The following is a 57151-nucleotide window of genomic DNA, read 5'->3' as shown; positions in this document are numbered from 1 at the left end:
CAGAGTCAGGTGCCTTACCGCTTGGCGACGGGGCAAAACGTGCAACTATTTTCTCACTTTTCACGCTGAAAAACAACTTGATTTTCAGTGTGGTGGCTATGGGTGGACTCGAACCACCGACCCCAGCATTATGAGTGCTGTGCTCTAACCGGCTGAGCTACATAGCCTTGGTGAGCCCGCTATTCTGCGGATGTGTACCGCCCCTGTCAACACTTTTGTGTCGTGCTTGTGGGCCGACAGAGGGCATGGGATAGTCCCGGCCAGTAGATTTTCTTAGGAGTCCGCATCGTGATCGATCCGGACGGCTATCGACCGAACGTCGGCATCGTGCTGATGCGGCAGGACGGCCAGGTGTTCTGGGCACGACGCGTGCGCCGGGACGGCTGGCAGTTCCCGCAGGGTGGCATGAACACCGACGAGACGCCTGTCGAGGCCATGTATCGTGAACTGCAGGAAGAGACCGGCCTGCTGCCCGAGCATGTGGAAGTGCTCGGGGCGACGCCCGGCTGGCTGCGCTACAAGCTGCCGGCGCGGGCCATCCGCCGCAATGAGCGGCAGGTCTGCATCGGCCAGAAGCAGGTCTGGTTCCTGCTGCGCCTGACCGGCGACGAATCCCACGTGAAGCTGGACCACACCGACTCGCCCGAGTTCGACCACTGGCGCTGGGTGGACTTCTGGTACCCGGTGGAGCATGTGGTGATGTTCAAGCGTGGCGTCTATGCGCGTGCGTTGCGACATCTGGCGCCGCTGGCCCGCGGGGTGGCCGGGCAGGGGGTTACCGCCATGCCCAAGAGCGCCGCCGAAGCCTGGATGCCTGGCCATAACGCCGGGCACGACCGCCCACGCAAGCGCCCTCGGACCCGCGGCTACTGGCCGAAGAAGGCCACGGGCGATGGCCCGGCCAGCTGACGGGCTGAACGGTATCGAGAATGGTTCAGGTCTCTGATTGACAACCATTCTCGTTTCCATTGGAATAGCCAACAGGCCGCTTCTGGCCTGCCAGCCCGGTTCACGCCTGTGTACGTCTGCATCTGCAACGGAGTCACCGACCACCAGATCCGCGAAGCCGCCAGCCATGGCGTCAGTACGGTGGCCGAACTGACCATGCGTACCGGCTGTGGCGCTACCTGCGGTTCCTGCCTGGACATGGCCGGCGATCTGCTGGCCAAGGCGCGTGCCACCCACGATCTGCCGCTGCCGGTATTGGGTCTGGCCCAGGTCGCTTGATCGTCTCTTGGCGGCGCGTTGACGGCGCGCTTTCGCATTCTTCACGTGCGGCCGCACAGGCCAATGCGCACGATTCGCGTTCCTTCACGGCTGCAGGCAAGGCGTTAAAGTGCCTGCGTTTTCAGCGTGCAGGAGCATCCCCATGAAGGGCGACACCAAGGTCATCGAATTCCTCAACAAGGTCCTCTACAACGAGCTGACCGCGATCAACCAGTACTTCCTGCATGCCAAGATGCTGAAGAACTGGGGCATCAAGGAACTGGCCGAACACGAGTACAAGGAGTCGATCGACGAGATGAAGCATGCCGACATGCTCGCCGACCGCATCCTGTTCCTCGAAGGCCTGCCGAACTTCCAGGCGCTGGGCAAGCTGCGCATTGGTGAGAACCCGACCGAGATCCTGCAGTGTGACCTGTCGTTGGAACGCGATGGCGTGGTCACCCTGCGCGAGGCCGTGGCGTATGCCGATTCGGTCGGCGACTACGTCAGCCGCCAGCTGTTCGTGAAGATCCTCGATTCGGAAGAAGAGCACATCGACTGGCTGGAAACCCAGCTCGACCTGATCGAGCGCATCGGTGAACCGAAGTACCTGCTGAGCAAGCTGGAAGAGTGAGTCAGCCGGCCTGGCCGGCGCGATGCTGTGCCAGGTAGCCCGTCAGCGCTACGCGCGCTCGGGCGAATTCCGCAACCAGCAGCGCCACCGCTACTGCGGGGCGCTGCAGGCTGCCGCTGCGGGCTTCGTGCTCGATGCGCTGCGCGACTGACGACAGCGACAGTGCGCCCACGTTCGCGCTGGATGACTTGAGGCTGTGCGCGACGGCCTGCAGGCGAGGCTCGTCGCCGTTCTGCGCGGCCTGCTGCAGCTGCTGCACCATTGCCGGCGCATCCTCCAGGAACACCGAGACGATCTGGATGGCGCTCTCCCCGATCACTGCATGCAGTTCGTCCAGCACGTCGCGGTCCAGCACCGGCTGCGGCTTGGAGCCGACTCGGCTGTCATCGTCCTGCAGAGCCGAGCCATGCTCGGCTGATGGAGCGCGACGGCTATCGGCCGTCAGCCGGGCATGGCTCGGCTCTATCGAAGGCCGTACAGGTGATGCGGCTTTGCCGCCGCCCCAGCGCTGCAGCAGCGCATGCAGGGTGCCGCGTGCAATCGGCTTGGACAGATAGTCGTCCATGCCGGCCTGCAGGCAGCGCTCGCGGTCACCGGCCATGGCATTGGCGGTCATCGCGATGATCGGCAGGCGCGGGCGCCCGTTTTCCACTTCCTCGGCGCGCCAGCGGCGGGTGGCGGCATAGCCGTCCAGCACCGGCATCTGGCAATCCATCAGCACCACATCCACGTCGCCTTCGCGCAGGGCAAGCAACGCTTGCTCGCCATCGGCGGCGTTGCGCACTTCGCACTGGAACACGCGCAGCAGCTGCTCGGCCACCATGCGGTTGACCGTGTTGTCCTCCACCAGCAGCACGCGCAGGTGCAGCGGCGGCAGCGTGGGCTGGCCCTGTCCGGCGTTGGCCAGCAGCGCGGCAGGGCGCGCATGCGCAACCGGTGCAGCCAGCAGTGCATGCAGCCCAGCGTCGTCGAAATGCGAGGGTAGCTGCCGCTGGCGTGGGCGTGGCGGAAGGGCATCGTCCTGCAGCCACAGCACCTGCAGCCCGTCGTCTTCGCCACGTTCGGCCAACGCCTGTTGCAGCGTCGCTTCACCGATGCGGCGCGCACGTGCATCGACCAGCAGCCACGCCGGTGCCGGTTGCCCCGGCCTCGGCACCGCGCGCAGGCGCTCGACCACGGCATCGAACTGCGCCAGGGCGTGCACCAGCAGTCCATGATGGGCCGCGATGCGCTCGATGCGTGCCTGCAGGATGGCATCGCTACTGAACAGCAGCAGCGAGTCTGGCGTGCGCGCCATGGCCGGCAGGTCGCCGGGCACCTTCAACAACGGGATCTCGAACCAGAACGTGGCGCCCTGGCCGGGCGTGGACTGCACGCCGATGCGTCCGTGCATCAGGTCGATGATGCGCTTGCAGATCGCCAGGCCCAGGCCGGTGCCACCGTAGATGCGGGTCGTTGAGGCATCGGCCTGGCTGAAGGACTGGAACAGGCGCGCCTGCAGTGCCTCGTCGATGCCGATGCCGGTGTCGATGATCTCGAAGCGCAGCTGGTGCTGTGCGGGACCTTCGCCCAGGCGCTGCACGCGCAGCTGTACCTGGCCGCGCGCGGTGAACTTGATCGCGTTGGCCAGCAGGTTGCTCAACACCTGGCGCAGGCGTACCGGATCGCCACGCACCGGCAGGCGCACCGACGGGTCCAGCTGCAGCCCCAGCGACAGGCCCTTGGCGTCGGCGGCGCGCTGCATCAGCTGCACCACGCCATCGAGCAGGTCGCGCAGGTTGAAGCTGGTGATCTCCAGTTCCAGCGCCTGCGCTTCCAGCCGCGAGTAGTCGAGGATGTCGTCGACGATGCGCAGCAGCTGCTGCGAGCTGGCCGAGGCGGTGGCCAGCATCTGCCGCTGGTCCTCGCCCAGCGGGCCGCGTGCGATCAGCTCCAGCATCGGCAGGATGCCGTTGAGCGGCGTACGGATCTCGTGGCTCATCGTGGCCAGGAACTCACCCTTGGCCAGCACCGCCGCCTCGGCGGCCTGCTTGGCCTGCAGCAGCTGCTGTTCCAGCTGCCCCTGTCGTTCGGTGGTGCGGCGCAGCTGGTCACGTTCGGCGGCCAGCAGGCTGCGCTCGCGTTGCAGCTGGGCCAGTGCCCGGTTGCGCGCGCGCAGCCGCAGGCCCAACAGCAGCGCGGTGATGGAGGCCGCAGCAAGGGCAACCAGCAGCGCGACCCACATCGGCACGTCAGAGCACCGCGTTGTGGAAGTCGAAGTTCAGATCGCTGCCGGCCGACTGCACCATGTTGCCCGGGATGTAGTCGACACCGCCCACCCACATCGCGGCGGCGGCCTGCGGATCTTCGATCTGCTGGCCGATGATCTGCTGCCCGGCGGCGTGCGCCCGCTCGATTGCCCGGCGCAGCTCTTCGCGCGTGGCCGGATTGGAATGACTGCTGGAGAAGCGCGCGGCCATGCGCACGAACGACAACGGCAGCTGGGTCAGCAGCGCATCGGCTTCGCCCCCGGGTTCGAACTGGCTCAGGCAGAAGCGCACGCCGGCGCCGGCCATGCGCTGGCAGAACTGCTGTAGCGGCACGGTATGGATCAGCGCGTCGGGCAGGCGGACGTCGATCACCAGCGCGCTGCCGGGCAGGTCGCGCTGCTGCAGCGATTCCAGCAGCCAATCCGCGAACGCATCGCGTTGCAGGGTGCGCAGCGACTGCGAAACGAACAGGTTCAGTGGTTGCGTCGCGTGCCGGTAAAGGTCGAGAAGGCCCAGTGCATGGTCCATCACCTGCTGGTCGAGATCGGCGATGCGCCCGGCAGCCTCTGCGGCAGGAATCACCTGGCCTGCCGCCAGCAGCGTACCGTCGGCCTGGCGAAGGCGCAGCAGCAGCTGGTACTGCGCGGTGTTGCCGCCGGCGACGGCGGCGATCGGCTGGTAGGCCAGCTCAAGCTGGCCTTCCAGCAGTGCCAGGTGTTCCTGCTCGCTGGTCACGTCGCGGTGCACGTGGCCGGCCACGCCGGCGCTGAGCAACCGTGCCTGCAGGGTGGTGCGCTCGACTGCCTCCAGCGCGCTGTTGGCATCGTCGAAGCCCGGCGACAGCGGTGCATAGCCGACCACGCCCCGCAGATGCACCGATTCGTCATCGCGGATCACGAAGGCCCGCGCCGACAACTGCTCGCGCAGCGCAGCGGCAATGCCTTCCAGGCTGTCCTCGCTGACATTGCGCGCAAGCAGCAGGAAGCTGTTGTCGTTCAGGCGCGCCAGCAGGTGCGGGTGGCCGGCTTCTGCCAGGCGTTGCCCGGCCTGCACCATCAGGCGCTCGAAGGCGGCATAGCCATAGCGCTCGCGCAGGCCCAGTGCGCTGGATATCTCGACGAACAGCACGCCGCCCTGGTCGCGGTGGGCGAGCGCGGCGTTGAGCTGCTGCAACACGTGATGCCGCGTCGGCAGCCCGGTTTCCGGATTGCTGGTGGCCGGGGTGCCGGATACGCCGGGCAGGGTTGCGGCCTGCGCCCGCGCGCGGCGGATGCGGTTGGCCACGGCAGCGATCAGGTGGCGCGGTCGGATCGGCTTGCTCAGGTAGTCGTCGGCGCCACTGTCGAGCACCTCGAACTGGCGTTCCGGGTCCGGGTCGCCGCTGAGGAACACGATGGGCAGCAGCTGCAGGCCGGGCTGCTGGCGGATCAGCGCGGTCAGGCGCATGCCGTCCAGACCGGGCAGGTGCAGGTCCATCAGGATCAGGTCGGGGCGATGTTCCTTGATCGCCTGCAGCGCACCGTCGGCATCGCTGTGCACGATCGCCTGCATGCCGGCGCCATGCAGCACGCTCTGTGCGAACAGTGCCTGGGCGCGATCATCCTCGACGATCAGCACGCGGTAGGGTGAATCGGAGTGCAGCGGTGCCGGGTCATTGCCGCCGGCCTCGGCCAGCAGGGATGGGCCGGGCAGCGGCGGCGGTGCGCTGCCGATCGATGCGGGTGCGTCGGAGGCGGCCAGCGGCGGAACCGCTGCCGGCGCTGCGGCGACGGCGCTCGCCGGTTCAGCGGTCCAGCGTTGCCAATGATCGGCCGGAGGGGTTTCAGCGCGTCCCGGGCGGGCGCCCGCGGGGGATTCGTTTGCGGCCATCGGTGCTCCTGGTGTTCGCGTCCATTATGCGACAAGCCCGGCGATCAACCGGTGCCGGGCTGGCGTGGACTGTCGGGCGACGCACTGCGTGCCAGCCAGCGCACGCCCTTCCACAGGGTGCGCCAGACCAGCCACACCAGCAGCGCACCCGCCAGGCTGCAGGCCAGCACCACGATCAGCGCGATCCACGGGTGTGCCAGGGCCAGGGCCAGGCCACCGACCACCACGGTGTCCTCGGCGGCGGAGGCCACCCAGTTGCTGGCAGGCTCGGGCGAGGTATTGAGCAGGGCGCGGGTGCCTGCCTTCAGGCCGTGGCTGGCCAGCGCGACACCTGCACCGGCAGCAAGTGCGCCGGTGCCCAGCTGCCCATCCGGCGACAGCGTGGCTGCGGCAAGGAAGGCACCTGCGGGTACACGTGCCAGGGTCTGCACCAGATCCCACGCCGAGTCGACGCCGGGAATCTTGTCGGCGAAGAATTCGGTCACCGCCAGCGCCGCCGAGGTGCCCAGCACCCACCACGATTCAGTGGCCTGCAGAGCCGGTGGCAGGTCGACCCAGCCGAGCAGGCCGGCCAGGCCGACACCGAATACGGTGAGGTAGACGCGGATCCCGGCCAGCCAGGCCAGCAGGATGCCGATCACGAACAGGTGGGCTTCGGTCATGGCGATGCTCCGGCGACGGAACTGTGCAGGGGACCACACTATCGACGATGGCATGCCTGAACGCCACAGACCGTGGCTCGCCACTGCGCAGGAAACCCACCCGTCCTGTCATACACTAGCCCGTCGTTTGCCACAGGGGCCGTACCGGTGTCGCCCTCGCGATGCCCCGGAATCCACCCATGACCAACCGTCCTCCCATGCGCGTGCAGGTCCGCCTGCCCGGCGCGCCGCAACCGCCGGCCGACCGCCGCCGCCTGCTGGTGATCGGCGGCATCTGGCTGCTCAGCCTGGTGCTGGCGGTGCTCGGCGGCTGCTGGATGGCCACCCCGCGCGATGCGCAGGGCCAGCGCCTGCAGGCCGCCGAGAAGCGTGCCGAGACGCTGCAGGCGCAGCTGACCGAACTGCGCCAGAAGCAGGCCACGCTGGAAGCCTCCGACCGCATCAGCCGCGCCGCCAACACCGAGGTGCAGTCCTCGCTGGCCGAGCGCGATGAGGAAATCGCCGGCCTGCGTGCCGACGTTGCCTTCTATGAGCGCCTGGTGGGTTCGACCAGCCAGCGCAAGGGCCTGAACACCCATTCGATCGAGTTCAGCCCGGAAGCGGCCGGCACCTGGCAGTACACCGCGGTGCTGACCCAGAACCTCAACCGCGGCGCCATCAGCCAGGGGCAGATGCGCTTCACCGTGGAAGGCGTCAAGAACGGCAAGCTGGCCACGATCAGCTGGGATGATCTGCACCAGCGCAGCAAGGTACCGGGACAGGATTACTCGTTCCGGTACTTCCAGCAGCTCACCGGCAGCGTGATGCTGCCGGCTGACTTCACCCCGCAACGCGTGCGGGTGACATTGGGGAGTGGTACGGGGGGTACCACCCAGGTATTCGACTGGAAACAGGCCGGTGCGCCGGCCAGCAAAGGGGAGTAGGCAGATGTTCGGAAGCAGCAAATCCAACCGTGAAGGCCAGCTGGTGGTGGATGCCCTGATCGGCAACCAGGTGGTGATCCGCGGTGATGTGGAATTCAGTGGTGGCCTGTACGTGGAAGGCCGCATCCATGGCAAGGTGATCGCCGCCGAAGGCGCCAGTGGCGCGACCCTGACGGTCGCCGAGCATGGCGTGATCGAGGGCGAGATCCGTGCCCAGGTGGTGGTCATCAGTGGCCGCCTGGACGGCGACGTGCACGCCAGCGAGAAAGTCGAACTGACCCCGAGCGCGCGGGTCAACGGCAACGTCCATTACCAGGTGGTGGAGATGAATGCGGGCGCCCAGCTGAACGGCCGCCTGATCCATGCCAGCGCCCCGATGGCCGCCCTGCCGGCCCCGGAAGCTGATGAGGCCAATGGCGGCAAGGGTGACACCGCCGCGCGCCGCAAGCTGGCCGAGGCGATGGCTTGAAAGCCATCGTCGGCACCCCCATGCTGACACCATGAGCACGCTAGTCTCCCTGCCCGGCGCCACCCCGGCCGCCGCGCCCGATTACCAGTCGCTGGAGCGCCCGCTGAACTTCACCGAGTCGGCGGCCGCCAAGGTCAAATCCCTGATCCAGGAAGAGGGCAACCCCGACCTGGCCCTGCGCGTGTACATCGAAGGTGGTGGCTGTTCGGGCTTCCAGTACGGGTTCGAGTTCGACGAGAACCGTGCCGAGGACGATCTGGCGGTACAGACCAGCGGGGTGACCCTGCTGGTCGACCCGTTGAGCCTGCAGTACCTGATGGGCGCCGAGGTGGACTACACCGAGAGCCTGACCGGTGCACAGTTCGTGATCCGCAACCCGAACGCAAAGACCACCTGCGGCTGCGGCAGCAGCTTCAGCATGTAGGCGGGGCGCGGGGCCTGCGTCCCGCGCGACAAGGTGTGTGGAGCACAAGCTCCACACCCACAGATGGCTTCGGCAAAGCCCGCGGCTTGCCACCCGCATCGATTGGCGGCACGCTTGCAGGATGCCCAATACTCCTTCGCCGCTTTCCGGTTTCGCCTTCGTGGGCGAACCGCTGGAGCGCGCCGATGCCCTGCGCGAAGATGCCGATGCACTGGCGCGCCTGTGGCCGGGCGCGCACATTCTGGTGCTCGATCAGGACGGCAGCGCCTTCACCGGCGATGACGACCAGCCGCTGGCGCTGACCGGCGCCGACATCGGCGGCGGTCCCGGCTCCGCGATCTTCCTCGGCCTGCGCGGGGAACAAGCGTGGTTCTCGGTTGAAGCCGCCAGCGTCACCGTCACCGCACCACGTCGCCTCGACCTGCGCCAGGCCGCCCTGCTGTGGTCGGTGGCTGATGCGACCGCTTTCAGCTACGCACGTGGCATGTCCTACTGGCACTCGCGCACCCGTTTCTGCGGGGTATGCGGTGGTGCCGTGGCGTTTGCCCGTGGCGGCTTCGTGGGGCGTTGCGCGCAGTGTTCCACCGAGCACTATCCGCGTGTCGACCCCGCTGTGATCGTGGCGGTTGAAAACCAGGGCCGCCTGCTGCTCGGCCGCCAGTCGAACTGGGCGCCACGTCGCTACTCGGTGCTGGCCGGCTTCGTCGAACCGGGCGAGACCTTCGAGCAGACCGTGGTACGCGAAGTCCACGAAGAGAGCAAGGTGCGGGTGACCGCTTGCCAGTATCTGGGCTCGCAGCCGTGGCCGTTCCCGGGCGCACTGATGGTCGGCTTCAGGGCGCAGGCGCAGGATGACCTGCCGACCGTGGACGGCGAGCTGGAAGACGCGCGCTGGTTCAGTGCCGACGAGGTCGGCGCGGCACTGGCGCGCGATGTGGAGGACGATGGCCAGGGCATCCGCCTGTCGCCGCCGATCTCGATTTCGCGCGGCCTGATCGAGCACTGGTACCGGCAGCAGAAGGGCTGAGAGGGGCCGGCTGGGGCGATTGCATTGCCGCCACCTGAACACGGCACGGGTTACAGTCCGGTTCACCGCTGAGGGCGCCGCTGCGACAGGTAAGGTAGCGGCGCCGAGCGTTCTGTTTCGTAGGGAGACCCGCCATGTTCACCACTCTGGCCGCCGTGCTGGTGGCACTGGCCCTGGGCCATGTTGCTCCGGCCGCTGCTGCCTCGCTGCGCCGTTTCGACGGTTTCCGGCGTTGGCTGGGCTGGCTGGATGCGCGTGGTGGCAAGGCCTGGCAGGGACCGGCCGGCGTTGCCTTGGCCCTGCTGCCGCCGCTGTTGCTGATGGCGCTGCTGGCGTGGCTGTTGCGCGGGGTGCTGTTCGGCCTGCCGTCGCTGCTGCTGGGCGTGGCGGTGCTGGCCTGGTGCTGGGGCCCGCGTGACCTGGACCGCGATATCGAGGCCATCATCGATGCCGATGATGCGGCGACGCGGCAGGCTGCAGTGCGCAACCTGCAGTCTGCCGGCGGCAGCCTGCGCGAGGACATTCCGTCACTGGTCGAGGCGACGGTGCTCAACGCACTGCGGCGCTGGTTCGCGGTGCTGTTCTGGTTCCTGTTGCTGGGCCCGGCTGGCGCGCTCGGTTACCGGTTGCTGGCGCTGATGGCGGAAAGCCCGATGCGTGCCCGCGTGCCGGTGGAGCCGCTGGCGCTGGCGCAGCGGCTGCTGGGCTGGATTGAGTGGCCGGTGGCACAGCTGATGGCGTTCTCGATGGCGCTGGTGGGCAACTTCGATACGGCGTGGAAGGCGTGGCGCCAGGCCCATGGCGAGCGCCTGACCGGCAACACCGGGTTCCTGGGTGCGGTGGCGCGGGCCAGCGTCAACGCCGAACTGCGCGAGGATGCGCACGACTACACCGAGGCGGGGCTGTTGCCGGTGTGGCAGCGGTTGCCGGACCTGCGTGATGCGATGAGCCTGGTGTGGCGGATGCTGCTGCTGTGGCTGGCGATCCTCGCCCTGCTGGTGATTGCAGGCTGGGTGACGTAGGTGTTTTGGCAGGGCTTGCAGCCCTGCACCTGCAGAGGCGACAGCAACAGCAACAGCAACAGCAACAGCAACAGCAACAGCAGGATTGCTGCGGGTTGGGCGGGGCGGTGTGGGGCTGCAGGACACGCCGTAAACCCGTCCGTGGGGGCTCGATGGCGCCATCCATGGCGCCAACGGTCCTGCAGCCCCACACCGCCCCACCCCCGACAGTTTCCCGGTGACGGTGGGTCAACTGCGACTGCCGGTGGGTGTCGACCTTGGTCGACACGGTAGATCCACGCCATGCGTGGATGCAGAGCGAAGCGATCCGCTTTTGATCTTCTCTTTCTTTTCCGTGGTGGACGCACACGGAAACTGTCCGTGGCCGGGTGGGTGGGCTGCGCAGGGGCGTGAGCCGCATGGATGCGGCGACCGAGCTTACATGGACGTACTTGCAGCGGCCCCTGCGCAGCCCACCCACCCGGCCAACCCCATGATCGACGAACGCCGCCCACCACGAGGGGCTGCGCCGTTGGCTGGAAACCTAGACCGGTGCCAGCGCGGTGAACGGTGCCCACGGCAGGTTGCGCAACAGCGCGTACCCGGGCAGCACCCAGAGCCAGAACGTGGGATTGGCCAGTACCCGCATCAGCGGGTCGAGCACGCGTGGGCGGATGCCGGCGATGTTCAGCAGCATCAACAACAGGAACGGCAGGCTGATGACCAGCAACGGGTTCATCGCCATCGCGCCGGGCAGGTCGAAGTGGACCAGGGAATACAGGCAGCGCGTGCTGCCACAGCCCGGGCAGTACAGGCCGGTCAGGGCGTACAGCGGGCAGCTCGGCAGTGGATTGCCGGCGACATACGGATTGACGTTGCGCAGCACCACCGTGGCACCCACGGCCAGGCCGGCGGAAGCCAGCAGCGGTGCCCAGCGGGCGAGTCGGGAACGAGCGGGAAGCGCGGACATGCAACAACGGATCCGGCGCAGGCGCCGGATCCGTCCAGGCGTATCAGTAGCCGCTGTTGCTCATCGCGCCCATGCCGCCGAGCACGACGAAGAACAGCACGTACAGCACGACCAGCACGGCCCAGGCAATGGCCGACCAGATGGCCCACTTCTTGGCCTTGGCGGCGGAGTCCTGGGCGCCGGCGATGTCGCCGGCGGCCAGCTTGCCGTTGACCTGTGCGGCGTAGACGATCGACACGATGCCGGCCGGCAGGCAGCAGAACAGGGTGGTCAGGATGGCCCAGACCAGGTTGTTCGGGACCTGCGGAGTAGCGGTATTCATGGGTTCAAGCTCCTTGATGGGTGGTGGTGGTGAATCATTGGTCGGAAAGAGCGCCCAGTACGGCCAAGCCGCCGAACAGCCCGAGCCACAACAGAAACAGGACCGGCAGGGCCACGGCCGAAGCCACTGCCCACCAGCCCGCCTTGCGCGACGCGCTGTAGGCCCCCGGCAGATCGCCAGCCGCGCGGCGGCCATCGACCTGGGAGGCATAGACGATCGACACCACGCCCAACGGCAGGCAGCAGAACAGCGTCGTCAGGATCGCCCAGACCAGATGGTTGGGGATGTAGACCGGACGGCTGAGCGGTGGTGGTTGATTCAAAGCGAGACTCCATTCCTTGGTGGCCGGCCTTGGTGAATCGGCCGAACCTCCCCCCTGTGGGTGCGTAATCTACCGCAACCGGCGTTGCATGTATGCGTTTACACGCACGGCATGTCGTGTTCGCCACTGGACGGTGGCGTATGCGGGGGAGGTTGCCGGGCCTGCCTGTCAGTCCGATTCTGTCAGGCGTGATCGCCGCGCAGGGCCCGCACCTGGGCTTCCAGCGCCTGGGCGTTGGTGGTGTGGCCGTCCATGGACGGTGCCGCCACTACCTCGACGGTGGCTCGGAAACGGCGCGGCACCCGCATGCGGCCGAGGCGGCTGTCGCGCCGGCTCCACATGCTCGACCACATGCCGCGCAGGGCCATCGGCACCACCGGCACCGGCCGCCGTTCGAGGATCTTCTCGACGCCGGACTTGAACGGGGCGATTGCACCATCCTTGGTCAGTGCGCCTTCCGGGAAGATGCAGACCAGCTCGCCTTCGGCCAACGCGGCGTCGATGTCATCGAACGCGCGTTGCATCAGCGCCGGGTCTTCGCGCGCACCGGCGATCGGGATCGCCTTGGCGGTACGGAAGATCCAGCGCATCACCGGGATGTTGAAGATCCTGTAGTACATGACGAAGCGCACCGGACGCGGAATCGTCGCCGACAGGATCAGTGCGTCCATGTAGCTGACATGGTTGCAGACCAGCAGCGCGGCGCCTTCGTCGGGCACGTTGGCTTCGATGCCGTGCGGGCGCAGCCGGTACAGGGTGCGCACCATCAGCCAGCTGAGGAAGCGCATCAGGAATTCGGGGACGATGGTGAAGATGTAGATCGCCACCAGCGCGTTGGCGATGGCCAGTGCCAGGAACTGCTGCGGGATGGTCCAGTGCAGCAGCTTGTGCGCGGCCAGCGACAACAGGGCTGCGCCGACGATGAAGCCGGAATTCTGGATGTTCAGCGCCGCGAACACGCGCGACATCTGCGCCTTCGGCGTGCGGCTCTGGATCAGCGCGAACAATGGCACCACGAAGATACCGGTGAACAGGCCGATGCCGATCAGGTCGATGACGATGCGGATGCTGCCGGGCTGCTGCAGGAAGGTGCCGATGGTCAACCCGTGCACCGTCGCCTCGCCGCTGCGCGCGAAGTACAGGTCGAGCAGGAACGCGGTCATGCCGAACGCACCCAGCGGCACCAGGCCGATTTCCACCGTGCGCGCCGACAGCTTCTCGCACAGCAGCGAGCCAACGCCGGTGCCGACCGAGAACAGGGCCAGGGCGAACAGATACAGTTTGGGTTCGCCGCCGAGGTTGGCCAACGCGTAGTTGGGCAGCTGCGAGGTCAGCACGGTGCCGACGAACCAGAACCAGGACACCCCGAGGATGGCGTTGCGCACCGCCTTCTGCTGCCGTGCCATGCGCAGCACGACCCGCGACTCCGGCAGGGGGTTCCAGTTGATCTTCAGGTTCGGATCGCCGGCGTCGACCTTGGGGATCAGGCGCGCGGCGATGTTGCCGCAGATGGCTAGAACGATCACCGCTGTGGCGGCCACGATCGGGCCGTGGCTCCCCGCAAGCAGGAACACCGAGCCGCCGATGATCATGCCGGACAGGATCGAGATCGAAGTACCCATCTCGACCAGGCCGTTGCCGCCAGTCAGTTCCTCGGGTTTCAGCACCGAGGGCAGTACCGAGTACTTCACCGGGCCGAACAGGGTCGACTGCATGCCGGTACAGAACAGCGCGACCAGCAGGAACGGCAGGTTCTCGGTAACGAAACCGACAGCCGCCATCGACATGATCACGATCTCCATGGTGGTGGTGATCACGATCAGCCGCGATTTTTCCAGTTTGTCGGCGATCTGCCCGGCCAGCGCCGAGAACAGGAAGTACGGGAGGATGAAGATGGCTGGCGCCAGCGTGGTGTAAAGCGAACGCTGCTCCTCCGAAACGCCCAGATAAAACAACAGGCCGATGATCGCCTGCCGGTACACGTTGTCGTTGAACGCACCCAGCGCCTGGACGACGAAGAACGGCAGGAAACGGCGCTGGCGCAGCAGGGCGAACTGGTTGTGACCGGACATGGAACCTCCTTGACCGGCGCAGCCTAGCATTCCTGCCTATCCGCTGTGGGTGCGGACCTGTGGGTGCGGACCGTTGGTCCGCACACCTGTCGATGGTCTCAGACGATATCGTCGACCACGCCGCCATCCACGCGCAGTGCTGCACCGGAGGTGGCGGAAGCCTGCGGCGAGGCCAGGTACACCACCATGTTGGCCACTTCCTCGACCGTGGCGGTGCGCTGGATCACCGAAGACGGCCGGTGTGCCATCACGAACTCGCGGCCGATCTGCTCCAGCGGCTTGCCGCTGCGCTGGCGTTCATCTTCGAACATCGCCGCGAAACCGTCGGACAGGGTCGGGCCGGGCAGCACCGCGTTGACGGTGACGCCACTGCCGGCCACGCGCTTGGCCAGGCCGCGCGACAGCGACAGCTGCGCGGTCTTGCTGACACCGTAATGGATCATGTCGGCGGGAATGTTGCGTGCCGATTCGGAGGAGATGAACAGCACGCGGCCCCAGCCGGCGTCGACCATCGCCGGCAGCAGTGCCCGCGACAGGCGCACGCCGGACATCACGTTGGTCTGCCAGTAGCGCTCCCAGGTGGCGTCTTCGGTTTCGAAGAAGTCCTCGGGGCCGAAGATGCCGGCGTTGTTGACCAGGATGTCGACCTTGGGCAGGCCGGCCAGCAGCACATCGACACCGGCTGCATCGGAAAGGTCGGCGGCGACGCCGATCACCTCGGCACCTGGAACGGTGGCGAGCAGGCGCTGGCGGGCGCGTTCGACACTGTCGGTGCTGCGGCCGTTGAGAATGACCCGCGCACCCGCCGCGGCAAGACCCTGGGCGATCGCCAGGCCGATGCCGGCGGTGGAAGCGGTAACGAGCGCGGTGCGGCCGGCGAGTTCGATCTTCATGGGGGGAGTCCAGGAGCAGGGGATCACCCAGTATCCGCGCAGGACCGTGATCGGGATGCAGCGCCAGGCGCAACACACGGTTGCACACGGTGCAGTAGATCCACGCCATGCGTGGATGGACTGCGGGTCGCGCCAGGCCCTGCCCGGCGCCGGCCTTCAGGTGAGCGTGCGCACCGCCTCATTCGCCGCCGCCCGCACCTTCGGCAGCATCCGCAGCACCAGCGCCATCTGCGTGCGGATCAACTGCAGCTTCGCCGGCATCGCCTCGTCGATCTGCTCCAGTTCGGCCGCCACCGCGCGATCAGCGTCGTTGTCGTCCTCGTTGACCGGCTGCCGTGCGGTCAGGGCCGAGGCCAGCTGCTGCAGCGCCTTGCGCACGCGCTCACCGGCCGCCAATGCCAGCGGGTCGCCAGCAAAGCTGTCCACTTGGTCGCGATGCGCGCCCAGCGCCGACAGATGGCCGAGCAGCGTGTTGGACAGCGCCAGGAAGTGGAAGCCGGCATCCAGGTTGCGGCGCACGTGACCGGGTTCGCGCAGCATGTTCGACAGCGCGGTGGACAGCGCGGCGTCGGCGTTGTGCATGTCGCGGCGGGCGATGCGGTAGGCCAGGTCATCGCGCATGCCGCTGCGGTACTGGCCCAGCACCGAATCCAGGTAGCGCGCGGCGGTATCCAGCACCCGCGCCAGCACAAGGTGCAGCTGGCGGCCCTGCCAGTCGGGCAGGATCAGGAACGCGGCGGCAGCGGCAATCGCGCAGCCCAGCAGCGTGTCGACCATGCGCGGCACGATCAGCACGAAGCCATCGCCGATCAGGTTGAAGCAGGTCAGGGCCATCACCGTGATCGCCGCCGATGCCACCAGGTAGCGGTCGGTGCGGGTGAAGAAGAACAGCAGCGCCGACAGCAGCGCGATCAGCAGTTGCACGTGCAGTTGCGGGAACAACTGCAGCAGCGCCCAGGTGAGCACGAGGCCCGCCACGGTGCCGACGATGCGCTGCGCCAGGCGTTGGCGGGTGGCGCCGAAGTTGGGCCGGCACACGAATACGATGGTCAGCAGCACCCACGAGCCGTTCTGCGCATTGAACAGACGGATCGCGGCGAAACCGGCGATCAGCGCCAATGCCATGCGCAGGCCGTGGCGGAACAGGACCGAGCCGGGCGTGAGCTGCTGGCGCACGCGCACGCCCATCTCGCGCAGGGTATGCGGGTTGCTGTCGCGCAGGCGCGTATCGACATTGTCGAGGCTGGCCTCGGAGCGTTCGGCGTCCAGCAGGCGGCGTTCGATGCTGCGCAGGTTGTGCACCAGCAGGTCCAGCGAACCCAGCAGTCGCTGCCACTGCGGGCGCTGCTGGTCGCGCAGGTAGGCCAGCGCATCGGCCAGGTCGCGCCCGGCCTGCTGGTTGGTTTCGCCATACACGAACGGGCGGCGCAGGCGGATCGCCTCGCCCAGGCGCGCGCAGGCCTGGCCCTGAAGATCGAGCAGGCGCTGGCAGCGGTACAGCACGTCGCTGTGGAAGAACGCATCGACCAGGGCGCCGTAAGGGTAGTGCGAGGAACTGGCGCGCTCGTGGAAATCCTGTGCCATGTAATAGAGGCGCAGGTACAGGCCGGAGTTCACGCCCGGCCGCCCGGAACGGCCGAAGCGGGCGAGAATCGCGGTCTTGGCCTCGTTCAACGCGCCGACCACGCGCCGGTTCTGCTCGGCCAGGTCGAGCTGGCGGCGTTGCAGGTCGGCCTCACGTACCGGTTCGAACAGGGCGGCCTTCAGCTGCAGGTAGCGGCCCAGCTCGATGTAAAGCCGCGCCACGCGCTCGCGCACCGGTCGGTTGGCGAACAGTGCGGTCCACAGGATCGACAGCAGTCCGTACCAGACGGCGCCCGCCAGCAGGTGGCTGACCGCTTGCAGCGCGGTGTGCAGGTCGCTGGCACCGTGCTGCTCCAGCCCGATCATGGTGTAGATCGCCAGCGTTACCGTGGCCTGGGCGATGGATGCGTAGCGCTCGCCGAGCGCGCCCAGCAGGGTCAGGCCGAAGGTGGACAGTGCCAGCGCGCCGATGAAGATCCACGGCCAGGGGAACAGCCAGATCACCGACGCCGCAGCGATGCAGAAACACAGCAGCGACAGCGCCACCGCCTTGGTCCGGCCCCACCAGTTGTCGTCGGTCTCGGCGATGGCGCTGGCGATGATGCCGAGGAAAACGCCGGGCAGGGCGGTCAGCGCATCCAGCTGCCAGCACACGGCAAGCGCTGCGGTCAGGGCGATGAGCACGCGCAGGCCGTAACTGGCCTTCTCGTGGGCCCACAGGCGGCTGAGGCGGGATTGGCGGGCGGGCATGCAGGCTCGGCGGAAGGATCTCCCACCATTATTGCGGGGTGCGCGTGAAATATGGAGGGCGGACCACCGCGGTAGTGCCGGCCGCTGGCCGGCAGATTTGCCGTACCAAGAAAGCCGGCCAGCGGCCGGCTCTACCCTTAGATCCACGCCATGCGTGGATGGGCCGTTCTACGCACGCTGCGCGCGCTTGAGCAGCTTCGCTTCGCGCTTGCGTGCGCGACGTGCCCGCCAGCGTTCGGCCAGGCACGAGAAGATCACGTACAGCGCCGGCGTGCTGAGCAGGGTCAGGCTCTGCGAGAACAGCAGGCCGCCGATCATCGCGATGCCCAGCGGGCGGCGCAGTTCGGAGCCTTCGCCCAGGCCGATCGCCAGCGGCACCGCCGCCAGGATCGCCACCATCGTGGTCATCATGATCGGGCGGAAGCGCACGATGCTGGCCTCGCGCGCGGCATCGCGCGGTGCCAGGCCATGCTCGCGCTGCGCCACCAGCGCGAAGTCGATCATCATGATCGCGTTCTTCTTGACGATGCCGATCAACAGCACCAGCGCGATCATCGAGATCACCGACAACTCGGTGTTGGTGCCGAACAACGCGAGCAGTGCACCCACGCCCGCCGCCGGCAGCGTGGACAGGATGGTGACCGGATGGATCAGGCTCTCGTACAGCATGCCCAGCACCAGGTACACGGTCAGGATCGCGGCAAACACCAGGATCAGCATGTCGCTGGGGTCGGAGTTGAAGCCGAAGCCCGCATCATCGGCCAGGCGGATGTCACCAGGCATGCGCATGCCGGCCACGGTCGCGTCGATGATCGCCTTGGCCTCACCCATGCTCACGTTCGGAGCCAGGTTGTAGCTGAGGTCCATCGTCGTGTACTGGTTCTCGTGGGTGATCTGCGACGGGGCCAGGCCGGGCATCTGCGTGGCCACCGCGGTGATCGGCACCATGTCGCCGTTGCGCGCACGCACGTACACCTCGTCCAGCGCGGCGGGGGTGGCGGTCTGCGAGGGCAGGGCGTTGACCACCACGCTGTACTGGTTGATGTCCGAATAGATGGTGGAGATCTGGCGCTGGCCGAACGCACCGTACAGCGCACCGTCGATGGCACCCACGGTGATGCCCAGGCGTGCGGCCTTGGCGCGGTCGATCTGGATGTTCTGGCGCAGGCCGGCGTTGTCCACGTCGGTACCGACATCGCGCAGCTTGGGGTTCTTCTTCAGCTCCGCCTGCAGCTTGGGCAGCCATTCCTGCAGCGATGCCAGGTCGTTGCCCTGCAGCGAGATGCGGTACTGCGCGCCCTGGCTGGAACCGCCGCCATCGTTGCTGGGCAGATCCTGGATCGCGCGCAGGCGCAGCTGCAGGTCGGGGTAGCGGTCGGCCTTGGCACTCAGCCGTGCGAGTGCGTGCGCCGTGGTCTCGCGACGGCCATCGCTGCGCGATTTCAGCTCGATGTTGAACTGTGCGCTGGAGCCCTGGCGGCCGCTGCCCAGGCGCACGCCCACGGTCTTCACCGCAGGGTCGGCCATCAGCATGTCGGTGATGCGGCGCTGGCGGGCGACCATGTCCTCGAAGGACACCGTGGCGCTGGAATTGGCGCGGCCCCAGATCAGGCCGGTGTCCTGCGGCGGGAACGCGCCCTTTTTCACCGCGCCGAACAGGAAGACGGTGGCGCCGATCAGGATCAGCGGGGTCAGCGACAGCAGCAGCGCGTGGCGCAGCGAGAAGTCGAGGAACACGGTGTAGACGCGAAGCATGCGCTCATGGCCGGCATCCAGCCAGCGGCCGAAGCGCGACGGCGGCGCGCTGTGGTCGTGTGCGCTGAGGAAGCGGCTGCACAGCGCCGGAGTCAGCGTCAGCGAGACGATCATCGAGACCACGATGGCCGCCACCAGGGTGACGGTGAATTCGCGGAAGAACGCACCCATCATGCCGCTGGCGAACAGGAGCGGGATGAACACCGCCACCAGCGAGGCGGTGATCGAGACGATGGTAAAGCCGATCTCGCGCGCGCCGGTGAGCGCCGCCTGCATCCGCGGCATGCCTTCGTCGAGGTGGCGCATGATGTTCTCGATCACCACGATCGCATCGTCGACCACGAAGCCGATCGCGATCACCAGCGCCAGCAGGCTCAGGTTGTTCAGGGTGAAGCCCATCACGTACATCACCAGCGCGGCACCGGCCAGCGACAGCGGCACGGTCACCGCAGCGATCAGCGTGGGTGCCAGCCGGCGCAGGAACAGCGCCATGGTCAGCACCACCATCGCCAGGCTGATCAGCAGGGTGATCTGCACTTCATGCAGCGACGAGCGGATGGTCGGCGTACGGTCGAAGTACGGCGTCATCGTGGTGCCGGGCTGCAGGTAATCGCGCAGGGTCGGGATCTGCGCCTTGACCCGGTCCACGGTCTCCACGATGTTGGCGCCGGCTCGGGTGAACACGTACATCACCACCGCCGGTTTGTGGTCGAACCACGCGGCCTGGTAGGCATCCTGCTGGCCGTCGTAGACGTTGGCGATGTCCTTCAGGCGGATCACCCGGCCATCGCCCTGGGTCTTGACCACCAGGTCGGCGAAGTCGGCGGCACGCGCCACCGAGTCGTTGGCGATGATCGCGGTAGTGGTGTTGCCGTCGCTGAGGAAGCCGGTGGGCGAGGTCACGTTGGCCGCGCGCACGGCGTTGCGCAGGTCGTCGGCGGTCAGGCCGAGCGCGTTCATCAGGCGCAGGTTGACGTCCACACGCACCGCCGGCGTCGAAGCGCCAGCGATGTCGACCGAAGCAACGCCGCTGATCTGGCGGATGCGCTGGGCCAGCAGCGAGTCGGCGACGTTGTACAGCTCGTCGGCCGACTGCGTCTGCGAGGTCAGCGCGATGGCGATGACCGGGTCGTCGTTCGGATTCGCCTTCTGGTACATCGGCGAGCCCATGCCCGAAGGCAGGTCGGCCTGCGCCGAGTTGATCGCAGTTTGCACGTCCAGCGCGGCCGAATCGATGTTGTGGCCGCTCTGGAAGATCATGAACACCAGCGAGCTGCCTTCCGAGCTCGACGAGCGCATGCGGTCGATGCCCGGCAGCTGGCCGAGGTGGCGCTCCAGCGGCGCGGTGACTGTCGAGGCCATGGTCGCCGCATCCGCGCCGGACTGGCTGGCGTGCACGAAGATCACCGGGATCTCGATGTTCGGCAGTGCCGATACGCCCAGGCGCAGGTAGCAGATCAGGCCGACCATGAACAGGCCGATGGCCAGCAGCGCGGTGCCGATCGGGCGGCGGATGAAGGGGCCGGACAGGTTCATCGTGCGGCCCACCGCAGCAGCGGGGCGTGGATCATGCCTGCGGCTCCTGCAGCGAACCGTTGCGCAGTGCGCGCTGCTCGCGGCGGCGCGCCAGCCATTCGGAGAAGCGTTCCATGTACAGGTAGATCACCGGCGTCGTGTACAGCGTGACCAGCTGCGACAGCAGCAGGCCGCCGACGATGGCGATGCCCAGCGGGCGGCGCAGCTCCGAGCCGATGCCGGTGCCCAGCGCCAGCGGCAGTGCGCCGAGCATTGCCGCGGCGGTGGTCATCATGATCGGGCGGAAGCGCAGCAGGCAGGCGCGGCGGATCGCTTCATGCGCGTTGGCACCGGCGCGACGCGCCTCGATCGCGAAGTCCACCATCATGATGCCGTTCTTCTTGACGATGCCGATCAACAGCACGATGCCGACGATGCCGTCCACCGACAGGCTCAGCCCGCACAGCATCAGCGCCAGCAGCGCGCCGACGCCGGCCGGTGGCAGCGTGGAGATGATCGTGATCGGGTGGATGTAGCTCTCGTAGAGCACGCCGAGCACGATGTAGATCACCACCAGCGAGGCCAGCAGCAGCCACACCACATCGGTCTGGCTGCCGGTGAATTCGGCGGCCTTGCCGATGAACTCGGCATGCAGGTGTGCCGACATGTCCAGGCTGTCCTTGGTTTCCTGGATCACACGCACCGCTTCGGACAGCGAATAGCCCGGCGCCACGTTGAACGAGACCGTTACCGCCGGCAGCTGCTGCTGGTGGCTGACCACCAGCGGCGCACTGCTGACCTTGCCTTCAGCCAGCGCCGACAGCGGGATGATGTTGCCGGCGCCGACGGTGATGCCGGTGTTCTGCGCGCCGATGCCGGTGGCGGTGGACGAGTTGGACGATGTGACCTGGCCGAAGCTGGTGGCATTGGTGCCGGTCAGCGCGCCGGCGCCGTTGGAAGCCACGGCCAGCTGTTCCATCAGCGCGGTGCTGGTACGGAACTCCGGCGCCACTTCCAGCACAACCCGATACTGGTTGAGTTCGGTGAAGATGGTCGAGATCTGGCGCTGGCCGAAGGCATCGTAGAGCGTGTCGTCGATGGTCTGCATCGGCACGCCCAGCACACTGGCCTTGTCGCGGTCGATGTTCAGTTCAAGCGCGCGGCCCTGGTTGGACAGGTTGTTGTCCACGTCGGCCAGTTCCGGGCGCTTGCGCAGCGCTTCGGTCAGGCGCGTGGCCTGCGTGGCCACCGTTGCCGAATCCACGTCCGACAGCGAGTACTGGTACTCGGTGGCGGCCACGCGGGTGTCCAGGGTCACGTCCTGCACCGGCTTCAGGTACAGCGCCACGCCCGGGATTCCGGCCACCGCCTTCTGCAGGCGCGGCAGGATCTCATCCAGGCCATCACGCTGGCTGCGCTCCTTCAGCACGATCGACAGCTGGCCCTGGTTGAGCGTGGGGTTCATGCTGCCGGCACCGATGAATGCCGACACGCCGGTCACGTCCGGATCCTGGCGCAGGGCTTCGGCGACCTGCCTGGTGCGCTGTTCCATCTGCGGGAAAGCGATGTTCTGGTCGGCCTGCACCACGCCGGTGATCAGGCCGGTGTCCTGCTCGGGCAGCAGCCCCTTGGGAATCAGCACGTACAGCAGCACGGTCAATACCAGCGCGCCACCGGCCACGGCCAGGGTCAGGCGCTGGTGGCCCAGCACCCAGTCCAGGCTGTGCTCGTACAGGCCGACGGTGCGCGTCCACAGGTTCTGTTTGCCGGCCGCCGCTGCGCGCTCATGCGCATCCTCGCCCTCGGGCAGGGCGTCGGGCTTGAGCAGGTAGGCGCACATCATCGGGGTCAGCGTCAGCGAGATCAGCATCGACAGCACAACGGCGATGCTCAGCACCCAGGCGAACTCGTGGAACAGGCGGCCGGTGACGCCAGGCATCAGCAGCAGCGGCAGGAACACCGCCACCAGCGAGACCGTCAGCGACAGCACGGTGAAGCCGATCTGGCGCGCGCCGATCTCGGCCGCTTCCTTGCCACTCTTGCCCTGCTCGATGTAACGCACGATGTTCTCGATCATCACGATCGCATCGTCGACCACGAAGCCGGTGGCCACCACCAGCGCCATCAGCGAGAGGTTGTCCAGCGACATGCCGGCAAAGGCCATCACCGCGAAGGTGCCGGCCAGCGACAGCGGCACCGCCACCGAGGGAATGATCGTGGCCCACAGCCGGCGCAGGAATACGAAGATCACCGCCACCACCAGGCCGATGGTGAGGATCAGGGTGAACTGCACTTCGTGCACCGAGGCGCGGATGGTCTCGGTGCGGTCGTTGAAGATCTCCAGGTGCACGTCGGCCGGCAGCACGCCCTGCAGCTGCGGCAGGATCGCGCGGATGCGCTCGACGGTCTGCACGATGTTGGCGCCCGGCTGGCGGCGCACTTCCAGCAGCACCGCCGGCTTGCCATCGGCCCAGGCCGCCAGCTGGTCGTTCTCCACGCCGTCGACCACCTCGGCCACGTCGGACAGCCGCACCGGGCGGCCGTTCTTGTAGCTGATGATGGTGTCGCGGTACTCGGCGGCGCTGGCCAGCTGGTCGTTGGTGCCGATGCTGTAGGACTGGGTCTTGCCGTTCAACGAGCCCTTGGGCGCATTGACGTTGGCCTGGGTGAGCGCGCTGCGCAGCTGTTCCAGGGTCAGGCCCATGTTCGACAGCTGCGCCGGATTGACCTGGATGCGCACGGCCGGGCGCACGTTGCCGGCAATCGAGACCAGGCCGACGCCCTGCACCTGCGACAGGCGCTGGGCCAGGATCGAGTCGGCGTAATTGTTGACGTCGCGCAGCGGGCGCGTGTCAGAGGTCAGTTTCAGGGTGACGATGGCCGCGTCGGCCGGGTTCACCCGGTTGTAGACCGGCTGGTAGGGCAGCGACGAGGGCAGGGTGGCCTGGCGGATCGCCGCCTGCACGTCCTGCGCGGCGATGTCGATGTCGCGGTCCATCGAGAACTGCAGGATGATCGTGGACAAGCCAGCCGACGAGTCGGAGGTCATCAGCTCCAGCCCGGAGATCTGCCCGAACTGGCGCTCCAGTGGCGTGGTGACCAGCGAGGCCATGGTGGTGGCGTTTGCGCCGGGGTACTGGGTGGTGACCACCAGGCTGGGCGCATCGATTTCCGGCAGCGCCGATACCGGCAGCTTGCGGTAACCGAGGATGCCCAGCAGCAACAGGCCCGCCATCAACAGCGAGGTAGCGATCGGGCGGCGGATGAAGATCGTCGAAAAGCCCACGGACTGATCCTTGCTGGCACTTCAATGTCGGCGCCGGCGGGTCCGCCGGCGCGAGGGAGAACCGTGGCCTGCGCTCAGCGCGGACCGCCACCGCGACGGCCACCGCCGCCACCGTTCTTCTGTTCGGCCGCCTTCAGCTCGGCCTCGGTCGGTGCGGCCGGGGTTTCGCCCGGCTTCAGTGCGGTGACCTTGCTGCCCGGCTTCAGGCGGAACTGGCCTTCACTGACCACCCGCTCGCCGCCCTTCAGGCCTTCGGCGATCTGCACCTGGCTGTCGCCCACTTCCACGCCGCTGCGCACGGTCTGCATCTTCACCGTGTTGTCGCCCTGCACGACGTAGACGTACTCGCCATCCGGCCCACGCAGCACGGCCTGGGTCGGAATGACCACGCCGCCGGCAATCGTGCGCAGCTGCATGCGCACGTTGACGAACTGGCCCGGCCACAGGCCGTTGTCGGTGTTGTCGAACAGCGCGCGCGCCTTGAAGGTGCCGCTGTCGGCACTGATCAGGTTGTCGACCACGTCCAGCTTGCCGTCGCCGGACAGCACGTGCGAGTCGGCGCGGTCCAGTGCCGCCACCGGCACCGCGCCGGTGGCCTGCGCCTGGCGCACGTCGCCGAGCTGGCGTTCGGGCAGGTTGAACAGGACGTGGATCGGGTGGATCTGGGTCAGGGTGACCAGCGCGGTGCCGGCGTTGACCACGTTGCCCGCGTCGACCGCGCGGATGCCGGCGATGCCGGTGATCGGTGCGGTGACCCTGGTGTACTGCAGCTGCACCTGTGCCGAGCGCATGCTGGCTTCGTTCGCCGCGACTGCGCTTTCGTACTGTGCCACTTGGTTTCGTTGTGTATCCAGATCGGCCTTGGCGACGAACTGGCGGTACTCCGGCGCATTGGAGCGCTGGTAGTTGGAGCGCGCGGTGGCCAGCAGCGCCTCGTTCTGGCGCTTGGCTGCCGCGGCCTGGTCGTAGCTGGCCTGGGCGGTGCGTGGATCGATCACTGCCAGCACGTCGCCCTTCTTCACTTCCTGGCCTTCGCGGAAGTTCAGGCTCATCAGCTGGCCACCGACCTGCGGGCTGACGGTGACGGTGTTCATTGCCGTCACGGTACCCAGTGCGCTGGCATACACCGGTACGTCCTGGTGCGTGGCCTCGACCACGGTCACCGGCACCGGGCCGGCATCCGGGTCTTCGCCACCTTGGCGTGCTCCCGCTGCCGGCTTTCCAGCCTTGTCCTTGCCCCCGCCGATGACGCGCAGGCCGACCACGGCCAGCACCAGAACCGCCACGACCAGCAGCACGATCTTCCAAACACGTGACATTACGAGGACTCCAAGAGGGCTGGACGGGGCGCGGCCCCGGTTGGCAATGCGCAAAGCATACCTGTGCCACATCACGTTTCCTGCATGACGGATGGGACGGGCGCTAAGACCGGATCCGGCCGCGGAGGTTCCCGTGGCGGCGGTGTTGCCCTACATTCAGCTGGACCCCTCTTGCTGTGGAGATTGCGATGCGCCGTTCGCTGCTGCTGTCCGCCCTGCTGCTGACCCTGCCGGCCGTTGCCCACGCCCAGGACGGGCAACGCCCCGAAGTGACCGCCGCTGCCCAGCGCCTGCAGGCCAAGGTGGTTGAATGGCGCCGCGACTTCCATCAGCACCCGGAACTGTCCAACCGCGAGGCGCGCACCTCGGCCGAGGTCGCCAAGCGCCTGCGTGCGATGGGCTTGAAGCCGAAGACCGGCATCGCCCACCACGGCGTGGTGGCGATCATCGAAGGCGGCAAGCCCGGCCCGAAGATCGCGCTGCGTGCGGACATGGACGCGCTGCCGGTAACCGAACAGACCGGGCTGCCGTTCGCCTCCAAGGCCACCGACCAGTACCGCGGCCAGACCGTGGGCGTGATGCATGCCTGCGGCCATGACGCGCACACCGCCACCCTGCTGGGCGTGGCCGAAGCGCTGGTGTCGATGAAGAAGGACCTGCCGGGCCAGGTGATGCTGATCTTCCAGCCGGCCGAGGAAGGCGCACCGCCGCCGGAAGAGGGCGGTGCCGCGCTGATGCTGAAGGAAGGCCTGTTCGCCGACTTCAAGCCGGAGGCGGTGTTTGGCCTGCATGTGTTCTCCAGCGTGCAGGCCGGTCAGATCGCCGTGCGTGGCGGTCCGCTGATGGCAGCCTCGGACCGCTTCGGCATCAAGGTGATCGGTCGCCAGACGCACGGCTCGGCACCGTGGAACGGTGTCGACCCGATCGTGGCCACGGCCGATCTGGTCGGTACCGCGCAGACCATCGTCAGCCGCCGCGCCAACCTCTCCAAGCAACCGGCGGTGCTGACCTTCGGTGCGATCAACGGCGGCATCCGCTACAACATCATTCCGGACGAGGTGGAGATGGTCGGCACCATCCGCACCTTCGACGAGGGCATGCGCCAGCAGATCTTCGCCGACTTGCGCAACGTGGCCGAACACACCGCCGCCGCGCACGGTGCGAAGGCGGTGACCGACATCTACGAATCGGAGGGCAACCCGGCCACGGTGAACGACCCGGCGCTGACCGCGAAGATGCTGCCGAGCCTGCAGGCGGTGGTGGGCAAGGACAACGTCTACGAGCCACCGCTGCAGATGGGCGCGGAGGATTTCTCGCTGTACGCGAAGGAAGTGCCGGGGATGTTCTTCTTCGTTGGTTCCACCAGCGTGGGCATCGACCCGGCGACGGCGCCCGCCAATCATTCGCCGAAGTTCCTGCTGGATGAGAAGGCGCTGGATGTCGGACTGCGCGCGCTGCTGCAGGTGAGCCTGGATTACCTGCACGGTGCCGGCACGCCTGCGGGGTGAGGGTTTCCGGCAGGGCTTGCAGCCCTGCACCCGCCTAAATCAACGTCAACGTCAAAAGCGGGCATTCCGTGGGATGGCGGGGTGGGTCCGGTTGAGGGGGACGCCGTAAACCCGTCCATGGGGGCTTGGCCGCGGCATCCATGCCGCGGACACCCCCTCAACCGGACCCACCCCGCCTTCGACAGTTTCCCGGGGCTGTTGGTGCCCGCTGCTGTTGGTGGGTGCCGACCGTTGGTCGGCACGGCGGACGTCATGAACGTCTGAAGGATCGGCTTTTGATCTTGATTTTTCTGATCTTTCCCGTGGTGGCGCGGGAAATTGTCCATGGCCGGGAGGGTGGGTTGGCTGGGGGCGTGAGCCGCATGGATGCGGCGACCGAGCTTACATGGACGTACTTGCAGCGGCCCCCAGCCAACCCACCCTCCCGGCCGACCCCGAGATCGTGCCTGAACCACCACGGAGGGGCTCCGCCGTTGGCCGGCCCGGCCGAAGGCCCGCCGTCCGCGCGATACAATGCCCCCCATGAACACCCCACAGGATTCCAGCCTCGGTCGCGAGGTCAGTTACCCGTCGCAGTACGATCCCGGCCTGCTGTTTCCCATCCCCCGCAGCGGCGCCCGCGCCGAGATCGGCCTCGATGACGCCGCGCTGCCGTTCGTCGGCCATGACCGCTGGCACGCCTTCGAGCTGAGCTGGCTCGACCCGCGTGGCAAGCCGCAGGTGGCCGTGGCCACCGTGCAGGTGCCGTGCACCTCGCCGCGGCTGATCGAATCGAAGTCGTTCAAGCTGTACCTCAACTCCCTCAACAGCACCCGCATCGACAGCGCCGAGGCACTGCGCGTGCGCATCGTGGCGGATCTGTCGGATTGTGCCGGTGCGCCGGTCCAGGTCGAGTTCGGGCTGCCGGGCCTGCGCGAGACGCCGCTCGGTGAATCCATCGACGGGCTGGAGCTGGAGATCGACTGCTACGGCCCGCCGCAGGCGGACTTTCTCTCGGCCAATGCCGGTGAGGTGGTGGAGGAGACCCTGGTTTCGGCACTGCTGAAGTCCAACTGCCCGGTCACCGGCCAGCCGGACTGGGCGACGGTCAGCCTGCGTTACCGCGGGCCGAAGATCGATCGTGCCGGCCTGCTGCGCTATCTGGTCAGCTACCGCGAGCACGCCGAGTTCCACGAGCAGTGCGTTGAGCGGATCTTCAGCGAGGTGTCTGCGCGCTGCCAGCCGCAATGGCTGGAAGTGGAGGCGCGCTATACCCGCCGTGGTGGCCTGGACATCAACCCGTGGCGCGCCAGTCCCGGCATTGCCGCCCCGGCCGCGACCTACCGCGAACTGCGCCAGTAACCGCCGCAGGCGGTTGCCCGTTGTGCCGGGCCATGCCCGGCGAACACCGGCCAGCGGCCGGCACTACCATGATTCGCAGGCGGTTACGGGTAGTGCCGGCCGCTGGCCGGCAATCGGCCAAGGCCGGATCCCCCTGGCACAGCCGGCCAGCGGCCGGCACTACCGGGCACCGTCTCTCCCGATTGTTCAGCCGCCCCCGGGGGCGGCTTCACATCTGCACCATCCCCATTTAACAACCGCCATGGCACCGTGCGAGCCACGTAGTCATGCAGACGGGAGTTGTGGATGAGTACCGAGAAGAAAGCCGATTTCTCCGGCGTCAGCGCCAGCGTCGACAGTACCGCCGAGCAGGTGCCGAAGGCGGACTTCTCCGGCGTGAGCGCTTCGGTGGACAGCACCGCCGAGATCGTCAGCGGCGGCACCTATACCGTGCAGAAGGGTGACTCGCTGTCGAAGATCGCCAAGCAGCATCTGGGCGACGCCAACGCCTGGAAGAAGATCTTCGAAGCCAATCGCGATGTGCTTGACGACCCGGACAAGATCTTCCCGGGCCAGACCCTGAAACTGCCGCCGAAGTAAGCCGGCGATCAAACGCCGTCCGACAATCCCTGGGAGGAACCCCGAATGATCAAGACCACCCCGCTCCAGACCGCCCTGATCGCCGCCCTGCTGGGCAGCGTTGCCTTGGTCGGTTGCAAGAAGAAGGAAGAGTCAACCGACACCAATGCGGCTCCGGCCGCCACGGCTCCGGCCGAGCCGGCAGCGCCGGCACCGATGACCGGTGCACCGCCGCCGATGGCGGAAGCTGCCGCGGTCAGCGTTTCCACCGTCACCGTGGGCAAGACCGCTGCCGCCGACAAATCGGTCGCCCCGGCTGCACTGTTCTCGCCGAAGGATGATGTCATCGTCTCGGTCAAGACCGATGGCGCCGCCAACAACGTCAATGTCGGTGCCAAGCTGACCTTCCAGGACGGCCAGGTGGCCGGCGAACAGACCGCGACCCTGAATGCCAGCGGCGCGGAGACCACCAACGTCACGTTCAAGAATGCAAAGGGCTGGCCGGCCGGCAAGTACCGCGCCGAGGTCACGGTCGATGGCAAGGCGGCTGGAACGCCGCAGGAGTTCGAGGTCAAGTAAGTCCTGCCGACTCTCTCCCGGCAGGACTCACGATGGACGCAGCCGCAAGGCTGCGTCCTTTTTTATTGGCCGGTGGCTGGCTTCATCCATGCATGGCGTGGATCCACTGACGGCGGCGTTCGCGCAGATCCACGCCGCGCGTGGATGGATCACAGCGTTGCCGCCGTGCAGTACCGCCGCGTATGGCGCGGCTTTGCCCCGCGCGGCTGAAAACGCGACAATGCAGGGGTTTCCCCGCCGCGCGCCCACCCTGACGGCGACGGGGGAAAGCGACACGGTTGCACGTGGCCCGGCGCTGGCGCCGGCCTTCCCCTGAGCATTGCTACAGAGTCCAAGTCCCCCATGTCCAAGATCCTCTACACGCTGACCGACGAAGCACCGTTCCTGGCGACCCAGTCGCTGCTGCCGATCGTCGACGCCTACACCGCCACTGCCGGCATCGTGGTGGAAACCCGTGACATCTCGCTGTCCGGCCGCATCCTGTCGCAGTTCCCGGAACTGCTGTCCGACGCGCAGAAGGTCAGCGACGACCTGGCCGAGCTGGGCCAGCTGGCGACCACCCCGGACGCCAACATCATCAAGCTGCCGAACATCTCCGCCTCGGTGCCGCAGTTGAAGGCGGCCATCAAGGAACTGCAGGACCAGGGCTATGCGCTGCCGGATTACCCGGAAACCCCGGCAGACGACCAGCAGCGCGACTACAAGGCGCGCTACGACAAGGTCAAGGGCAGTGCGGTGAACCCGGTTCTGCGCGAAGGCAACTCCGACCGTCGTGCACCGCTGTCGGTGAAGAACTACGCGCGCAAGCACCCACACCGCATGGGCGCCTGGGCGTCGGATTCGAAGTCGCACGTCGCGCACATGGCCGCCGGCGATTTCTACGGCAGCGAGAAGTCGGCCACCCTGGCCAACGCCGGTGCGCTGAAGATCACCTTCCACGGCAAGGACGGCAGCGCCGTCGTGCTGAAGGAAAAGACCACGGTCAAGGCCGGCGAGATCGTCGATGCCGCCGTCATGAGCCGCAAGGCGCTGGCCGCGTTCATCGGTGAGCAGATCGCCGATGCCAAGGCCCAGGGCGTGCTGTTCTCGCTGCACCTGAAGGCGACCATGATGAAGGTCTCCGACCCGATCATGTTCGGTGTGGCGGTCAACGAGTTCTACAAGGACGTGCTGGCCAAGCACGCCGACGTGCTCAAGCAGGCCGGTTTCGATGCCAACAACGGCATCGGTGACCTGGCCGCGCGCCTGCCGTCGCTGCCCGAAGCCACCCGCGCCGCGATCGAAGCGGACCTGGCCGCCGAGTACGCGCAGCGTCCGGGCGTGGCCATGGTCAATTCGGACAAGGGCATCACCAACCTGCACGTGCCGAGCGACGTGATCGTCGACGCCTCGATGCCGGCGATGATCCGCGACTCGGGCAAGATGTGGAACGCCGAAGGCAAGCTGCAGGACACCAAGGCGGTCATTCCGGACCGCTGCTACGCCGGCGTGTACCAGGCCGTCATCGACGACTGCAAGGCGCACGGCGCCTTCGACCCGGCCACCATGGGTTCGGTGCCGAACGTCGGCCTGATGGCGCAGAAGGCCGAAGAGTACGGTTCGCACGACAAGACCTTCCAGATCGCCGCCGACGGCGTGGTCAAGGTCACCGACGATGCCGGCAACGTGGTGTTCGAACACGCCGTGGAAGCCGGTGACATCTGGCGCATGTGCCAGACCAAGGACGCGCCGATCCAGGACTGGGTCAAGCTGGCCGTCGAACGCGCCCGCCTGAGCAGCACCCCGGCCGTGTTCTGGCTGGATGCCGCCCGCGCCCACGACGCGCAGGTCATCGCCAAGGTCGAGCAGTACCTGAAGAACCACGACACCACCGGCCTGGACATCCGCATCCTGCCGCCGGTGGAAGCCACCGCGTTCTCGCTGGACCGCATCCGCAAGGGCGAGGACACCATCTCGGTGACCGGCAACGTGCTGCGCGACTACCTGACCGACCTGTTCCCGATCATGGAGCTGGGCACCAGCGCCAAGATGCTGTCGATCGTGCCGCTGATGGCCGGTGGCGGCCTGTTCGAGACCGGCGCCGGTGGTTCGGCCCCGAAGCACGTGCAGCAGTTCGTCGAAGAGGACTACCTGCGCTGGGATTCGCTGGGTGAGTTCCTGGCCCTGGCCGCGTCGCTGGAACACCTGGGCAACCGCTACGACAACGCCGCCGCCCGCGTGCTGGCCAAGGCGCTGGACGAAGCCAACGGCCAGTTCCTGGACAACGACAAGTCGCCGTCGCGCAAGCTGGGTGGCATCGACAACCGTGGCAGCCACTTCTACATCGCGCTGTACTGGGCGCAGGCGCTGGCCGCACAGGACGAAGATGCGGCACTGAAGGCACGCTTCGCACCGCTGGCCAAGGCACTGACCGACAACGAGCAGAAGATCGTCGAAGAGCTGATCGCGGTGCAGGGCAAGGCCGTGGACATCGGCGGCTACTACCGCCCGGACGTCGCCAAGGCGAGCAAGGCGATGCGCCCGAGCGCGACCTTCAACGCCGCGCTGGAGCAGCTGCGCGGCTGATCATCGCCGTTCGGTCGTGACACCGGAACCCGCGCTTCGGCGCGGGTTTCTTTTGGGCTCCGGGTCAGAACCCTTTTGCCATGCAAAAGGGATCTCACCCCATTCGACCCGCGTCCAGAACCGTGATTCCCGTCGGCTGTCGGAATGTCGTCAACGAGGCATGAAACTTGCCCGCGATGGCCGTCGCAGAACTGATCGGACACCGTCTGCAACCGCCCTCGATCTGAGCAGTCGATCACGACGGCTGCCGCTGGCGATGCCCTAGCCTTGGCGACGCGAGGCCACCGGGGAGGTGGCCGCACGGGGAACACGGATGGCACGCGTGCTGGTAGTGGGAACCGACATCCAGGGCGAGCAGGCCCTGCTGCAGCGGCTGCGCGTGGCATCGGCCCTGCCGGACGGCCAGATCCGCCGCAGCCAGGACCTGGACGATTGCGACCTGCTGGTCATCCGCGATACGCCGGCGCTGCGCAACGCGGCCCAGCGCATGCGCCAGCAGCGTCCGCGACTGCAGTGCTGGATCGAAGACATCGGCGGCCAGCTGCGTGATGGCGACGGGCACCAGGACGTGCTTGATGACAGTGCCATCGGTCGCGCGCTGCGTCGCATGCAGTTGGCAGTGGAGCCCTTGGCCATGCACGCACCCGCACCGATCCGCCTGGCTGATGGTGCGCATGCCATCACCCGTCTGCTGCGCGAGCGGCTGCCGCTGCGACAGGGCCAGGCCCTGTTGAGTGATGCGGGCGAGCCTCTGCTGCTGATGGACCTGGAGCATGACCAGGCCGTGCTGCTGCAGGAACCGGCTACGGCCCTGGTGGAGCGTTTGGCCGATGCCTTCGAACGCCTGCAGCTGGATGCGCTGACACCCGCACGCCTGCATGGCCTGGCCGGCGAACGGCCACGCCAGCCACTGCGGCCGCTGCTGTGGCAATGGGCGCAACGCAGCCGCCATTGGCAGGCACTGGACGAACGCCTGCGCGGTGCTTCGGTAAAGCTGCTGCGCTGGCCCGACTTCCGTGTGCTGGGCCATGACCATGATGGCTTCCGCCTGTGCTCGCTGCTGCTCAAGCGCGCGTGCACGGTGGACGAGTGCGCGATGTTGCTTGATCTGCCGCCTGCGGCCGTGCGTGATTTCATCCATGCCGCTTACCTGTGCGGTTACGCGCAGCTGCAGGCAGCACCGGCGGTACCGCTGGCGGAACGCGCTGCCGGCGCTGACAACGGCCTGCTCGCCCGCCTGTGGCGTCACCTGCGTGGGAGCGAACGCAATGCGTGAGCACAAGGTGGTGGTGCTGGGCGGCATGGGCAGTGGCAAGTCGACCCTGGTGCGCAGCATCGCAGCCGGCGCGGTGGTCGACACCGACGTGGCCAACAGCGACCGCCTCGGTGCCGACAAGGCCTCCACCACGGTCGCCCTGGACTATGCGGATATCGACCTGCCCAATGGCGAGCGGCTGCGCCTGTATGGCACGCCGGGCCAGCAGCGCTTCGATTTCCTCTGGCCGATCCTGCTGCAGGGCGCCCGCGGCGCCGTGCTGCTGCTGGATGCGCGGCGCGCGGGCGTGGTTGCCGAACTGGAGGATTATCTGCAGGTGTTGCGGCCGTTCGCATCGTCATTGGCGCTGGTGGTGGCCGTCACCCATCTCGACCAGGCACCGCACGCCGCGCTGGATGAGTGGCTCGCACGTGCGAGCCTCGATGATCAACCGCTGCCTTTGCTGGCGGTGGATGCCCGCGACCGCGAACAGGGATTGCTGCTGATGGATGTATTGATGGGCGAGATGGAAGCGCACGCACTGGTGGCCGCGCATGGCTGACGGACAGGTGGCGCTACTGCCCGACGCCGGCCAGCGTGAGCGCCTGCAGCCCTTGCTGCGAGACCTGCAGCAGCGGGTGGAAGGCATACGCACGGTGGTGCTGGCCAGTGTGGATGGCTTCGCCCTGGTCAGTGCCGGTGCCGAAGGGCGCGGTGAACGCCTGGCAGCGATGACCAGCGCGATGCTGGCGCTGGCTGCAGCAGTGGGGCGCGAACTGGTGCTTGGGGATCTGCAGACGCTGATGCTGGAAGCCGCGGGCGGCAAGGTGCTGATGCTGGCGATCCAGGCCGAGGGACGCGCACCGCTGCTGCTGATGGCGGCTTGCGACCAGCGCAGCGTGATCGGCCAGGTGCTGTGGCAGAGCAGGGAATGTGGCCAGGCGATCCTGGCCGAACTCGGCGGATCGTGAGCCCGGCCGCAGGGGAACGAGGGGCTCGAACCAACATCGACAAGGGGTGCGACGTGGCTGGACTGAATGAATCGTTGAACGCATTGATGGGCATCGACGGCGCGCAGGCAGTGGCGCTGGTCGACTATGAAAGCGGCATGCTGCTGGGCGAAGCCGGTGCCGGCATGGACATGGAAGTGGCCGCCGCCGGCAACACCGAAGTGATCCGTGCCAAGATGAAGACCGCCGCATCGCTGAACCTCAACGACAGCATCGAGGACATCCTGATCTCGTTGGGCAAGGCGTACCACATCATGCGCCCAGTGGCGAAGAAGAAGGGCCTGTTCTTCTACATCGTGCTGGACCGTACCAGGTCCAACCTGGCATTGGCGCGGCGCAAGGTGCAGGACGTGGAAGCCGAACTGGCGATCTGAGCCAGTAGTGCCGGCTGCTGGCCGGCATCTGCATCGATTCATCGACGGTCCAGGTGCTGCCGGCCAGCGGCCGGCACTACCTTCGCGCTCGACGGCATCGCACACGCCAGCGTATGGTGAAGCCGGTCCTCCCGGGTGAGCCATGCATGTCCAGGCCTGACATCGCTGCCGAGCTGGCACCGCGCATCGCGGTAGCCATCCGCGACGGTTTCGAGCAGTACCACGCCCGCTTTGCGGCGATCACCGCGCGGGCGCGGCAGCGCTTCGAGCAGCGCGACTGGGCCGGCGCCCGGCAGGATGCGGTCGAGCGCATCGCCCTGTACGACCTGTGCATCGCCGAGCAGATGGATGCGCTGCGCCGCCTCGCCGGTGACGCGATCGGCGAGCGCGCGCTGTGGTTGCGGGTGCACGCCCGCTACAGCGCGCTGCTGCAGGGCCTGATCGACGCGGAGCTGTACAAGACCTTCTACAACACGTTGTCGCGACGCCTGTTCGCTACCCGCGGCGTGGACCCGGCGCTGGAGTTCATCGCCTTCGATGTCGAACCCTCCGATGCCATCACCCACCCGGTGGCGCGGCATACCTACGCGGTTTCGCCGACGCGGCCGGTGGAGGCGCTGCAGCGGGTGCTGGCCGACTATCGCTTCGATATCCCCTATGCGCACCAGCTGCGCTGCGCCGCGGCCATCGCGGTGCGCCTGCAGGATGACCTGGCCCACTGGGGCGATACGCCGGTACGCAGCATCGAGCTGCTCGACACGGTGTTCTACCGCGAGCGCCGCGCTTACCTGGTTGGCCGCGTGTTCGGCGAGCACCGGTTCTCGCCGTGCGTGATTGCCCTGGTGAACGACGAGCGTGGCCTGCGCGCCGATGCGGTGCTGACCCGGCGCCGGGACGTGGCCCACCTGTTCGGCGTGTCACGCAGCTATTTCCAGGCCAACCTGGCCACGGTCGGTGATGCGGTGGTGTTCCTGCGCAGTCTGCTGCCGGGCAAGCCCATCGATGAGATCTACACCGTGCTGGGCCGCGCCAAGCAGGGCAAGACCGAGCGCTACCGCACCTTCTTCCGTCATTTCAACGAGCACCCGCAGGAGCGGCTGGTGCATGCCGAGGGCACGCCGGGCATGGTCATGGCGGTGTTCACCCTGCCCAGTTACCCGCTGGTGTTCAAGCTGATCCGCGACCGTTTCGCGTGGCCCAAGGCGATGTCGCGGCAGCAGGTGGAAGAGAAGTACGCGCTGGTGTTCAACCTCGATCGTGTCGGCCGCCTGCTCGATGCGCAGCCCTATCGTCATCTGCGCTTCCCGCGCGAGCGCTTTGCGCCGGCCCTGCTGGATGAACTGCTGCAGCAGTGCGCGCAGAGCGTACGCATCGATGGCGATGAGGTTGAAGTCGCACTGTGCTATGTGCAGCGTCGTTTTCGTCCCTTGAATCTCTACCTGCGCGAGCAGGGCGGGGAGGCGGTGCGGGCGGCGGTGCTCGACTATGCGCAGGCGATCACCGACATGGCGCGCAACAACATCTTCCCCGGTGACATGCTGCCGAAGAATTTCGGCGTATCACGGCATGGCCGGGCCGTATTCTACGACTACGACGAGCTGTGCCTGGTCAGCGACTGCGTGTTCCGCGCCTGGCCGCAGCCGCGTACGCCGGAGGAAGCGATGTCCGACGAGCCATGGTTCCATGTGGGTCCGCGCGACGTGTTTCCCGAGCGCTTCGGCCCGTTCATGGGCCTGCCCGCTGCAGAGCTGGCAGCGGTGCGCGAGCACTACCGGCACCTGTTCGACCCGGGCTGGTGGCAGGGCCTGCAGGAACGTTTCGCCCGCGGTGACTATCCGGACACGCCGCCCTATGCTGGCGGGCACCGGTTGGCGTGAGCCAGCTGTCATGGGTGTTGGGACTGAGGTACTCTCGCCATTCATCACCAAGGATCCGGCAATGATGCGTCCCCCCCTGTTTCTCGCTCTCGCGTTGGCCGTTGGTGCCGGCACCCCACTGTTCGCCGGCGATGCCAGCGCACAGACCACGCGCGCGGTGCGTGCCACCGCGGAGATGAGCATGGTGCTCTCTGGCCATATCGAGGTCACGCCCGAGGGCGCGGTCAGTTCGTTGGTACTGGACCAGAAGTCGATGCTGTCTCCGAGCATCGCGTCCTTCGTGGAGGGCACCATCGGTGGCTGGCGCTTCGAACCCACCCTGCGCGATGGCATGGCGGTGGCGGCACGTGCGCCATTGCGGGTGCGCCTGCGGGGCAAGGCCATGGCCGATGGTGGCTACGAAGTCAGCATGACCAGCGTCAACTTCAGCGAGTACGATGAGAAAGCCACAGATTCGGTGACCCAAGGTCGCATGGCGCCCCCGCGTTATCCGGAAGAGGTCTATCGGAGTGGCGGCCAAGGCGAAGTGCTGCTGGTGGTCAGGATCGCGCGTGACGGCACGGTGGCCGATGTCGTTGCCGAGCAGGTGAACATGACCGTAGTCGGACGCGAGCGCACCCTTGCCAAGATGCGCGAAATCCTGGCCAGGGCCGCCGTCAGCAGTGCCCGCAAGTGGACGTTCAACCCACCGACCACCGGCGAAGCCAGCACCCGCGACAGCTGGACGGTACGCATACCGGTCAATTTCGGCCTGAACGATGATCCCAATGGAGCGGAGCGCTATGGCCGCTGGCGTGCCTTCATCCCGGGCCCACGGCAGGCCGTGCCGTGGCGGAAGGCAGATGCGATCGAGCAGGCCGGCAGCGACCTGCTGCCCGAGGGCGGCATCTACATGGTGGACGGCGCCAAGCGCGGCCTGCGCCTGCTGACGCCGCTGGAGCAGGGCTGACGATCACTGCGGAGCCGGCCCGCCCGGCTCCGCGTCAATCGGCGTAGGGGTAGACCACCACCCGGTTGCGGCCCTGTTCCTTGGCCAGGTACAGCGCCTTGTCGGCCAGCCGCAGTGCCTGCTCGGCATCGACATGGAAACTGGGGAAGTGGGCCACGCCCAGCGAGACGGTGATGGTGCCGACCGGTTCAAACGGATGGTCGGCAATGTGCTGGCGCAGACGCTCGCCAGCCTGTCGCGCTGACTCGGCGCTGATGCCCGGCAACAGCAGCAGGAACTCCTCGCCACCGGCGCGGCAGAGGATGTCGCTGTCGCGCGAGTAGCGGCGCATCTGGTTGGCGATGTGGACGATGGCAGCGTCGCCGACGTCATGGCCGTGGTTGTCATTGATCGATTTGAAGCGATCGATGTCCAGCGCCAGGATCGCGAACGGGATGCCCTGTACCTGCAGGGCATCCAGCGCCTGCTGCAGGCCGCGGCGGTTGAGAAGACTGGTCAGCGGATCGGTGCGGCTGGCGCGGTTGAGCGTGCCGATGCGGTCCTGCAGCGCATTGAAGCTGTGCAGTACCGCCTGCTTGAGCTGGGCGACCTCGAAGTACCACGCGCGGATGCCGCTGACGTGGCTGATCGCATTGCCAGTGTCTTCGCCGCCCTGCACGTTGCGTGCGAGCTGCCACAGCGGCATCGAGATGCGACGGGCGAACCACCAGGTGATCAGCAGCGACAGCAGGCCCAGCGGGATTGCGTTCCAGATTACCGCAGTCATCAACCGCGACAGCGGCTGCAGCGTGGCCTCGGTCGGGCGCTGGGCGATGATGCCCCAGCCGGTGGCCGCCACCGGCGCATAGCCGGCCAGCATCGAAACGCCCAGGTTGTTGCGCACCTGCTGCGCGCCACGCTCGCCGCGCACCACGGCCTTTACTGCGGGGTTGCCGACCACGTAGTCGCCCACCCGCTTGCCATCGGCGTGGTACAGCAGGCGGCCATGGCGATCGACCACGTACAGGTAGGAACCATCACGGTAGTAGTGCTTGCCCAGCAGCGTGTGCAGTGCGCTGCGCTGGCGCAGGTACAGGGTGCCGCTGACGTAACCACGGTAGTGGCCCTGGCGATCGAAGATCGGGTGCGACAGCGAGACCAGCAGCTTGCCGGTGGCCGACTGGTACGGGTCGCTGATCATCGGCTGGCGCGCGGCCAGCGCGGCATTGTTGCCGACGCTGTGCAGTACTTCGCCCTGCAGCTGCAGGGTCTGCGGCGAGGTGGCGATCACCAGGCCGTCGGCATCCACCACCAGCGAAGAGTTGAAGCTGTTGGTCTGCAGCTGCAGGCGGCTGGCTTCGTCCTGGGCCTGTGCCGGGTCGAGGTTGCCCTGGCCGAGCCGCGTGGCGGCGTAGGCCAGTTCCTGCTGGGCAGCCAGCAGGAAGTTCTGGGTCGTTTCGGCCAGTTTGGTTGCGTAGACGCGGTTGGCCTCCAGGGTGTTGCCGACCAGCTGGTCGCGCTGCACCCGGTAGCTGGCCAGCAGGGTGTTGGCCAGCGCGATGATGGCGCTGAGCAGGGCCAGGGCGAGGATCAGCTTGCCCAGGTTGAGGCGGGGAGACAGCGTTCGCATGCGTCGACGGATCCGGCAGGAGGCTGGACCCGACCGGTTCTCCGGAAGGGGCGACAGCGGGAATCGGTGGCCAGGCCCTCGGGGCCGGGCAGGGCATCGGGCGGATTATCGCCAAAACCGGGCGGCGGTGAAGTGAAGTGGGTCGCCCTGCAGGCAAAAAAAAACCTGCCGCAGCGAGCGGCAGGTTCTTTTCGATGCAATGCCGTGGATCAGCGCTTCATCGAACCGAAGAACTCGTCGTTGGACTTGGTGTTCTTCATCTTGTCCAGCAGGAACTCCATCGCGGCCATTTCATCCATCGGATGCAGCAGCTTGCGCAGGATCCAGATCTTCTGCAGCAGTTCCGGTTCGATCAGCAGGTCTTCGCGGCGGGTGCCGGAACGGTTGATGTCGATGGCCGGGAACACGCGCTTTTCAGCGATGCGACGGCTCAGGTGCACTTCGCTGTTGCCGGTGCCCTTGAACTCTTCGTAGATCACCTCGTCCATCTTCGAGCCGGTGTCGACCAGCGCGGTGGCGATGATGGTCAGGCTGCCGCCTTCTTCCACGTTGCGCGCGGCACCGAAGAAGCGCTTCGGGCGGTGCAGGGCGTTGGCGTCCACGCCACCGGTCAGCACCTTGCCCGAGCTCGGCACCACGTTGTTGTAGGCGCGGGCCAGGCGGGTGATCGAGTCGAGCAGGATCACCACGTCCTTCTTGTGCTCGACCAGGCGCTTGGCGCGCTCGATGACCATTTCGGCCACCTGCACGTGGCGCGCGGCCGGTTCGTCGAAGGTCGAGCTGATGACCTCGCCGCGCACGGTGCGCTGCATTTCGGTCACTTCTTCCGGGCGCTCGTCGATCAGCAGCACGATCAGGTGCACGTCCGGGTGGTTGGTGGTGATGGCGGTGGCGACCTGCTGCATCATCATGGTCTTGCCGGCCTTCGGCTGCGACACGATGAGCGAGCGCTGGCCCTTGCCCTGCGGCGCCATCAGGTCGAGGATGCGGCCGGTGATGTCTTCCGACGAACCGTTGCCGCGCTCCAGGGTGAAGCGGCGGCGCGGGAACAGGGCGGTCAGGTTCTCGAACAGCACCTTGTTCTTCGACGCTTCGATCGGCTCGCCGTTGATGGTGTCGACGATGTTCAGCGCGAAGTAGCGCTCGCCGTCCTTCGGGAAGCGGATGCGGCCGGAGATATGGTCGCCGGTGCGCAGGTTGAAGCGGCGGATCTGGCTGGGCGAGATATAGGTGTCGTCCGGGCCGGCCAGGTAGCTGGCTTCGGCCGCGCGCAGGAAGCCGAAGCCGTCCGGCAGGATTTCCAGCACGCCGTCGGCGGCGACGCCGTCACCGTGGCGGGTCAGTACCTTCAGCAGGGCGAAGATCACATCCTGCTTGCGGGCGCGTGCCACGCCTTCGGAGATCTGCAGCTGCTCGGCGATTTCCAGCAGCTTCTGTGCCGGCATGCGCTTGAGGTCGCTCAGCGAATAGACCGGGAAGCCTTCCGGCACGTTGGCGTGCGGACGCGGCACGAAGGGCTGCTGCTCGCCGCCGTCGTTGGGCATGCCGTCGTCGCGGAAGCGGTTGTTGTTGCGGTCACGGTCGCGGCGGTTGCGGAAGCGGTCACGGCGGTTGCCCTGGCCTTGCCCCTGGCCCTGCTGGCCGTTCTGGTTGTACGGGTTCTGGCCCTGGTTCTGGCCACCGCCCTGGTGGTTCTGCTGCCGCGGCTGGCCGGATTCGCGACCCTCACCACCTTCGCCACCGCCACTGCTGGCAGGGGCCTCGGCGGCGGGCGCGCTCGGTGCGGGGGCCGGTGCCTCGGGCGCGGCGGCCAGCGGCAGGGTCGGCTGCGCCGGAGCGGCGCTGGTTTCGGCGGCTGCCGGGGCGGCGGCCTTGCTCACGCGGGGCTTGCGCACGCGCTTTTCGGCGGGCGCATCGGCGCTGCCGGTTTCGGAAGTGTTATCGGACAAGAGCGTTATTCCTCGCTTGAAGGTGCGAGCGCCCGGCTGGGGCGGCGAACGTTGGGAATGGGTCTGGAAGAAACTGCGTCCAGAGGGTGCGGCACGCGAACGCGGCCGGATGTGCCGACACTATCATCGGCCTGCGGCGCCGTGCAAGGGCTGCCGGGAACAGCATTCATCATGGACGCAGGGCGTCCGCCGGCAGCCGCGGGTGGCGGCTGCCGGAAAACAGCAGGATCAGGCCAGGGCCTTGTCCAGCAGGCCGGCCAGCTGGGCCTTGCCCACCGCACCGATCTGCTCGCCGACCTTCTCGCCGTCCTTGAACACGACCAGGTACGGGATCGAACGCACGTGGTACTTGGCGGCCAGCGCACGATTGTGGTCGACGTTGACCTTGGCGATCTTGGCGCGGCCCTGGTAGGCATCGGCCAGTTCGTCCAGCGCCGGGGCGATCATCTTGCACGGGCCACACCATTCGGCCCAGAAATCGACCAGCACCGGTTCCTTGGAATTCAGCACTGCGCTATCAAAGTCGGCGTCGCCGACATGTACAACCTTGTCGCTCATCTTGGTTTCTCGTCTTGGATTGCACCCGGCCATGCCGGAGGTGGGTGAACTGGGCCATGCCCGGTGGCGCGACCCTCGTCGTTGCCTCGCGGCGCACTGCCGCGGTGCGTTCGGCGGGATGCCTGGACGCTCACGGCCGGCAGTGTACCCCTATCGCAGGGCGGGGACAGGCGCCGGCTGGAACCCAGCGTATCGTGATCGCTTCGAAGCCCGGTATGTGTCGGATTTCACTGTCTTCCCGAAGATGGGGATGGCAGCGGGCGACACCAGCGGGACCGGCGGGGTCGTTCAAGTCCCGTGTGGCTGGATGAAGGCGCGCCGTCTCTCCAGCTGGTGAGACAGGGCATTCCGGTTTGCCGGCCCGAGTGCGTTAAACTGGGCCATTGTGCGGCGCGCGGACCGGGTGGTCCCAGCCTGCCAACCCGCCGCAGGGGCCGCAGTTTGCGACGGTGCCCCTAGACGATGAAGTGCCAGCCGCCCCACGGGCCGGCGGCCATACCAAGACGGACTCATGAGCGACAAACCGCTGACCGATTTGACCTTTTCCTCCTTCGAGCTGCACCCGGCCCTGCAGGCCGGCCTTGAAGGAGCCGGATTCACCCGCTGCACCCCGATCCAGGCGCTGACCCTGCCGGTCGCGCTGCCCGGCGGTGATGTCGCCGGCCAGGCCCAGACCGGCACCGGCAAGACCCTGGCCTTCCTGGTCGCTGTCGTGAACCGCCTGCTGACGCGTCCGGCGCTGGCCGATCGCAAGCCGGAAGATCCGCGTGCGCTGATCCTCGCCCCGACCCGCGAGCTGGCCATCCAGATCCACAAGGATGCGGTGAAGTTCGGTTCCGACCTGGGCCTGCGCTTCGCCCTGGTCTACGGCGGCGTGGATTACGACAAGCAGCGCGAGCTGCTGCAGCAGGGCGTGGACGTGATCATCGCCACCCCGGGCCGCCTGATCGACTACGTCAAGCAGCACAAGGTGGTGTCGCTGCACGCCTGCGAGATCTGCGTGCTGGACGAAGCCGACCGCATGTTCGACCTGGGCTTCATCAAGGACATCCGCTTCCTGCTGCGCCGCATGCCGGAGCGCACCACCCGCCAGACCCTGCTGTTCAGTGCCACCCTCAGCCACCGCGTGCTGGAGCTGGCCTACGAGCACATGAACGAGCCGCAGAAGCTGGTGGTCGAAGCCGAGACCATCACCGCCGCGCGCGTGCGCCAGCGCATCTACTTCCCGGCCGACGACGAGAAGATCCCGCTGCTGCTGGGCCTGCTGTCGCGCAGCGAAGGCGCGCGCACCATGGTCTTCGTCAACACCAAGGTGTTCGTCGAGCGCGTGGCGCGTTCGCTGGAAAAGGCCGGCTACCGTGTCGGCGTGCTGTCCGGCGACGTGCCGCAGAAGAAGCGCGAGAGCCTGCTCAACCGCTTCCAGAAGGGCCAGCTGGAAATCCTGGTGGCCACCGACGTGGCTGCGCGCGGCCTGCACATCGACGGCATCAAGTACGTCTACAACTACGACCTGCCGTTCGACGCCGAAGACTACGTGCATCGCATCGGCCGCACCGCGCGCCTGGGTGAAGAGGGCGACGCGATCAGCTTCGCCTGCGAGCGCTACGCCATGGGCCTGCCGGACATCGAGGCCTACATCGAGCAGAAGATTCCGTCCGAGCCGGTCACCAAGGAACTGCTGACCCCGCTGCCGCGCCCGGAACGCCCGGCACCGGCTGCAGGCGAGGAAGGCGAGGACAACGAAAGCGTCGGCCAGATCTTCCGCGAAGCGCGCGAAGCCCGCGCCGCCGAGGAAGAGCGTCGGGGCGGTGGCCGCAGTGGCGGCCGTTCCGGCGGTGGTGGTGGTGGCCGTGGTGGCCGTGACGGTGAGCGCAGCGGCGAACGCCGTTCGCGTGGCCCGCGCAAGCCACGCGCGGAACGCGAGCAGGGCGCTGCCGCGCCGGCCGCCGGTGCCGAAGGCGCCGCTGCCCAGGCCCCGCGTCCGCCGCGTCCCCCGCGTGCCGAAGGCGCACCGGAAGGTGCGGTGGACGGCGAGCACAAGCCGCGCAAGCGCCGCCGCCGTCGCCACGGTCGTCCGGTCGAGGGTGCCGAGGGCGTGCAGAACGCCGCCGGCAATGGCGCCAGCCCGGTCACGCCGGTGCAGGTGGTGGCCAAGCCGGTGCGCACGGCTGCTGATACCGGCGATTCGTTCCTGACCCGCATCGGCCGCAAGATCCGCCGGATGCTGTCGGGCAGCTGATCGGCGCTGCCGATCAGCGGGTAGCACCCGACCGTTGGTCGGGTGGCTTCAAGGGCGTGCCGGCCAACGGTCGGCACCCACCCTGGCCGGCAGTTGTGTGGGTTGCCGGCCAGCGGCCGGCACTACCGATCGTGTGACCGTCTCCACGACGTCGCGCCGGTCCTGCATAATCGGGGCATGAGTGTCCTGCGCTTCGACAATGTCAGCAAACAGTACGCCGGTGGCCACCAGGCACTGACCGATGTCAGCTTCGAGGTCGCGCCGGGCGAGATGCTGTTCGTCACCGGCCATTCCGGTGCGGGCAAAAGCACCCTGCTCAAGTTGATTCATCTGGACGAGCGGCCCAGCCGTGGCGCGGTGGTGTTCGACGAGCGCAACCTGCTGAAGGTGCGTGGCGGCGATGTGCCCCGCCACCGTCGCGCGGTGGGTGCGGTCTACCAGGACCACCGCCTGTTGATGGACCGCTCGATCGCCGAGAACGTGGCGCTGCCGCTGATCCTGCGCGGCACCCGCCGTGGCGACATCAGCAAGCGCGTGCGCTCGGTGCTGGAACGGATGGGCCTGGGCCACCGCGAGAAGGCGCTGCCCTCGCAGCTGTCGGCCGGTGAGCAGCAGCGCGTTGGCATCGCCCGCGCCATCGTCGGTGAGCCCAAGCTGCTGGTGGCCGATGAGCCGACCGGCAACCTCGACCCGACCCTGGCGGCGGAGATCATGGCCCTGTTCGCCGAGCTGCCCGCGCGCGGCACCAGCGTGCTGGTGGTGAGCCACGACCTGCCGCTGCTGCGCCGCATGCGCAAGCGCGTGCTGATCCTCGACCACGGCCGGCTGGTGGATGACATCTCGCCGCAGGACCTGGCGGAGTAACCCATGGCGAAGAACGAAAACAGCGAAGCCGCCGCCCCCTCGCGCGTGGGCGTCTGGTTCCAGCACCACGCGCACAGCGTGGTGTTCAGCCTCGGCCGCGCCTGCCGCAAGCCGTGGGCGACCCTGCTGACGGTGATGGTCATGGCGCTGGCGCTGGCCCTGCCGCTGGGCCTGTCGATCGCGCTGGACAACCTCAAGCAGTTCGCCGGCAGCGTGCAGCAGTCGCGCGACATCAATGTGTTCCTGAAGGGCAACGTCGATGGCCCCGGCGCGCTGCGCCTGGCCGGCCAGCTGCGCGACCGCGATGACGTGGCCGAAGTGATCGTGCGTACGCCCGAGCAGGGCCTGCAGGAACTGCGCGACGCCGGCCTCGGCGAGGCGATCGACGCACTCAATGACAACCCGCTGCCCTCGCTGCTGGTGATCACCCCCGGCCAGGGCAAGGACGACGCGCGCCTGGCACGCGCGCTGGAGAGCCTGCCCGAGGCCGACCTGGTGCAGCACGATGCACTGTGGCGCCAGCGCCTGGATGCCTGGCTGGCGTTCGGCGCGCGGCTGGTGCAGGTGCTGTCGGTCCTGCTCGGCGTCGGTGCCGCGCTGGTGGTCGGCAACACCGTGCGCCTGGACATCCAGGCCCGCCGCGAAGAGATCGGCGTGCTGCAGCTGCTCGGCGCCAGTGATGGTTTCATCCGCCGCCCGTTCCTGTACCTGGGTGCGTGGTATGGCCTGGGCGCCGGCGCGGTTGCGCTGGCCCTGATCGGCGCCGCCGGTGCCGCGCTGCGCGTGCCGCTGGCCGAACTCTCGCGCAGCTACGGCAGCCCGTTCGTGCTGCACGGCCTGGACCTGCTGCACGGTGGCCTGGTCCTGCTCGGCACGCTGCTGCTGGGCTGGCTGGGTGCGTGGCTGGTCACCGGCCACTTCCTGCGCCAGACCCGACCGACCGACACCTGAGACCGGCATGCAACCGCAAGCGCTGAAGCACCTTGAAGGGCCCGCGACGCGGGTGATGGTGGTCGATGGCTCGAAGCTGGTCCGCAAGCTGATCGCCGACGTCCTGCAGCGCGACCTGCCGGGCGTGGAGGTGATCGGCTGCGACAGCATCGAGGATGCGCAGCAGGCGCTGGCGCAGGGCCCGGTGGACCTGGTGACCACCTCGCTGACCCTGCGTGATGGCGACGGCCTGGCGCTGGCGCGGATGGTCCGCGAAGCGGCCGGCCAGGCCTATGTGCCTGTGATCGTGGTGTCCGGCGATGCCCAGCAGCATCTGGAGCAGCGTCGCTTCACCGAGTACGTCACCGACTATTTCGACAAGGCGCTGGGCCACGAGGCGCTGGCGACCTTCATCCGCGGCTATGTGCAGCCGCAGACCATTCCCGGCGCGACCATCCTCTACATCGAGGACAGCCGCGTGGTGGCCGAGGCCACCAAGCGCATGCTCGAACGCCAGCAGTTGAACGTGCTGCACGTGGTCAGCGCCGAAGAGGCGTTCACCCTGCTCACCGCCGAGTCGCTGGGCCGCAGCCGCCACCGCATCGACCTGGTGCTGACCGACGTCACCCTGAAGGGCGAACTGAGCGGCCGCGACGTGGTGCAGCGCGTGCGCGTGGACTTCGGCTACGGCAAGCGCCGCCTGCCGGTGCTGGTGATGACCGGCGACGGCAACCCGCACAACCAGACCGGGCTGCTGCAGTCCGGCGCCAACGACCTGGTACTCAAGCCGATCGAAGAACGGCTGCTGGTCACCAAGGTGCTGTTCCAGCTGCGCCTGGCCCGGTTGAACGATGGACCCCTGATTCGATGAAGTGGTGCAATGATTGATGAAGTAGCGGACACCCCGACGATCCAGCTGGAACCGAGCTGGAAGCAGCATGTCGGCGATTACCTCCTGCAGCCGCAGATGCGCGAGCTGTCCAGCTTCCTGCGCCAGCGCAAGGCCAGTGGCGCGGCGGTATTCCCGCCCGGCCCGCAGATCTTCGCCGCGTTCGACGCCACGCCATTCGAGCAGGTGAAGGTGGTGATCCTCGGCCAGGACCCGTACCACGGCCGTGGCCAGGCGCATGGCCTGAGTTTCTCGGTGCCGCCGGGCGTGCCGGTGCCGCCGTCGCTGCTGAACATCTACAAGGAGATCGAGAGCGATCTCGGTATCCCGCGCCCGGACCACGGCTGCCTGATCCCGTGGGCGCAACGCGGCGTGCTGCTGCTCAATGCCGTGCTGACGGTGGAGGAGGGCAAGGCCGGCGCACACCAGGGCCGTGGCTGGGAGGGCTTCACCGATCACGTGGTGGACGTGCTCAACCGCGAACGCGAAGGCTTGGTGTTCATGCTCTGGGGTGCCTACGCGCAGCAGAAGGGCAAGGTCATTGATACCCGTCGCCATCGCGTTCTGAAGGCCCCGCATCCGTCGCCGCTGTCGGCCCATCGTGGCTTCCTCGGCTGCCGCCATTTCTCGATGGCCAACGAGTACCTGCAGCGTCGCGGCCAGGCCCCGATCGACTGGTCGCTGCCGCCGCGCTCGGTGCTCTGAGCGCCGGCTGGCGGCCGGGCCTGAACGCCGGACAACGTTCCCTGGCCTGAATGGGCCTCCAGAACGGCCCGTTCAGCTCCGCTTGACCGGAATCGGCCGGTTCCCGGCAGGTAATTGCTTGAATTCCAAGGGATTGTGAATCCCGAAAAGCACGCTCGCCACTGTCATCAAATCGCGCTACGGTAGGGCTCTGTTTGGGACCAGTGTTGCATCAATAGGATGCTGGAACTTTTTCCTCCTTTAGCAGTCCAAATCCCGGACTGCTAAGATGGGTGCCTATGAGCCAGAACACCTCTGCTGCCCTTGTGGCAAACAATCTCCCGATTCCCAGTGCGCTCGGTTCGCTGGACGCCTACATCGGTGCCGTGCACCAGATCCCGGTGCTGTCGGTCGATGACGAACAGGACCTGGCCCGTCGCTTCCGCGACGGCAACGATCTGGACGCCGCCCGCGAGCTGGTGCACTCGCACCTGCGCTTCGTGGTGCACGTGGCCCGCGGTTACAACGGCTACGGCCTTGCCCTGGGCGATCTGATCCAGGAAGGCAACATCGGCCTGATGAAGGCGGTCAAGCGCTTCGACCCGGACATGGGCGTGCGCCTGGTCTCCTTCGCCGTGCACTGGATCCGTGCAGAGATGCACGAGTTCATCCTGAAGAACTGGCGCATCGTGAAGGTCGCCACCACCAAGGCGCAGCGCAAGCTGTTCTTCAACCTGCGCAAGTCGAAGACGCGCCTGGGCTGGATGAACGCGGCGGAAGTGAGCGCGGTGGCCAAGGACCTGAAGGTGTCCGAGCGCGAGGTCATGGAAATGGAGTCGCGCCTGTCCGGCCGCGATATCGGTTTCGACGCGCCGACCGACGAGGACAACGAACACGCACCGCCGTCGCCGGCTGCGTTCCTGGTTGCCGATGACGAAGACCCGTCGATGGCCTACGAGCGCGAGGACAGCGAAGACAACCAGATGCAGCTGCTGCGCGAAGGCCTGGCGGAACTGGATGCCCGCTCGCGCGACATCATCCGCCGTCGCTGGCTGGACGCCGACAGCAAGGTGACGCTGCAGGAGCTGGCCGACGAGTACGGCGTGTCGGCCGAGCGCATCCGCCAGGTTGAGGCGAACGCGCTGAAGAAGATGAAGGCGCTGTTCACCGCGTAAGCGGGAAGGCGTTGGAATGAAGAAGGCCCGGCGGTGATGCCGGGCCTTTTTGTTTTTGGAGCGCATCCACGCATGGCGTGGATCAATCCTGACGCCAGGGCGGCAGCTGCGCCGACCGGAGCATGCGCTGGACGCTGATTTTCACGCCGTACCACTCGGTGGCACGGTATGATCATGTCACGTGTCTTCCGCACCCGAAGCTTCAACCGCAGTACACGACGTTCTTCACTGACCGATAGAGCCTTGTGCCGCGCGGTGGTGGAAATGCGTCAAGGACTGATTGATGCAGACATAGGGGGCGGCCTTCTCAAAAAGCGAGTTGCGCTGCCGGGCCGCGGAAAGCGCGGTAGCGCCCGCGTTATTGTCGCAACCAAGGTGGGGCGCTACTGGTTCTTTCTCTTCTGCTACGAGAAGAGCGCGCGCGCGACCATCAGTAGTGCGGAACGGGATGCCCTTCAGCTGTATGCGTCTGAGTTCTTGGGAATGAGCCCTGCACAGTTGGACAGGGCAGTTATCTGCGGAGAACTGCGGGAGATTTGCCATGACAAAGACGGTTGAACATAGACGTGCAAAGAGTGCGATCCTCGATGCGGTGCATGAAGGCGCGGCGGGCCTTTACGCCAGCGGCTTCATCGACAAGCGGCGCATGAGCATGTACGAGGCGCTTTGTCTGGAGCCTGTGCCCGAATACAGCAGCGCCCAGATCCGTGCACTTCGCACGTCGTTGAAACTTAGCCAGCCGGTGTTCGCAGGTGTGCTCAACACCAGCGTTTCGACGGTCCGTAGCTGGGAACAGGGCGAGAAGAAGCCGAGCGGGCCGTCGCTGAAGCTTTTGAACCTGATTGATCGGAAGGGTCTCGAAGCAGTCCTGTAAAGCAAAGGCCCGGCAATGCCGGGCCTTTGCTTTACCGTGGTATTCAATCCGCGCCATGCATGGAAGCGGGGGTGTGCCTCACCCCTCGCGTGCGATCGCGCGCCAGCCGATGTCGTTGCGGTGGAACTCGTTGGCCCAGGTCACCTTGGCCACCCCGGCATAGGCAGTGGCCTGCGCGTCGCGCACGCTGTCGCCCAGTGCGGCCACGCACAGCACGCGACCGCCGGCACTGACCACGTGGCCCTGCGCGTCCAATGCAGTCCCCGCATGGAACACCTTGGCACTGGCCGGCACGTCGTCCAGGCCGGAAATCACGTCACCGGTGATCGGCGCTTCCGGGTACGGCCTGGCCGCCAGCACCACGCCCAGCGACGGGCGCACGTCCCACTGCGCTTCGACCTGGTCCAGGCGGCCATCGATGGCCGCTTCCACCAGCTCGACCAGGTCCGACTGCAGGCGCAGCATCACCGGCTGCGTTTCCGGGTCGCCAAAGCGCACGTTGAATTCGATCACCTTCGGCGCGCCACTGGCATCGATCATCAGGCCGGCGTAGAGGAAGCCGGTGAACGGGATGCCGTCGGCGATCATGCCCTGCACGGTGGGGTTCACCACCTCGCGCATCACCCGTGCATGCACCTCCGGCGTCACCACCGGGGCCGGCGAATAGGCGCCCATGCCGCCGGTGTTCGGGCCGGTATCGCCGTCGCCGACGCGCTTGTGGTCCTGCGAGGTGGCCATCGGCAGCGCATGCACGCCGTCCACCATCGAAATGAAGCTGGCTTCCTCGCCGTCGAGGAATTCCTCGATCACCACGCGCGCACCGGCATCGCCGAACGCGTTGCCCGAGAGCATGTCACGTACCGCGTCCTCGGCTTCGGCCATGGTCATCGCCACGATCACGCCCTTGCCGGCGGCCAGGCCATCGGCCTTGACCACGATCGGCGCGCCCTTCTCGCGGATGTAGGCCAGGGCGGCGTCCACGTCGGTGTGCACGGCGTAGAACGCGGTGGGGATGTTGTGGCGGGCCAGGAAGTCCTTGGCGTAGGCCTTGCTGCCTTCCAGCTGCGCGGCGGCGGCGGTCGGCCCGAAGATGCGCAGGCCGGCGGCGCGGAAGCGGTCTACCACGCCGGCCACCAGCGGTACTTCAGGGCCGACCACGGTCAGTGCCACGCCTTCGGCCTGGGCCAGCGCCAGCAGACCGTCGATGTCGGTGACTTTCACCGCCACGTTGCGGCACTTGTCTTCGCTGGCGGTGCCGGCGTTGCCGGGTGCCACGATCACTTCGGTGACACGGGAGGACTGGGCCAGCTTCCATGCCAGGGCGTGTTCGCGGCCGCCAGAGCCGATGACGAGGATCTTCATGGGACAGGGTTCTCGGGTACGGAAGAGAAAAGCCGGGCAGGGCCCGGCTTCGTGATGCGGATCAGTGGCGGAAGTGGCGCACGCCGGTGAACACCATCGCCAGGCCATGTTCGTCGGCGGCGGCGATCACTTCGGCATCGCGCATCGAACCGCCCGGCTGGATGACCGCCTTGATGCCGGCGGCGGCAGCGGCATCGATGCCGTCGCGGAACGGGAAGAACGCATCGGAGGCCATCACCGAACCTTCGACCACCAGGCTCGCGTCGGCGGCCTTGATGCTGGCGATGCGGGCCGAGTAAACGCGGCTCATCTGGCCGGCACCGACACCGATGGTGCGGTTGTCCTTGGCATAGACGATCGCGTTGGACTTCACGAACTTGGCCACCTTCCAGGCGAACAGCAGGTCGGTGAACTGCTTGTCGGTCGGCGCCAGCTTGCTGACCACCTTCAGCTCGTCGCGGGTCATGCCGCGGTTGTCCGAGGACTGCAGCAACAGGCCCGAGCCCACGCGCTTGCTGTCGAAGTTGTTCAGGCCATCACCATGCGGGATGCGCAGCACGCGCACGTTGGCCTTCTTCTGCGCGTATTCCAGCGCGGCCGGCTCGTAGTCTGGGGCAATCAGCACTTCCACGAACTGGCGGTCCAGGATCACCTTGGCAGTGGCGGCGTCCAGCGGCTTGTTGAAGGCGATGATGCCGCCGAAGGCGCTGGTCGGGTCGGTGGCGTAGGCCAGCTCGTAGGCATCGCCGTTGCCGGCACCGACGGCCACGCCACACGGGTTGGCGTGCTTGACGATGGCGCAGGCCGGTGCATCGAACTGGCGCACGCATTCCCACGCCGCGTCGGCATCGGCCAGGTTGTTGTAGCTCAGTTCCTTGCCCTGCAGCTGCTGGAAGGTGGCCAGCGTGCCCGGCACCGGGTACAGGTCGCGGTAGAACGCGCCGCTCTGGTGCGGGTTCTCGCCGTAGCGCAGATCCATCACCTTCACGAAGGTGGAGTTCATCTGTGCCGGGTACTCGGCACGCACCGGCACGGCGGCGTCGGTGGCGGTGACCGCCGACAGGTAGTTGCTGATCGCCGCATCGTATTGGGCGACGCGGTTGAACGCGGCCACCGAGAACGCGAAGCGGGTGGCGGCCGACAGTTGGCCGTCGTTGGCCGCCAGCGAGGCCAGCAGTTCGGCGTACTGCGACGGGTCGGTGGCCACCGCCACGCGGGCGAAGTTCTTGGCCGCCGAACGCAGCATGGCCGGGCCGCCGATGTCGATGTTCTCGACCGCGTCGGCCAGGGTGCAGTCGGCCTTGGCGGTGACAGATTCGAACGGGTACAGGTTCAGCACCAGCAGGTCGATGGCACCGATGCCGTGCTCGGCCATCACTGCGTCATCCAGGCCGGAGCGGCCCAGCAGGCCGCCGTGCACCATCGGGTGCAGGGTCTTGACCCGGCCGTCCATCATTTCCGGGAAGCCGGTGACGTCGGCCACGTCCTTCACGGCCAGGCCCGCATCGCGGATCGCCTTGGCAGTGCCGCCGGTGGACAGCAGCTCCACGCCGCGTGCCGCCAGCGCAGTGGCCAGCTCGACCAGACCGGTCTTGTCGGAAACGGAGAGGAGGGCCCGGCGGACGGGCAACAGATCAGCAGTCATGGGACAGAATCGGCAGCGGAGCGGGGCCGATATTGTAGGCGGTGGGGGCCGGTGGCGGGTGCCGGAAGGGGTAATTTGCCGCCGCAATCGGCCCAGGACCGGGTTGGGCACATTGATCCGGCCCGATCAGGGGCCTGGGCCACGGACCGGCGCCGGGTTGTCGGAATCAGCCGACGATGGGGTAGGCTGTGCCCGCACTGCCAAGGATCAGCGGGTACGGATCATGTCGATCTATGCATTGAAAGGACGTTTCCAGGACCTGTTGCGTCCGGCCGTGCGCGGGCTCTACCGCCTCGGCATCACCGCCAACACGGTGACCGTGGCCGCCGCCGTGGTCTCGCTGCTGGTGGCCGCGGCCGTGTGGTGCTGCGCGCCTGCCCAGCCTCTGCTGTACCTGCTGCTGCCGTTGTGGATGCTGCTGCGCATGGCGCTCAACGCCGTGGATGGCATGCTGGCGCGCGAATTCGGCCAGCAATCGCGGCTGGGCGCCTATCTGAACGAATTGTGCGATGTGATCGCCGATGCGGCGCTGTACCTGAGCCTGCTCAGCGTACCCGGCGTGCGCCCGGAGGCACTGTGGCTGCTGGCCTGGACCGCGGCGCTGAGCGAATACGCCGGCGTGCTGGGGCTGATGGTCGGGGCCAGCCGCCGCTATGACGGCCCGATGGGGAAGAGCGACCGCGCCTTCCTGATCGGCGTGCTGGGCCTGCTGCTGGCGTTCGGCTGGGGTGGTGCGATGACGGTCAGCGGCGTGGCCGCGGCCATGGCGGTGCTGTGCGTGCTGACGATGATCAATCGCGTCCGTCGCGGACTGCGGGAAACGGCGGTTTCGTCGAATTAATCAAGCAGATACAAGAAGACAATCAGGAGATTGCATGCGTCAGGCGCAGGAACGGGAATTCCACAGCTTCGACCAAGTACCGCTGTTTTACCGGTACTGGCCGGGCACCACCGCAGCCCCGGCCAGCAAGGCCATCGTGCTGCTGCACCGCGGCCACGAGCACTCCGGCCGCGTCACTCACCTGGTCGACGAGCTGGACCTGCCCGACACCGCCTTCTTCGCCTGGGATGCGCGTGGCAACGGCCGGTCGCCAGGCGCACGTGGCGATGCACCGGGCTTCCCGGCGCTGGTGCGTGACCTGGACAGTTTCATCGCCCACATCGGCGCCGAACACGGCATCGCGGTGGAAAACATCGTGGTGATCGCGCAGAGCGTGGGCGCCGTGGTTGCTGCCACGTGGGTGCACGATTACGCACCGCGCCTGCGTGCGCTGGTGATGGCCTCGCCGGCATTCAAGGTGAAGCTGTACGTGCCGTTCGCACGTGCGGGGCTGACCCTGATGCAGAAGCTGCGCGGAAACTTCTTCGTCAACAGCTACGTCAAGCCGCAGTGGCTGACCCATGACCCGGCGCGGGTGGAAAGCTACCGCACCGACCCGCTGATCACCCGGCCGATTTCGGTGCGCGTGCTGCTGGGCCTGTACGAGGCGGCCGACCGCATCGTGGCCGATGCGCAGGCGATCAGCGTACCGGTGCAGCTGCTGGTGTCCGGCTCGGATTTCGTCGTGCACCGTGGCCCGCAGGACCGCTTCTACGAGCGCCTGTCCAGCCCGATCAAGGAGCGCGTGCATCTGCCGGGCTTCTTCCACGACACGCTGGGCGAGCGTGATCGTGCACCAGCACTGGCGCGCATCCGCAGCTTCATCCAGGCGCGTTTTGCCGAGCCGCTGCGCGAGCTGTCACGGCGCGACGCGCACCGCCATGGGCCGACCTTCGAGGAATCGGAGGTCCTGGCGTGGCCACCGGAGCGCAACAGCCTGTCCGACCTGCGCTGGCGCGTGGTACGTGGCGGCCTGCGTTTCGGCGGAACCTTGTTCGAAGGCATCGCGCTGGGCCTGCAGACCGGTTTCGATTCCGGCAGCACGCTGGACTACATCTATCGCGACGAAGCGCGTGGCAAGGGCCCGCTGGGTCGCATGGTCGATCGCAACTATCTGGATGCAATCGGCTGGCGTGGCATCCGCGTGCGCGGCCAGCACCTGCAGGAACTGCTGCGCGACGCTGCCCAGCGCCTGCGCGGGCAGGGCACGCCGGTGCGTGTGCTGGACGTGGCCGCCGGCCATGGCCGGTATGTGCTGGAAGCGCTGGGCCAGGGCGAACAGCGCGCCGACCGTATCGTGCTGCGTGATTTCAGCGATCTGAACGTGACCCAGGGCCAAGCGTTGATCGAGCGCCTCGGTGCGGCCGACATCGCCCGCTTCGAGCAGGGCGATGCGTTCGATCCGGCGCAACTGGCCAAGGTCGATCCAGCACCGACACTGGCGGTGGTCTCGGGCCTGTACGAACTGTTCCCCGACAACGACGCCGTGCTGCGCTCGCTGCAGGGTATCGCCGCAACGGTGCCGGCGGGAGGCTACCTGGCCTACACCGGCCAACCCTGGCACCCGCAGCTGGAATTCATCGCGCGCGCCTTGACCAGCCATCGCGGTGGCGCGGCGTGGGTGATGCGTCGCCGTACCCAGCAGGAGATGGATGAGCTGGTGCGCCTGGCCGGTTTCGAGAAGGTGGCGCAGCGCATCGACGACTTCGGCATCTTCACCGTGTCGCTGGCGCGCCGGACCGCGTGATGGCGACGCTCGCCGCAACCCCGCTGGCCGCGGAAGGGCGCCCCTGGCGGCGCGCCCTGCTGTGGCTGGCCCTGCTGGGTCCGTTCTTCTTCGCAAGCTACGGCTTCGCCAACTGGATGGCCGGCCGCCACGCCACCCTGCCGGTGATGGCGTTCGCGTGGGAGACACGCATCCCGTTCGTGCCGTGGACGATCGTGCCGTACTGGTCGATCGACCTGTTCTACGCGATCTCGTTCTTCCTGTGCCGGCAACGGCTGGAGCTGGACCGGCACGCGCTGCGGCTGTTCAGTGCGCAGGTCATCGCGGTGGCCTGCTTCCTGCTGTGGCCGCTGCGTTTCAGCTTCGAGCGTCCGGAGATCGGCGGTGTGTTCGGCTGGCTGTTCGATGTGCTGCTGGGCTTCGACAAGCCGTTCAACCAGGCGCCGTCGCTGCACATCGTGTTGTTGATCTTGCTGTGGGTGAAGTTCGCGCAGTACCTGCATGGCGCGTGGCGCGGGCTACTGCATGTGTGGGCACTGCTGATCGGCGTCTCGGTGCTGACCACGTTCCAGCACCATTTCATCGATATCCCGACCGGCCTGCTGGCCGGTTGGCTGTGCGTCTGGCTGTGGCCGGAGCAGGGCACGCCACCGTTGCGGGCCTGGCACACCGCGCGTGATGCGAGGCGTTGGCGATTGGCAGCGTTGTACCTGCTGGGGGCCGCTGTATTGCTGGTGCCGGTGGTGCTTCTGCGTGGCGCCGCGTTGTGGCTGCTGTGGCCGGTGACGTCGTTGCTGCTGGTGGCGCTGGCCTATGCCGGGCTGGGTACAGCGGTGTTCCAGAAGCGCGCCGATGGCCGCCTGACGATGGCCGCGCGATGGCTGCTGGCCCCGTACCTGGGCGCTGCCTGGATCAACTCGCGGCTGTGGACGCGGCGTGCGCCGCAGCCGGTGCCGGTGCTGGACGGCGTGTGGCTGGGCCGCATTCCCAACGGCGCGTTGCCGCCGCCACTGGGGGGCGCGGTGGATGCCTGCGCCGAGCTGTCCTGTCGCGCGCAGGGCGCCGCGTATGCCAGCGTGCCGATGCTGGACCTGGTGGTCCCTGCACCGGAACAGCTGCGCGAAGCGGCCGAGGCCATCGAGCGCCTGCATGCGCACGGACCGTTGCTGGTGTGCTGTGCGCTGGGCTATTCGCGCAGCGCCGCCAGCGTGGCCACCTGGCTGCTGCGCAGTGGTCGTGCGGCCGATGCGGACGCGGCGGTGGCGATCGTGCGTGCTGCGCGCCATGGCATCGTGCTGGGTACGGCCCATCTGCGTGCCATCACCGACGCGGCAGGAGTGCGCGCATGAGCACGGTTCCCGATCTGGCGACCATGCAGCTGCTGCTGCGGCAGGGGCGTTGGCCGGCATGCCTGTCGCTGGGGCTGCTGCTGGTGGCATTGCTGCTGCTCGGCACCGAGCCGGGCCTGGCGATGATCGCTGCAGGGTTGCTGCTGGCCAGCATGTCTGCAGGGGTGGCCCAGACGTACCACGCGTGGCGGGTTGCGCTGGACGCCAGCCTGCTGCAGCTGCTGCGCGATGAGCGCCTGGACGGCGATGCCGCCGCGCGCCGCACTGATCAGCTGCTGCACGACAGTGGCCTGCGCCGCGCGTCGCCCGAGGCGCCCCTGCGGGGCTGGGACGCGCGCTGGGGCGGCATGCGTCGCCTGCTGCTGCGCCAGTACCTGCTGACAGCGGTGCAGTTCGCACTGCTGGTGCTGGCCGTGTTGTGGCCGCAGACGTGAACGGGAGGGACCAATGTTCACCGAACTGATTGCCCGCGCCTGCAGTGGTGCGATCCATGTAGTGACCGGCGCCCGCGCGCTGTGGATCGGTTGCGCGCCGTCCAGCGAGCGCCGCGTGTACTACGGCAACCACGCCAGCCATGGCGACTTCGTGCTGATCTGGTCGTCGATGCCGCCTGCGTTGCGGCGCCAGGTGCGGCCAGTTGCCGCGGCCGAATACTGGCAGCGCGACGGCCTGCGTCGCTACCTGATCGATGCGGTGTTCAACGGCGTGCTGGTCGAGCGCGAGGCCGGCCATCGCCAGCAGGATCCGCTGCAGGCCCTGCGTGACGCGGTGGACGAAGACTGCTCGCTGATCCTGTTTCCGGAAGGTACCCGCAACGTGGGCGATGAGCCGCTGCTGCCGTTCAAGAGCGGCATCTATCACCTGGCACGGCAACGGCCGGAGCTGGAATTCGTGCCGGTGTGGATCGACAACCTGAAGCGGGTGATGCCCAAGGGCCGGTTCCTGCCGCTGCCGCTGCTGTGCACGGCCACCTTCGGTACGCCGCTGCGGCTGCAGGCCGACGAGGACAAGGCGGCCTTCCTGGCCCGCAGCCGGCAGGCGCTGCTGGACCTGGCGCCGAACGGGGGGCGCGCATGAGTTTCCTGATCGATGTGTCCGGCGACCTGGCAGCGCAGAGCGTGGGCCAGCAGACCGGCCTGCTGTTCGCTGG

The 57151-nt window shown here is 67.4% G+C and carries 50 protein-coding genes and 2 tRNA genes (2 of these 52 running past the window's edge); 33 read left to right on the top strand and 19 right to left on the bottom strand.

Annotation, left to right across the window (positions count from 1 at the left end; genetic code table 11):
• Together CKW06_RS21295 and CKW06_RS21290 are read right to left on the bottom strand one after the other, a co-directional pair.
• Positions 1-35: transfer RNA gene (locus tag CKW06_RS21295), tRNA-Gln, on the bottom strand (it extends 40 nt beyond the left edge of the window).
• A 55-nt stretch (positions 36-90) separates the two neighbouring features.
• A tRNA-Met gene (locus CKW06_RS21290) sits at positions 91-167 on the bottom strand.
• A 121-nt stretch (positions 168-288) separates the two neighbouring features.
• Between CKW06_RS21290 and CKW06_RS21285 the strand changes: the two genes are divergently transcribed.
• The 3 genes from CKW06_RS21285 to bfr all read left to right on the top strand — a co-directional run bounded on the left by CKW06_RS21285 (position 289) and on the right by bfr (position 1840).
• Entirely contained in the window at positions 289-909 is a 621-nt protein-coding gene (locus CKW06_RS21285; protein ID WP_024958555.1) for an RNA pyrophosphohydrolase, read from the top strand.
• A gap of 108 nt (positions 910-1017) precedes the next feature.
• The gene (locus tag CKW06_RS21280; protein ID WP_005411309.1) at positions 1018-1227 is read left to right on the top strand and encodes a (2Fe-2S)-binding protein; all 210 of its coding nucleotides are present in this window, start codon (positions 1018-1020) and stop codon (positions 1225-1227) included.
• Positions 1228-1369: 142 nt separating this feature from the next.
• Positions 1370-1840, top strand: coding sequence for a bacterioferritin (gene bfr / locus CKW06_RS21275; protein ID WP_005414691.1), 471 nt, complete (start codon positions 1370-1372; stop codon positions 1838-1840).
• A gap of 1 nt (position 1841) precedes the next feature.
• On the opposite strand, the gene CKW06_RS21270 is transcribed toward bfr, so the two are convergent.
• The 3 genes from CKW06_RS21270 to CKW06_RS21260 are packed head-to-tail and all read right to left on the bottom strand — an operon-like array spanning position 1842 to position 6620.
• Positions 1842-4070, bottom strand: coding sequence for an ATP-binding protein (locus tag CKW06_RS21270; protein ID WP_024958554.1), 2229 nt, complete (start codon positions 4068-4070; stop codon positions 1842-1844).
• Position 4071: 1 nt separating this feature from the next.
• On the bottom strand, positions 4072-5958 hold the full coding sequence (locus tag CKW06_RS21265; RefSeq protein ID WP_024958553.1) for an EAL domain-containing protein: 1887 nt from the start codon (positions 5956-5958) through the stop codon (positions 4072-4074).
• 44 nt (positions 5959-6002) lie between these two features.
• Positions 6003-6620 (bottom strand): DUF4126 domain-containing protein, encoded by a 618-nt coding sequence (locus tag CKW06_RS21260; protein ID WP_005411305.1) that lies wholly within the window; start codon positions 6618-6620, stop codon positions 6003-6005.
• A gap of 179 nt (positions 6621-6799) precedes the next feature.
• On the opposite strand from CKW06_RS21260, the gene CKW06_RS21255 reads away from it, so the two are divergent.
• From CKW06_RS21255 to ampE, 5 genes are all read left to right on the top strand, one after another.
• A complete protein-coding gene (locus tag CKW06_RS21255; protein ID WP_005411304.1) occupies positions 6800-7543 on the top strand; it encodes a DUF6776 family protein in 744 nt (247 codons plus the stop codon).
• A 4-nt stretch (positions 7544-7547) separates the two neighbouring features.
• Positions 7548-8012 carry a bactofilin family protein gene (locus tag CKW06_RS21250; RefSeq protein WP_024958552.1) on the top strand — a complete coding sequence of 155 codons (465 nt, stop codon included), beginning with the start codon at positions 7548-7550 and terminating at the stop codon, positions 8010-8012.
• A 31-nt stretch (positions 8013-8043) separates the two neighbouring features.
• A complete protein-coding gene (gene erpA, locus CKW06_RS21245) occupies positions 8044-8436 on the top strand; it encodes an iron-sulfur cluster insertion protein ErpA (RefSeq protein WP_005411302.1) in 393 nt (130 codons plus the stop codon).
• A 121-nt stretch (positions 8437-8557) separates the two neighbouring features.
• On the top strand, positions 8558-9463 hold the full coding sequence (gene nudC, locus CKW06_RS21240; RefSeq protein WP_005414687.1) for an NAD(+) diphosphatase: 906 nt from the start codon (positions 8558-8560) through the stop codon (positions 9461-9463).
• A gap of 134 nt (positions 9464-9597) precedes the next feature.
• Positions 9598-10485 carry a regulatory signaling modulator protein AmpE gene (gene ampE / locus CKW06_RS21235; protein WP_005414686.1) on the top strand — a complete coding sequence of 296 codons (888 nt, stop codon included), beginning with the start codon at positions 9598-9600 and terminating at the stop codon, positions 10483-10485.
• Positions 10486-11008: 523 nt separating this feature from the next.
• Here the strand turns inward: ampE and CKW06_RS21230 are convergent.
• The 9 genes from CKW06_RS21230 to CKW06_RS21190 all read right to left on the bottom strand — a co-directional run bounded on the left by CKW06_RS21230 (position 11009) and on the right by CKW06_RS21190 (position 25252).
• Complete coding sequence (locus CKW06_RS21230) at positions 11009-11434, bottom strand: DUF2752 domain-containing protein (RefSeq protein ID WP_024958115.1); 426 nt, start codon at positions 11432-11434, stop codon at positions 11009-11011.
• Positions 11435-11477: 43 nt separating this feature from the next.
• A complete protein-coding gene (locus tag CKW06_RS21225) occupies positions 11478-11756 on the bottom strand; it encodes a CD225/dispanin family protein (RefSeq protein WP_005411298.1) in 279 nt (92 codons plus the stop codon).
• Positions 11757-11790: 34 nt separating this feature from the next.
• Complete coding sequence (locus CKW06_RS21220; RefSeq protein ID WP_024958116.1) at positions 11791-12078, bottom strand: CD225/dispanin family protein; 288 nt, start codon at positions 12076-12078, stop codon at positions 11791-11793.
• Between the two features lie 182 nt (positions 12079-12260).
• The gene (locus CKW06_RS21215) at positions 12261-14150 is read right to left on the bottom strand and encodes an MFS transporter (RefSeq protein WP_024958117.1); all 1890 of its coding nucleotides are present in this window, start codon (positions 14148-14150) and stop codon (positions 12261-12263) included.
• Between the two features lie 98 nt (positions 14151-14248).
• Positions 14249-15043, bottom strand: a complete 795-nt coding sequence (locus tag CKW06_RS21210; RefSeq protein WP_024958118.1) for an SDR family NAD(P)-dependent oxidoreductase — start codon at positions 15041-15043, stop codon at positions 14249-14251.
• Positions 15044-15199: 156 nt separating this feature from the next.
• On the bottom strand, positions 15200-17377 hold the full coding sequence (gene yccS, locus CKW06_RS21205) for a YccS family putative transporter (RefSeq protein WP_024958119.1): 2178 nt from the start codon (positions 17375-17377) through the stop codon (positions 15200-15202).
• 168 nt (positions 17378-17545) lie between these two features.
• Entirely contained in the window at positions 17546-20668 is a 3123-nt protein-coding gene (locus CKW06_RS21200) for an efflux RND transporter permease subunit (RefSeq protein WP_005414681.1), read from the bottom strand.
• A gap of 31 nt (positions 20669-20699) precedes the next feature.
• Positions 20700-23933 carry an efflux RND transporter permease subunit gene (locus CKW06_RS21195; RefSeq protein ID WP_024958120.1) on the bottom strand — a complete coding sequence of 1078 codons (3234 nt, stop codon included), beginning with the start codon at positions 23931-23933 and terminating at the stop codon, positions 20700-20702.
• Between the two features lie 74 nt (positions 23934-24007).
• A complete protein-coding gene (locus CKW06_RS21190) occupies positions 24008-25252 on the bottom strand; it encodes an efflux RND transporter periplasmic adaptor subunit (RefSeq protein ID WP_024958121.1) in 1245 nt (414 codons plus the stop codon).
• A 188-nt stretch (positions 25253-25440) separates the two neighbouring features.
• Between CKW06_RS21190 and CKW06_RS21185 the strand changes: the two genes are divergently transcribed.
• The 11 genes from CKW06_RS21185 (at position 25441) to CKW06_RS21135 (ending at position 37268) form a co-directional block, all read left to right on the top strand.
• The gene (locus CKW06_RS21185; RefSeq protein WP_024958122.1) at positions 25441-26760 is read left to right on the top strand and encodes a M20 family metallopeptidase; all 1320 of its coding nucleotides are present in this window, start codon (positions 25441-25443) and stop codon (positions 26758-26760) included.
• A gap of 522 nt (positions 26761-27282) precedes the next feature.
• Complete coding sequence (gene queF, locus CKW06_RS21180) at positions 27283-28101, top strand: NADPH-dependent 7-cyano-7-deazaguanine reductase QueF (RefSeq protein ID WP_024957686.1); 819 nt, start codon at positions 27283-27285, stop codon at positions 28099-28101.
• A gap of 285 nt (positions 28102-28386) precedes the next feature.
• Entirely contained in the window at positions 28387-28680 is a 294-nt protein-coding gene (locus CKW06_RS21175; RefSeq protein WP_005411287.1) for a LysM peptidoglycan-binding domain-containing protein, read from the top strand.
• A 45-nt stretch (positions 28681-28725) separates the two neighbouring features.
• Positions 28726-29238 (top strand): hypothetical protein, encoded by a 513-nt coding sequence (locus CKW06_RS21170; RefSeq protein WP_005411286.1) that lies wholly within the window; start codon positions 28726-28728, stop codon positions 29236-29238.
• A gap of 342 nt (positions 29239-29580) precedes the next feature.
• Positions 29581-31803, top strand: coding sequence for an NADP-dependent isocitrate dehydrogenase (locus CKW06_RS21165; RefSeq protein ID WP_024957687.1), 2223 nt, complete (start codon positions 29581-29583; stop codon positions 31801-31803).
• 313 nt (positions 31804-32116) lie between these two features.
• Complete coding sequence (locus CKW06_RS21160; RefSeq protein WP_024957688.1) at positions 32117-33079, top strand: hypothetical protein; 963 nt, start codon at positions 32117-32119, stop codon at positions 33077-33079.
• Entirely contained in the window at positions 33072-33620 is a 549-nt protein-coding gene (locus CKW06_RS21155) for a GTP-binding protein (protein ID WP_024957689.1), read from the top strand. The genes CKW06_RS21160 and CKW06_RS21155 overlap by 8 nt, the downstream gene beginning before the upstream one ends.
• Positions 33613-34029 (top strand): roadblock/LC7 domain-containing protein, encoded by a 417-nt coding sequence (locus CKW06_RS21150; protein ID WP_005414671.1) that lies wholly within the window; start codon positions 33613-33615, stop codon positions 34027-34029. The genes CKW06_RS21155 and CKW06_RS21150 overlap by 8 nt, the downstream gene beginning before the upstream one ends.
• A 53-nt stretch (positions 34030-34082) precedes the next feature.
• On the top strand, positions 34083-34442 hold the full coding sequence (locus CKW06_RS21145; protein WP_005411280.1) for a hypothetical protein: 360 nt from the start codon (positions 34083-34085) through the stop codon (positions 34440-34442).
• Positions 34443-34588: 146 nt separating this feature from the next.
• Entirely contained in the window at positions 34589-36319 is a 1731-nt protein-coding gene (aceK, locus tag CKW06_RS21140; RefSeq protein WP_024957690.1) for a bifunctional isocitrate dehydrogenase kinase/phosphatase, read from the top strand.
• A gap of 61 nt (positions 36320-36380) precedes the next feature.
• Positions 36381-37268, top strand: a complete 888-nt coding sequence (locus tag CKW06_RS21135) for an energy transducer TonB (protein WP_024957691.1) — start codon at positions 36381-36383, stop codon at positions 37266-37268.
• A gap of 34 nt (positions 37269-37302) precedes the next feature.
• Here the strand turns inward: CKW06_RS21135 and CKW06_RS21130 are convergent, their stop codons facing one another.
• From CKW06_RS21130 to trxA, 3 genes are all read right to left on the bottom strand, one after another.
• Positions 37303-38877: a sensor domain-containing diguanylate cyclase gene (locus tag CKW06_RS21130; RefSeq protein WP_005411277.1), complete on the bottom strand. Its 1575-nt coding sequence runs from the start codon at positions 38875-38877 to the stop codon at positions 37303-37305.
• A 209-nt stretch (positions 38878-39086) separates the two neighbouring features.
• The gene (rho, locus tag CKW06_RS21125) at positions 39087-40826 is read right to left on the bottom strand and encodes a transcription termination factor Rho (protein ID WP_024957692.1); all 1740 of its coding nucleotides are present in this window, start codon (positions 40824-40826) and stop codon (positions 39087-39089) included.
• 228 nt (positions 40827-41054) lie between these two features.
• The gene (gene trxA / locus CKW06_RS21120) at positions 41055-41384 is read right to left on the bottom strand and encodes a thioredoxin (protein WP_005411275.1); all 330 of its coding nucleotides are present in this window, start codon (positions 41382-41384) and stop codon (positions 41055-41057) included.
• Positions 41385-41895: 511 nt separating this feature from the next.
• Here trxA and rhlB point away from each other — a divergent pair.
• From rhlB to CKW06_RS21075, 8 genes are all read left to right on the top strand, one after another.
• Positions 41896-43623 carry an ATP-dependent RNA helicase RhlB gene (gene rhlB / locus CKW06_RS21110; RefSeq protein ID WP_038646339.1) on the top strand — a complete coding sequence of 576 codons (1728 nt, stop codon included), beginning with the start codon at positions 41896-41898 and terminating at the stop codon, positions 43621-43623.
• Positions 43624-43800: 177 nt separating this feature from the next.
• Positions 43801-44487: a cell division ATP-binding protein FtsE gene (ftsE, locus tag CKW06_RS21105; RefSeq protein ID WP_024958450.1), complete on the top strand. Its 687-nt coding sequence runs from the start codon at positions 43801-43803 to the stop codon at positions 44485-44487.
• Positions 44488-44490: 3 nt separating this feature from the next.
• A complete protein-coding gene (gene ftsX, locus CKW06_RS21100; RefSeq protein ID WP_024958451.1) occupies positions 44491-45438 on the top strand; it encodes a permease-like cell division protein FtsX in 948 nt (315 codons plus the stop codon).
• 7 nt (positions 45439-45445) lie between these two features.
• The gene (locus CKW06_RS21095; protein ID WP_005411271.1) at positions 45446-46288 is read left to right on the top strand and encodes a response regulator; all 843 of its coding nucleotides are present in this window, start codon (positions 45446-45448) and stop codon (positions 46286-46288) included.
• Positions 46289-46297: 9 nt separating this feature from the next.
• Positions 46298-47011, top strand: a complete 714-nt coding sequence (ung, locus tag CKW06_RS21090) for a uracil-DNA glycosylase (protein ID WP_005411270.1) — start codon at positions 46298-46300, stop codon at positions 47009-47011.
• Positions 47012-47289: 278 nt separating this feature from the next.
• Complete coding sequence (gene rpoH / locus CKW06_RS21085) at positions 47290-48165, top strand: RNA polymerase sigma factor RpoH (protein ID WP_024958452.1); 876 nt, start codon at positions 47290-47292, stop codon at positions 48163-48165.
• A gap of 174 nt (positions 48166-48339) precedes the next feature.
• Positions 48340-48723 carry a type II toxin-antitoxin system RelE/ParE family toxin gene (locus tag CKW06_RS21080; RefSeq protein ID WP_024958453.1) on the top strand — a complete coding sequence of 128 codons (384 nt, stop codon included), beginning with the start codon at positions 48340-48342 and terminating at the stop codon, positions 48721-48723.
• A complete protein-coding gene (locus tag CKW06_RS21075) occupies positions 48707-49039 on the top strand; it encodes a helix-turn-helix domain-containing protein (protein ID WP_024958454.1) in 333 nt (110 codons plus the stop codon). The genes CKW06_RS21080 and CKW06_RS21075 overlap by 17 nt, the downstream gene beginning before the upstream one ends.
• 78 nt (positions 49040-49117) lie before the next feature.
• On the opposite strand, the gene purD is transcribed toward CKW06_RS21075, so the two are convergent.
• Together purD and purH are read right to left on the bottom strand one after the other, a co-directional pair.
• The gene (purD, locus tag CKW06_RS21070) at positions 49118-50401 is read right to left on the bottom strand and encodes a phosphoribosylamine--glycine ligase (RefSeq protein ID WP_024958455.1); all 1284 of its coding nucleotides are present in this window, start codon (positions 50399-50401) and stop codon (positions 49118-49120) included.
• Between the two features lie 61 nt (positions 50402-50462).
• Positions 50463-52046, bottom strand: coding sequence for a bifunctional phosphoribosylaminoimidazolecarboxamide formyltransferase/IMP cyclohydrolase (gene purH, locus CKW06_RS21065; protein ID WP_024958456.1), 1584 nt, complete (start codon positions 52044-52046; stop codon positions 50463-50465).
• A 223-nt stretch (positions 52047-52269) separates the two neighbouring features.
• On the opposite strand from purH, the gene CKW06_RS21060 reads away from it, so the two are divergent.
• The 6 genes in view from CKW06_RS21060 to CKW06_RS21035 are tightly spaced (at most 34 nt apart) and all read left to right on the top strand, a layout consistent with a single transcriptional unit that may run on beyond the window.
• On the top strand, positions 52270-52887 hold the full coding sequence (locus tag CKW06_RS21060; RefSeq protein ID WP_038646342.1) for a CDP-alcohol phosphatidyltransferase family protein: 618 nt from the start codon (positions 52270-52272) through the stop codon (positions 52885-52887).
• A gap of 34 nt (positions 52888-52921) precedes the next feature.
• Positions 52922-54673, top strand: coding sequence for a bifunctional alpha/beta hydrolase/class I SAM-dependent methyltransferase (locus CKW06_RS21055; RefSeq protein ID WP_038646345.1), 1752 nt, complete (start codon positions 52922-52924; stop codon positions 54671-54673).
• A 23-nt stretch (positions 54674-54696) separates the two neighbouring features.
• Positions 54697-56001 carry a phosphatase PAP2/dual specificity phosphatase family protein gene (locus CKW06_RS21050; protein WP_174522847.1) on the top strand — a complete coding sequence of 435 codons (1305 nt, stop codon included), beginning with the start codon at positions 54697-54699 and terminating at the stop codon, positions 55999-56001.
• Positions 55998-56435: a hypothetical protein gene (locus CKW06_RS21045; RefSeq protein ID WP_038646351.1), complete on the top strand. Its 438-nt coding sequence runs from the start codon at positions 55998-56000 to the stop codon at positions 56433-56435. The genes CKW06_RS21050 and CKW06_RS21045 overlap by 4 nt, the downstream gene beginning before the upstream one ends.
• 13 nt (positions 56436-56448) lie before the next feature.
• Positions 56449-57078, top strand: coding sequence for a lysophospholipid acyltransferase family protein (locus CKW06_RS21040; protein ID WP_038646354.1), 630 nt, complete (start codon positions 56449-56451; stop codon positions 57076-57078).
• Positions 57075-57151, top strand: the 5' portion of a protein-coding gene (locus CKW06_RS21035; RefSeq protein ID WP_024958376.1) for a phosphatidate cytidylyltransferase. The gene runs 919 nt beyond the window's last position; only the first 77 of its 996 coding nucleotides appear in the window; its start codon is at positions 57075-57077; the stop codon falls past the right edge of the window. The genes CKW06_RS21040 and CKW06_RS21035 overlap by 4 nt, the downstream gene beginning before the upstream one ends.

The sequence above is a fragment of the Stenotrophomonas maltophilia genome (genome assembly GCF_900186865.1).
Classification (GTDB): Bacteria; Pseudomonadota; Gammaproteobacteria; order Xanthomonadales; family Xanthomonadaceae; genus Stenotrophomonas; species Stenotrophomonas maltophilia.
This window is presented reverse-complemented; position numbering and strand designations above follow the sequence as displayed.

Excerpts from the sequence above, each read along its gene's own strand:
- bfr (WP_005414691.1), top strand. The coding sequence starts at position 1,370 with ATGAAGGGCGACACCAAGGTCATCGAATTCCTCAACAAGGTCCTCTAC.
- CKW06_RS21265 (WP_024958553.1), bottom strand. The coding sequence starts at position 5,958 with ATGGCCGCAAACGAATCCCCCGCGGGCGCCCGCCCGGGACGCGCTGAA.
- CKW06_RS21260 (WP_005411305.1), bottom strand. The coding sequence starts at position 6,620 with ATGACCGAAGCCCACCTGTTCGTGATCGGCATCCTGCTGGCCTGGCTG.
- CKW06_RS21255 (WP_005411304.1), top strand. The coding sequence starts at position 6,800 with ATGACCAACCGTCCTCCCATGCGCGTGCAGGTCCGCCTGCCCGGCGCG.
- CKW06_RS21250 (WP_024958552.1), top strand. The coding sequence starts at position 7,548 with ATGTTCGGAAGCAGCAAATCCAACCGTGAAGGCCAGCTGGTGGTGGAT.
- erpA (WP_005411302.1), top strand. The coding sequence starts at position 8,044 with ATGAGCACGCTAGTCTCCCTGCCCGGCGCCACCCCGGCCGCCGCGCCC.
- nudC (WP_005414687.1), top strand. The coding sequence starts at position 8,558 with ATGCCCAATACTCCTTCGCCGCTTTCCGGTTTCGCCTTCGTGGGCGAA.
- ampE (WP_005414686.1), top strand. The coding sequence starts at position 9,598 with ATGTTCACCACTCTGGCCGCCGTGCTGGTGGCACTGGCCCTGGGCCAT.
- CKW06_RS21230 (WP_024958115.1), bottom strand. The coding sequence starts at position 11,434 with ATGTCCGCGCTTCCCGCTCGTTCCCGACTCGCCCGCTGGGCACCGCTG.
- CKW06_RS21225 (WP_005411298.1), bottom strand. The coding sequence starts at position 11,756 with ATGAATACCGCTACTCCGCAGGTCCCGAACAACCTGGTCTGGGCCATC.
- CKW06_RS21215 (WP_024958117.1), bottom strand. The coding sequence starts at position 14,150 with ATGTCCGGTCACAACCAGTTCGCCCTGCTGCGCCAGCGCCGTTTCCTG.
- CKW06_RS21210 (WP_024958118.1), bottom strand. The coding sequence starts at position 15,043 with ATGAAGATCGAACTCGCCGGCCGCACCGCGCTCGTTACCGCTTCCACC.
- yccS (WP_024958119.1), bottom strand. The coding sequence starts at position 17,377 with ATGCCCGCCCGCCAATCCCGCCTCAGCCGCCTGTGGGCCCACGAGAAG.
- CKW06_RS21200 (WP_005414681.1), bottom strand. The coding sequence starts at position 20,668 with ATGAACCTGTCCGGCCCCTTCATCCGCCGCCCGATCGGCACCGCGCTG.
- CKW06_RS21190 (WP_024958121.1), bottom strand. The coding sequence starts at position 25,252 with ATGTCACGTGTTTGGAAGATCGTGCTGCTGGTCGTGGCGGTTCTGGTG.
- CKW06_RS21185 (WP_024958122.1), top strand. The coding sequence starts at position 25,441 with ATGCGCCGTTCGCTGCTGCTGTCCGCCCTGCTGCTGACCCTGCCGGCC.
- queF (WP_024957686.1), top strand. The coding sequence starts at position 27,283 with ATGAACACCCCACAGGATTCCAGCCTCGGTCGCGAGGTCAGTTACCCG.
- CKW06_RS21175 (WP_005411287.1), top strand. The coding sequence starts at position 28,387 with ATGAGTACCGAGAAGAAAGCCGATTTCTCCGGCGTCAGCGCCAGCGTC.
- CKW06_RS21170 (WP_005411286.1), top strand. The coding sequence starts at position 28,726 with ATGATCAAGACCACCCCGCTCCAGACCGCCCTGATCGCCGCCCTGCTG.
- CKW06_RS21165 (WP_024957687.1), top strand. The coding sequence starts at position 29,581 with ATGTCCAAGATCCTCTACACGCTGACCGACGAAGCACCGTTCCTGGCG.
- CKW06_RS21160 (WP_024957688.1), top strand. The coding sequence starts at position 32,117 with ATGGCACGCGTGCTGGTAGTGGGAACCGACATCCAGGGCGAGCAGGCC.
- CKW06_RS21155 (WP_024957689.1), top strand. The coding sequence starts at position 33,072 with ATGCGTGAGCACAAGGTGGTGGTGCTGGGCGGCATGGGCAGTGGCAAG.
- CKW06_RS21150 (WP_005414671.1), top strand. The coding sequence starts at position 33,613 with ATGGCTGACGGACAGGTGGCGCTACTGCCCGACGCCGGCCAGCGTGAG.
- aceK (WP_024957690.1), top strand. The coding sequence starts at position 34,589 with ATGTCCAGGCCTGACATCGCTGCCGAGCTGGCACCGCGCATCGCGGTA.
- CKW06_RS21135 (WP_024957691.1), top strand. The coding sequence starts at position 36,381 with ATGATGCGTCCCCCCCTGTTTCTCGCTCTCGCGTTGGCCGTTGGTGCC.
- CKW06_RS21130 (WP_005411277.1), bottom strand. The coding sequence starts at position 38,877 with ATGCGAACGCTGTCTCCCCGCCTCAACCTGGGCAAGCTGATCCTCGCC.
- trxA (WP_005411275.1), bottom strand. The coding sequence starts at position 41,384 with ATGAGCGACAAGGTTGTACATGTCGGCGACGCCGACTTTGATAGCGCA.
- rhlB (WP_038646339.1), top strand. The coding sequence starts at position 41,896 with ATGAGCGACAAACCGCTGACCGATTTGACCTTTTCCTCCTTCGAGCTG.
- ftsE (WP_024958450.1), top strand. The coding sequence starts at position 43,801 with ATGAGTGTCCTGCGCTTCGACAATGTCAGCAAACAGTACGCCGGTGGC.
- ftsX (WP_024958451.1), top strand. The coding sequence starts at position 44,491 with ATGGCGAAGAACGAAAACAGCGAAGCCGCCGCCCCCTCGCGCGTGGGC.
- CKW06_RS21095 (WP_005411271.1), top strand. The coding sequence starts at position 45,446 with ATGCAACCGCAAGCGCTGAAGCACCTTGAAGGGCCCGCGACGCGGGTG.
- ung (WP_005411270.1), top strand. The coding sequence starts at position 46,298 with ATGATTGATGAAGTAGCGGACACCCCGACGATCCAGCTGGAACCGAGC.
- rpoH (WP_024958452.1), top strand. The coding sequence starts at position 47,290 with ATGAGCCAGAACACCTCTGCTGCCCTTGTGGCAAACAATCTCCCGATT.
- CKW06_RS21080 (WP_024958453.1), top strand. The coding sequence starts at position 48,340 with ATGTCACGTGTCTTCCGCACCCGAAGCTTCAACCGCAGTACACGACGT.
- CKW06_RS21075 (WP_024958454.1), top strand. The coding sequence starts at position 48,707 with ATGACAAAGACGGTTGAACATAGACGTGCAAAGAGTGCGATCCTCGAT.
- purD (WP_024958455.1), bottom strand. The coding sequence starts at position 50,401 with ATGAAGATCCTCGTCATCGGCTCTGGCGGCCGCGAACACGCCCTGGCA.
- purH (WP_024958456.1), bottom strand. The coding sequence starts at position 52,046 with ATGACTGCTGATCTGTTGCCCGTCCGCCGGGCCCTCCTCTCCGTTTCC.
- CKW06_RS21060 (WP_038646342.1), top strand. The coding sequence starts at position 52,270 with ATGTCGATCTATGCATTGAAAGGACGTTTCCAGGACCTGTTGCGTCCG.
- CKW06_RS21055 (WP_038646345.1), top strand. The coding sequence starts at position 52,922 with ATGCGTCAGGCGCAGGAACGGGAATTCCACAGCTTCGACCAAGTACCG.
- CKW06_RS21045 (WP_038646351.1), top strand. The coding sequence starts at position 55,998 with ATGAGCACGGTTCCCGATCTGGCGACCATGCAGCTGCTGCTGCGGCAG.
- CKW06_RS21040 (WP_038646354.1), top strand. The coding sequence starts at position 56,449 with ATGTTCACCGAACTGATTGCCCGCGCCTGCAGTGGTGCGATCCATGTA.